The organism is Flavobacterium sp. ACN6, assembly GCF_002304005.1.
Classification (GTDB): domain Bacteria; phylum Bacteroidota; class Bacteroidia; order Flavobacteriales; family Flavobacteriaceae; genus Flavobacterium.
The window spans coordinates 230,686-288,356 of sequence record NZ_MRCQ01000007.1 but is presented as its reverse complement, the minus strand read 5'-3'; the positions used below and the strand labels follow the sequence as shown (position 1 = coordinate 288,356).

Sequence of the window (57,671 nt, the reverse complement as noted above, 5' to 3'; positions counted from 1 at the left end):
AGGTGATCAAAGAACTTACGGAGTTACATTAAAGTACTCATTGTAAGGTTAGAGTTAATTAGTTTAGTATTAAAACCGAGATATATTTAAAATGTATCTCGGTTTTTTGTTTTTATTCAAATCACAAAAAAGATAAAGTATCAATTTTGCCTGAATGTTCGCAAGGAATATTTCATCGGTAAAAAATGGTTTTGTTTTACGTCCCATAGGGACACCTCTGCTAATGAAAATTAAAATCGACCTCATTTATCAGACGTTCCTACGGAACGTAATAACCTGAACCAAAATGAAGTTCTACCAATGAGACATTCCTACGGAATGAATTTGCATAACCAAAAAAGACATTTATAAAAAAACACCTGATCAAATTTTAATGACTAGGCATTTTTAATCTTTGTACCTTTGCAACTTGCCCCTTTGCAACTCTAAACCTTAGAACCTAAGCCTCTCAGCACCTTAGCGCCTTAAAATTATCAAACGTTCCTACGGAACGTAATAATCGCAACCCAAATTAAGTTCTACCAACGAAACATTCCTACGGAATGAATTGGATTACGAAAAAAGACAACATTTATAAAAAAAACGCCTGATCAAATTAAAATTTGATCAGGCGTTTTAACCTTTGCACCTCTGAACCTTTGCAACTCTAAACCTAAGAACCTAAACCACTAAGCACCTTATAACCTTAAAAAAAATCATGACCCTCTCTGTCTCTTTCCTCCTTTTTTGCTTTCAGCGAAGTTTCCGATTTTATAAGCTAGAGAAAACATGACATAACGCTTTAAAACTGTATTTTCCTCATCGCGAATCGACGTTGCCGAGATTGTTCTTGTGGCGCTTTGGTTTTGATTTAAAACATCATAAACCTTTACTTTAGCATACAATTTTTTATCTAAGAAACCATACGACAAACTCGTATTCCAAAGAAAGAAATCCTTTTTGAAATCGTCTGAGATGTTTGAATTATAAGTATACCCAAAATCATTTCCGAAAATTAAATTTGCCGGCCAGTACGAGGTTGTCTGCATATTAATTCTGTGAATTACATTTGAAGTAGCATCTCTTGAATAATTCTCGTATCTAGTTTCGTTATACGACAAACTATAAGATGGCGCAATCGAAAGTACCTCACCATAATCGTAAGACGCATAAACACTTGGCGTTAAAACAATAGATTTTGCATTATACAAAACATCATTTGTAAATCCTTTATCAAAATTATAATTACCGCTTAAGCGCAATCCGTACCTTACTGTATGTGCATCTTTTTTAATCTGCTGATTCCAGTTTCCTCCAACCGAAGCCGAATACGTTCCCGAAATATTCACATAAGTAGTGTTTCTTTTTCCACTTTCATCATAAATTGAAGTCGAAACAATATCATTATTGTAATAATCTCCTTTTATAAAAACACTATAACCAGAACGTGTTCTAAAATCAAAATTCTTAAAATCAATACCAGCGCTGTTTTTTTCAATAGGATTTAAATCTGGATTTCCGATTACACTGTTTAATGGATTATTTAAATTCGCTACCGGCATTAACTGCGTTGCAGACGGAAGCGCATTCGAATAATCATATTTGAAAGTCAAGTTCTTTGAACGATTGAATTTGTATCGAAATTGAGCATTTGCATAAGGAAGTGCGTATCTCTTATTTAAATCGGTTGCCTGATTAAGATAAAAAGAATGATTATCAAATTCAACTATTGAAGTTCTCGAGTTTATATTTAATGAATATTTACTTTTCTGCCAGCTGATTCCGACTTTTGGCGTAATTGAGTTTTGCTTTGATGATGTAAAATTTGTAAGAGATAAATTTAAATCTGAATATTGCTGTGAAGCGTCATCAAAATCAAATGTTTTTTGATCATTTGTTGAATTCTGCCAGTTAAAATCAGATCCAAAACGTACTCTAAGAGAATCTGTAATTGGCTCCGTATATTCTACATCTAAAACATATGAATCGCTTTTTGAAGTGTTTTTTGCATTCTGATTTCTTTCATCATTTGGCTTTGCATCCTGATAAAAAATAGTTTCAGAAATATTGATTCCGTTAGAATCATTTTTACTGTTATTGTTATTAAAAACCACACTAAGATTTCGTGATTTCTTTTCAAAAACTTTATTAAAATTAATACTGTTTGCAAAGTTAGTATTCGATCCTTCCGTATGCGATGATGCAGTACTTTCGTTAAGCGGATCACCAATTTCATTTTCAGAAAAAGTTGATGAAAAAGAATTGCTGTTAGATTGCGACTGATTTAATTTTGGAGCAACAACAAGACGCATTGTTGGGTCAATTTTATATTCTAATTCAAAATTGACATTATTTCCTGTATTTTCATTTCTAGTTTTAGAATCTGATTCGGTCACAATATTTCCAGTTGGAAGAAAACTTACCTGATTGGATTTACTATCATTTTTAGTAACCGCGTTTGTAAAGTTATAACTGCTCATAAACTCCAAATCCTTTGTCCAATCATCAGAATAATTTATTCCCGCCAAAGTTGACTGCGTAATTCCCTTTCCGCCTCCGCCGGCACCCTGATTTCCTCCTCTTGCATTACGTCCGCCTCCCATATTATCAAAAACCTCATCCATAGAAAATCCTGTTGAGTTGATATTGTTCGAAGACGCAAGTACACTAATTTTTTGTTTATTCTTAAAAAAGTTCATCATCAAACTGCTTTCATAGCGTTCGTCAGAACCGTATCCGCCAAGAACTTTACCAAAATATCCTTTGTTTTTCTTTTCGTCAATTGTAATATTAACGGTCGAATAATCCGAAGTCGATTCTTGTTTCGCCAGTTCTTCCTTCTTGGTTTTAAAGTCAGAAACCTGAATTTTTTTAATAATATCTGCCGGAAGATTTTTAATCGCAATAGCACCATCTTTATCAAAAAACGTTTTTCCGTTAACTAAAAACTGATTCACTTCCCGCCCATTCACCGTAATTTTTCCAGTGTTATCAACGTCAAATCCGGGTAACTGCTTCAGTAGAGTCTCAACATTTGCATCGGGACGAACTTTATACGAAGGAGCATTAAATTCTAAAGTGTCTTTTTTGATGGTAATTGGCGGTGCTTCAGATTTTACGATCACCTCATTTAGAACATTTGCATTTTCAATCATATACAATTTGCCAAAGTCTTTACTTTCCGTAAGTCCTTTTTGCTCTTCAAAGTAAGCCTGATATCCTGTATAATTTACTTTTAAAAATACAGGTCTTTCATACTTTTTTGTATTGATAATAAAATTTCCGTTTTTATCAGTCGTAGCATATTCTATAATAGTAGAATCTTTTACGGTAGTAAAATAAACGGTAGCAAGCTCAAGTGGAAGCTGCGTGTTGATATCAACTACAGTTCCTTTAACAACGATATTATTTTGGGCATTTGCCGAGTAAACAAAAGCTAAAAACAATAGAAACGAATAAATTTTGGTCATAAAATTAGGTTAGTTAGATCAGTAAGACTTCAAAAAACGCAAAAGGTTTAATTGTGTTTTTTACATTTATTCAAATATAATGCCAATAAAAAAATGGATCTCATAATTCTATAGACACAAAACATAAAAAAGTCCCCTATTACGGGGACTCATTTTTTTATTTTTCTCTGATGTAAATATCGATTGGAACTCCAGCAAAATCCCATTTCTCTCTAATTTTATTCTCCAGATAACGTTTATAAGGTTCTTTAACATATTGCGGCATATTGGCAAAAAATACAAACTGAGGTGTTTGTGTTGGTAACTGCATACAATATTTAATCTTTACATATTTTCCTTTTGTCGCTGGCGGCGGATATGCTTCGATAACTTTCAACATAAATTCGTTGAATTTTGAAGTAGGAATTCTTTGTTTTCTGTTTTCAAAAACCTGAACTGTAGCTTCCAATGCTTTCAATAAACGTTGTTTCGTTAAAGCCGAAACGAACAAAATTGGCACATCTGTAAAAGGCATTAATTCTTTTTTAATTTTCTCTTCGTAATCGCGTGTAGACATAGTATCTTTTTCAACCAAATCCCATTTGTTTACTAATATTACAACACCTTTACGGTTTTTCTCTGCCAGCCAGAAAATACTCTGATCCTGACCTTCAAATCCGCGGGTTGCATCGATAACCAATATACAAATATCTGCATGCTCAATCGCACGAACCGAACGCATTACAGAATAAAACTCTAAATCTTCTTTAACCTTTGCTTTACGACGAATACCCGCAGTATCTACCAAGTTAAATTCGAAACCAAAACGGTCAAATTTAGTATCAATTGCATCACGCGTAGTTCCAGCAATATCCGTTACCATGAAACGATCTTTACCAATTAAGGCATTGATAAAACTAGATTTTCCAGCGTTTGGACGTCCTACAACAGCAAAACGAGGCAGTACCACTTCTTCCTGAACTGGTTCTGGTTTCTCTGGGAAAGAGTCAATCAAAGCATCTAATAAATCTCCTGTTCCACTTCCTGAGATACTTGCAAATGTGAAATATTCACCTAATCCAAGGTTATAAAACTCAACAGCATCTTTCTCACGCATGGCGTTATCAACCTTATTTACAGCCAATAAAACTGGTTTTGTTACTTTACGAAGTAACTTAGCAACCGTTTCGTCCATTGGTGTAATACCTTCCTCAACATCAACCACAAAAATAATAACATCGGCTTCATCGATAGCAAGTTCGACTTGTTTACGGATTTCACCTTCAAATACGTCATCAGATCCGCGAACGTACCCACCCGTATCAATAACAGAAAACTCTTTTCCGTTCCACTCGCTTTTACCATAGTTTCTATCACGGGTAACCCCAGATACTGAATCTACAATAGCTTCTCTTCTTTGTATCAGCCTATTAAAAAGGGTCGATTTCCCTACGTTAGGTCTTCCTACTATCGCAACAATGTTATTCATTTTTTTTTTGAATTTTAGTCCCGAAGTCTCGGGATTAGATTTAAATTTTAGCCTTCTAGTTTCCTAAAAACCTAACATCTTGGAATCCAAAATGCTTTATTTTAATTTTTTGCAAAGGTAGTCTTTTTTAGTTTGCAGTTATCAGTTTTAAGTATTCAGTAAAAAAACTTATAAAACTGTGACTATAAACTGAAAACTGACCACTTTTTTCAGGAGCTAATCCAGCTGTCCACTCTATCTTTTGTGGTCTCGTTAGAAAAAAACGAGACCACAAAAGGATGCCGTTTCCATCTGGGCTAGGGCTTCAAGGTATCAAGACATTTTTCGTTTTTTCCGATTAAACAAATCAACGATTAACCGATTCAACAAAAATTACTGATTATACCCAAATCGTTTCAACATATTAGCATTGCTTCTCCAGTTTTTATTCACTTTTACATATAGTTCGATGTGAATTTGTTTTCCGAAGAATTTCTCTAAATCGGCACGCGCATCGGTTCCTACTTTTTTAAGAGCGGCACCTTTATGTCCTATGATAATTCCTTTTTGTGTTTCGCGTTCGACCATAATTACAGAACGGATTCTAATAATTTTTTCATCTTCAAAAAATTCTTCTGTAACGATTTCAACCGCATACGGAATTTCTTTGCTGTAATTCAACAAGATTTTTTCACGAATGGTTTCGTTTACAAAGAAACGTTCTGGTTTATCTGTTAATTGGTCTTTTGGATAATAAGCCGGAGATTCTGGCAGTAATTCGATTATTCTTCCAAAAACTTCTGGAACATTAAAATTCTGCAAAGCTGAGATTGGAAAAATTTCTGCATTTGGCACTTTTTCTTTCCAAAAAGAAACCTGCTCTTCCAATTGTTCCTGATTCGAATTATCGATTTTATTTAAAAGAAGTAAAACTGGAATTTTAGCATGAATGATTTTATTAAAGAAAGCTTCGTCTTTTAAGTCCTGCTCTCCTATTTCGACCATGTAAATTAGAATATCAGCATCTTCAAAAGCCGATTTTACGAAGTTCATCATCGACTCCTGCATTTCGTAAGCCGGTTTTATAATTCCGGGAGTATCAGAAAGTACCAATTGAAAATCTTCACCATTTACGATTCCAAGAATACGGTGGCGTGTTGTTTGTGCTTTTGATGTAATGATGGATAATCTTTCTCCAACAAAGGCGTTCATCAATGTTGATTTTCCAACATTTGGATTTCCGATAATGTTTACGAAACCTGCTTTATGTGACATTTGCATATTATTTATTTTGCAAAGGTAGTCATATCAACTCAATACAGAAAATAAAACATTTTTTAAAGTTTTCGTTGGATTTCTCAAAAATCGACGTATCTTTGCACCCGAAACATCGCGGGATAGAGCAGTAGGCAGCTCGTCGGGCTCATAACCCGAAGGTCACAGGTTCGAGTCCTGTTCCCGCTACAAGGTAAAAGACCTATCTTCTAAAAAGATAGGTCTTTTTTTATGCCTTTTCTCAATAGTAACCAAGTTTTACCTTACAAAAAATACATGATTCATAGATCCCGTAAAGTTGACCTAATGGGATTCGAACCATTTTACTCAAGTATTACGTATAAAAATTAGATAAATCAATTTCTTATTCCTTATACCTCTCTTTGGAGAAATGAATTATATTCGCACTAAAAATTCGTCTTGATATAAAACATATATTTCAATCAAAGTAGATTAATAATTTCCGCACAAAAAGCCAGAAAGAAATGAATATTTATTCCACAATAAGAATCGGAGATTACCACCAAAATAATTGTGAAGATCATTTATACATAAATGAATATGGAAAAAATATGATTTTATGTGCTGTTATGGATGGCTGTACAACAGCATTGGAAAGTCATTTTGCATCTACCCTAGTTGGGAAGATATTGAAAAAAATATGCATAGAAAAAGGCTATAAAGACTTTATTGATCCTGATAATTTAGAAGATATTGACGAAAGTTTAAAGTCTATTTTAAAAAATTTATTAATCGAACTAAAAAGTATAAAAAATGCATTAATGTTGGATACTAAAGAATTATTAACAACAATGCTAATAATGCTGATTAATAAAAAAAGTGAGGAAGGACTTATTCTTGCTATCGGGGATGGATTTGCAATTGTTAATGGGAATAAACATGAGTTTGACCAAGACAATAAACCAGACTATTTGGGCTTTCATCTATCAGAAGATTTTGAAAAATTATATGACTCTCTTGAACAAAAAATAAAATTTAATAAAATAATCGACATATCAATTGCAACAGACGGCATATTTACCTTTGAGAAAGTAAAACCTGCCAAATCAAATGAAGATATTGATACTATAGATTTTTTAACAATTGAAAATACCAATCAAGATCAAGATGAAATGCTTACTTTAAAACTAAAAAAATTAGAACATAAATATGGCTTAGTTCCTACTGATGATTTCTCTATTATTCGTATAATAAAAAAGTAATTGACATCTTATCCTAGCATCTGGATCGCCGAGGAAATTTAAAAAAAGTATAAATCAAATTGGACTTAAATTTTTCAAATCATCTTGAAAATGGTTCGAGAATTGTCCCGTTAGGGCTACTAAGACAAAAGCTTCAGAGAAATCTGGAGCTTTTTATTTTATTTATTGTCGGGCTCATATCCGCTGCGTTGGACACAGGTTAGAGTCCTGCTAACCTTATAACTAAAAAAGTTTCAGATTTCTCTAAAGCTTTTTTTCTATGACTTAGCTTTTATATTTTCCACATTAAGCAATTCCTTTAATACTTTTTTACCATTTTCATTATTTGGATTTAATTCAATGGATTTTTGATACATTTTAATCGCATCATCTTTTTTGCCGCTTTGAAGCAATGCCTCACCATAGCTATCGTATATATTGGCGCTATTTGGAAAAATTAATGCTGCAGAAGCGAATGTTTGCAAAGAATTTTCTGTTTGTTGAAGTCTGAGAAATTGATAGCCCAATCTATTAAAATCTCTTTCTGCCGCTTCATAAGTGCTTGGATTTTTTAAATATTCTTCAATTAACTGATTCGCTTTTTCCTTCCTCCCACTTTCAAGCAGACTGCCATATACTCTCGAAAGATTTTGTAATGGCATTTTATAAGGTTTGTTATCTATTAATTTCAAAACTTCATTGGCTGTCCCAAAAACTGGACTTGCTGTATTAGACAGCAAAATGACAGTGTTGTCTTTAGTAATATTATGGATCAAAATTGAGGCCAGCCCAGTAATAAATCCATCGTGGAAAACTATTTTCTCATTATTTTCATTCGTGTATGTTTGCCAGCCCAAACCATAGGCAATCTCTATTTCGTCCGAGCGATAAGAAGCAATTTTTCCATTATTAAGCTTTGCCGGTGTCAGCACTTCCTCTAGTTCTTTTTTGCCTAAAAGCTGATAACTAAATAATGCTTTTTGGTAATTCTGTAAATCTAGAGCCGTACTTACAATACCTCCGTTTCCATAAAAATTGCTTTTCTCCACTATTAAAAAAGTTTCTTTTAAGGTTTGAACATTCACTACGTTTAACGAATAAAAGTTTGGATAAGTGTATAGTTCTACTTGCCTCGATACTTTAAGTTTTCTATTCTTAGGCAGAAATGAATCTTTCATTTTAGCAGGACTGAAAATGTTTTTTTCTAAATAATCTCCAAAACTAATTCCAGCCAATTTTTCTACTACCAATGCCGCAAGACAGAAATTAACATTATTATATTCCCATCTGTCTCCTGGAGCAAACGAAAGCGGCACTTTATTATCAATTAATGCTGGTATAATATCTTCATTAGATATAATTTTTTCTGGCTTTTCTTTTATTACATTATCAAATAGATGATATTCTTGCGCCAATCCAGAAGTATTGCTTAGCAAATGTCTAATGCTGATATTTGGATAAGGAAAATCCAAAAGATATTTTTTGACTGGATCATCAATGTTCAATTTTCCTTTTTGTTTAAGCTGCATTATTGCTACCGCAGTAAACGTTTTTGATACCGATGCAATTGGAAATTGAGATTTTTCATTGATTTTTTCTTTCTTATCTACATTAGAATATCCATAATAATTTGAAAAAATATTTTCTCCTGATTTGGAAACTATAACACTGCCGTAAAAAAGTTCATTTTTATCAAGCGTTGAAAAGAAATTTTTTATCTCTTGTCCTGAGATAATACTTGTAAAAAGTAAAGCCGTTAAATAAAGAAATAACTGTTTGTTCATTTTGATTGATTGATTGATTGATTGATTGATTGATTGATTCTTACACGAAAATAATGAAATATTATTACTACAAATGATTTTAATATTTTTATTTGGACTGCAGAACGCTAACGCAAGCATGAAATTAACTCTCATATTTCTTTTACAGTTTTATTCCTTATTTTCATAAATGGTTTTTCTACTGTCAAGTGAAGAATGTATGCTCCTAAAACACAAGTTATCACACAAATTAAAAGCATTACATTATTCTCTATTTCAAAATCTTCTAATAATTTATGGGTTGTTGTAATGATTCCTTTATGTGTCAAATAAATTGAAAAAGAAAGATTCGCAATAAAGGTTGTAATTTTTGAATTCACTTTATATAAAAAACTTGTAGGACTAATGGAGCCAATAACCATAAAACCAAAACCAAGCGCAATTAATGGAAATCCAAAAACAGATACGTTAAAAGTTAGTAAGTCTTCACATAAAAAATAAGCACCAGCCAAAACACATAAACTTAACAAAAGAAATTGATTACCATATTTTGAAAGCGTGGTCCATAAATTTGGTAAAAATTGATAAATTCCTGCAATTGAAACACCAACTAAAAGTCCGTCTAATCGATTGTAAGTTGGATAGTAAATAAATTTATACCAGTACATCCAGCTATTTTCTTCGCCAATTTTCGGCATGTACAAGTAATTAAAACTATAAAATCTAATTGCAAAACCGAATAAAAACAAGCCTATTAACAGCCAATATGATTTAGAAAATAGTTTTGAAGCCTGCAGCACTATTAAAATAATTGGTAAAAAAAGATAAAAATGTTCTTCTACACACAGCGACCAGCAATGCGAAAATGTTCCGTAGTCTTTTAAATTAAGATTGAAATTTTGGGTAAAAGTTAGAAATCTCCAAATTGAAGGTAACGATTCTTTTTCCCTGAAATACGGGATGCAAAAATAAATCGCAACTGTCGCTAAATATGCAGGAACAATTCTAAAAAATCGTTTAATAAAAAAAACTTTAAACGAAATTAACTGCCCGTTTTTAATTTGCACAAAGAGCTGCGAGGAAATTAAAAATCCACTTAACACAAAAAACAAATCAACGCCGGTCCAGCCAAATGATGCTGCATCAGGAAGCCATTCGGGTTCTCCGCCACTCACAATAAAATAATGAAAAAAGAAAACTAAAACAATAGCAAAAGCTCGTAAATGATCAAGCCCGTATAGTTTTTCATGAGCTTTAATCTCCAATTTATCTATCACTTTATATTGCTAATTTTAAGTTTGTTTTTCTCTGTAAACTGTAAACAAACATAACACTTAACTTTTCAATTTTGACGAAAAAGGAAAGTAAATTCAAAGTATTTTTTCACATTTAGCATCTTATAAATAAATCGATTTTTTTTCAATTATTTAAAGATGTGCGATATCTTGAACCGCTTTTGTTGAAAGCTTTTTTATTTTGGTTTCTCACAGCTTTCGGTAAGTCTCTTCCCGAGCGGTGAGAATTTGCTTTTTTTATGTAAATTAGCCACGTCTCACGGCTAACAGTACTCCCAAAAAACCGAAGACAATACAAAAGAATAAATTGATCCTATATTTAACTGACCAATGACAAATAACTGTTTAAACTGTAACAACGTAATAGTAGACAAATTTTGCAGCAATTGCAGCCAATCAACATCTACACATAGATTTTCATTACCTCACGTTTTACAACACGATTTTATTCACGGAATATTTCATTTTGATACAGGATTTTTCTACACAATAAAAGAATTATTTACCAGACCTGGACATAGCATTAGAGAATATGTACAAGGAAAAAGAGTAAAGCACTTTAATTATTTTTCAACCATAATTCTTTTACTAGCAATTGGTTACTTTCTAAAAAAATGGACAAATTTAGATGCGTCCGTTTTATATGAAGATAAAAAACAAGTAGAAGGCGTTTTAAAAGTACTAAAGGAGTATTCAAAAATTGCAATTTTCCTTCATATACCAATTATTTCTTTTCTGAGCTATTTGTTCTTTAAAAAAAGCAACCAAAATTACACTGAAAATCTCGTTCTCAATTTGTATTTGTTATGCGGAACATTAGTAATTAGTTTTATACTAATAATCTGTATGATCTTTAGTGACAACAAAGACTTTCTTCTTTTTGTAAACTATTTGCTGACTGCATTAACCTTTTTGTATGTCATAATTTTCTATTATCAATTCTTTTCTGCTTTCGATTATAAAAAAAATGAATTAATTATTCGAGTTATTTGTCTTGCAATTTTGTACTTATTGACCAAACAAATAATGAACAATATGTTGAACATAATTGGACTTAAGTATTTTCATTAATTCAAATCAAAGAGATTATCCCAAACAAAAGTTATAAAAACAAAGCTTCAGAGAAATCTGGGGCTTTTTTTGTATTGAACTGAGTATATATTTTTCAAAATAAAACAAAAATCAAAAGAATATTCTTTCAAAAATGAATAATTCTAGTTTTTTTTTGATTTTTTTTATACCGAAAAAAATCTTCTTTTTTCCTTTTTACTAAACAAAACAACCAATTATTAATCAAATAAATACAGCTGAATTTAACCCCATTTATTTAAGACTGAATTCTTTTAAATAAGGCAAATTCAGAATAATTTAAATAATTTTTTTTCAAAAAAATTTTGAGTATTTTAAAAATAGTTGCACTTTTGCACCCGCAATAAAGAAGCAGGCCCGTTCGTCTATCGGTTAGGACGCATGGTTTTCATCCATGTAAGAGCGGTTCGATTCCGCTACGGGCTACTAAGAAAAAGCTCCAGAGAAATCTGGAGCTTTTTTGTTATATTAGTTTTTCCTCACTGTCTGATTGGTAGCAGGTTCTCCTATTTTGCAAACCGTCCAATGTTAAGTTATTATTTAAATTCCACATTTTCCAATAACTGCGTTTATCTTAATAAATGTTTTTATAAATTTGCGATCCTATATTGAAATCGATCATTTTTAATTCAGAATTATGACTTTCACATAATTACCTTAAATTCTTTTTCAGAAACAAATCATATTATAATTATAAATAACTACAATGCTTAAAAAAAACAAACCCCAAGTTCTATTTTTTATTCTTTTAAATTTATTTTTTACCCTTAACTCATTTTCTCAAAAAAGTATTTATGCTGGGATTGAAATTGGCCGTAGAGCAATAAAAGTTTCTGTTCTTGATGTAAATAATATCAAGAAAGCCGATTATAAAATCCTTTCTTTCTGGACAGAAAGAATTCCTTTTGCAGATCATATCGCTGCTTCTGGCGAGCTTACTACAGAAGATATCACGAAAACAAGTAATACCGTTTTTGATCAATTGAAAAAAATCAGAGCTGAGCACAAAATTCTAGAAGAAAATATCTTTATTGTTGCTGCTCCCGTTTTCGAATCTGCGCGTAATATTGACGTTTTAAAAAATAAAATTTCTTCTCTTACCAGTAAAGAATTGGAAATACTGGATGTTAACGAAGAAGCAAAAACATTAGTTAAAGGCGCTATTCCTCCAGTTGATTTTGCTAACGCTTTCCTTTTGGATATTGGTGCTCAAACCACTAAGGGCGGTTATATTGATGAATTAAAAGACAACAAATTAGAGTTTATTCCTTTAGCATTAGATTTTGGAACAATGACATTAACGGATGCTGTAGAAAAAACAGTTGTTAATAAGAGCCAGATTAATGACATGTCTACTTATCAGGAAAAATCTTTTGACTTTAACCCTGTTTTACGCAAGAAAACAAAAGAAATGTTTGACGCAAATCCGCCTTTGGAAAAAAAGGATAAATTATACTTATCTGGCGGGGCTGTTTGGGCATTTTCAACGTTATATTATAATGAAAACGTGAAAGAGCATTATATTGCTTTAACTCTGCAAGATGTTATTGATTACGATGCTGTTTTGAAAAACAATTTTACCAAATTTACTACTCTTGCTAAAACCAATAAAGAAGCAGCTAGAGTTTTAAGCACGTATGACCAAAAATACCTGATTTCAGCAAATAATATTTTAGTGACTTGTCTGGAAAGTATTCCAAATTTAGCAGCAAAGAAAATATACTTTGTAAAAGAGGGACAAGTAACCTGGCTTATCTCTTATATCGCAGATCGATCTAAAAAAATAAATACTAATTTCTAAAAAAGTATTTTCTATAATTACAAAGCTTCAGAGAAATCTGGAGCTTTTTTAATTAGATCCAATATTAGTTTTTTTAACTAACAAATCATTAATTCTATCCAACAGCTCCATTTCATCCGAAGGAAATAAATGAAGCGCCTGTTCTAAAACCAATCCTACATCTATAGCCGATTTTTTGCCATTATCCTGCTCCAGCGCCAGAATGCATAATTTCAGCATATTTGTAATAATACAACCGAGCTCTGAATAATTTAAAACTCTAATTTCTGCATTACAAAATTGACCATCAGCTGGCTTTAAAATATTTAAATATTTCGTTGATAGTCTTTTAATGTATTCTAATTTTTTTAATTGTTCCAATTCCATTTTACAATCTATTTTTTATTCTTTTAATTCAACAAATATAATAAAAAAACAGACGTATTTGACTGGATATATAAATTCCTGTTTTTTCGGCTACTTACTTATAATTTTCAACTTATAATAAAAGGAAATGAGAAAAACTGAAGTGCCTGAATCTGTAAAGATTGTGGGAAAAAACATAAAAGATATTATTAAAGAAAAAGGTCTTAAAGTAAGACATGTTGCTCATGACTCTGATTTAGATATCGAAGCATTAAGAAGATATATGCTTGGCAAACAAATTATGGGTATTGACAAGCTTATTCGTATTGGTAAAGCTTTGAATATTGAAATGTCTGAGCTCTTTCGAGAAATATAATAATTTAATTTGAAAGAAACGATACAACAAAAAGTCGGAAAACGAATTCAGGAAATTAGAATTCAGAAAAACATTTCGCAGCAGGATTTAGCTTCAAAATGTAATTTCGAAAAAAGCAATATGTCCCGTTTGGAAAAAGGAAATGCCAACGCAACACTTTCAACTTTAGAGAAAGTATGTGATGCATTACAAATAGATTTTACTGAATTATTTTAATTTTAAAATAAATAATTCAATAAAATGATATGAAAAAGTAATTCAAAAACGAAACAGCATTGTAATAATCGTATCACGCCGCTTTTTTTACCGTTTGTTTCTTTTCTAATAACTGAAGATGATTTTCAGCACAAAGAATTTTTTCTGTTGTACCATTTTTTTGAATTTCAATCAGATAATGAAAATCTCTCTCTTTTGAGGTAGATTTTATTATAAGCCCCTTTTTAAAGTCCATTTTTCTTTCGATCACTGTCGCCTTATAAGACCTCCCACTCAATGCAGTGTAGGATACATCTTGTCCTTGTGTAAATTTCATCGTTTTAGCAATTCGATTATTAATATTCGCTAATACTAGTACGCTCATTTAGAGATAAATCAATCAATAAGGGGGTTTGATTAATTTTTCATACAGTTGCGCAATTTAGATAAATCGAAAAAACTTCAACCACGTATTTATACCTGTTTTTGAGCTGCGTAAAAATTAATTCGTCAATATATAGTTATTTTCTTGTTATAAAAAATTGATACAATTTAGAACAGTGATTTCCAGTTCCTTTTTGAGCCAAATGAGTAGTTTTGAATAGATTAATTTTCTTTTCAAAAACAATTAAATAAGATCAAAATGGTACATGAAAGAGTGATGGAGAAATTGGCGATCTTAGCTGATGCAGCCAAATATGATGTTTCTTGTTCTTCAAGTCAAAGCAATCGAAAGAACAAAAATAAGGGTTTGGGAGATGCATCCGCAAATGGCATTTGTCATTCATATACAGAAGACGGACGCTGTGTGTCTCTGCTGAAAATTTTATTAACCAATCATTGTATTTTTGACTGCGCCTATTGTGTAAGCCGAAAAAGTAACGACATAAAACGCGCTGCTTTTACGGTTCAGGAAGTGGTAGATCTTACAATTGGTTTTTACAGAAGAAATTATATCGAAGGATTGTTTTTGAGTTCGGGCATATTTGATAACCCCGATTTTACAATGGAACGCCTTGTTAGAATTGCAAAGAAATTACGGTTAGAGGAAAACTTTAATGGCTACATTCATCTCAAAGCAATTCCAGGCGCCAGCGACGAACTTTTAAAAGAGGCAGGATTATATGCAGACCGTTTAAGCGTAAATGTCGAAATGCCGACAGAAAAAAGTCTAAAACTTCTTGCACCCGATAAAAATCATGTCGATGTGATTAAGCCTATGGAATATCTTAAAAATGAAATTGCCGGTCACAAAGAGGAAAAAAAATTAAACTATAAAGCGCCGCTTTTTGCACCAGCCGGCCAAAGTACACAAATGGTTATTGGCGCTACACAAGAAAATGATCTTGAAATTTTAGGAATGGCCAATTATTTCTACGAAAAAATGAGCATGAAACGTGTTTATTATTCTGGATATGTACCAATAAGTTACGACCACAGACTTCCTGCAATTGGAACTCCAGTTCCGATGATTCGAGAAAATCGCTTGTATCAAGCCGATTGGCTGATTCGCTTTTACGGATTTAATGTAAACGAAATTGTTGGTTTTGACCAGCCCAATCTTGATCTCGATATTGACCCAAAATTAGGATGGGCTTTGCGAAATATGGATCAATTTCCTGTTGATATCAATACCGCAGATCTTGAATTAATTAAGCGTATTCCTGGAATAGGATTTTTGAGTGCCAAAAAAATTGTTGCAGCCCGAAAGTTCAAAAAATTGCAACCTCAGGATTTGCAAAAATTAGGAATTGCTTACAATCGTTCGAAATATTTTCTGGCTTTTGCTTCGCCTTTTCACCTGCAGAAAGATCTGACTTCAATTCAAATAAAAAGTCAGATTCTGAATTTACAGAACAGTAAATACAAAAATAATTTTTCGAACCAGCTTGCTTTATTTTAATCCAAATGACACAAGTAATTTATGATGGAAGTTACGAAGGCTGGCTTACAGCAGTTTTTGAGATTTACGAATACAAACTCAAAGATGTAGTTTTTGCAAAAAATGAAGCTTCTGGTGCTTTACTTTTTTCAAATATTCATACTGTAATAACAGATAATGCTAAAGCAGACCGCGTATTGGAAGGCCTGATAAAAAAGCTTTCTTCTGCTGGTTTTTATAATGTTTATAGTGCTTTTTTATCAGAATTAAATCAAATTGAAGAAACGTTATTTCGATTTGTAGCATACGCCTTTTCAAGCTCAATTAATATCGAACAAGATTTAAGTAATAATGATGTTTTAAATGTTAGAAAAGCAGCACATTTAACGGGAAAAGAAAGTCATAGAATGAAAGCGTTTGTGCGTTTCAAACTCACAAAAGACGAATTGTATTATGCGATCGTCGAACCCGATTGTAATGTTTTGCCGATTATAGAAAAACATTTTAAAAACCGTTATGCCGATCAACGCTGGCTGATTTATGATTCCAAACGCAAATACGGAATTTACTACGACCTTGAAAATGTTTCAACGGTCGAAATAAAGTTTGATTCAGAAACTTCCTCATCAAAATTTTTAGCTGAAATATTTGATGAAGATGAAGAATTTTTCCAGAATTTATGGCGCAACTATTTTAGCAGCGTCAACATTGAATCGCGAAAAAACACGAAACTTCATCTCCAGCATATACCCAAAAGATATTGGAAAAATTTGACTGAGAAAATTCCTGATCTCAAAAACAGAAAGTAATTGTTATTTACTATTTTTTAGCGCATCCAGCAATTCCGCCAGATTTACAACTCCATAAGTAGAACAATAATCTGATACTGCATAAGGCAATATCAAACTGTCGTTATGAATAATCGCCCCGCAGGAATACACTACATTTGGCACATAACCTTCGCGTTCATCTTCAAGAGGAGAAAGCAATGGCTCTGTAAGTCTTCCAATTTCTTTCGACGGATCATCTAAATCAAATAAGGAAGCCCCTATGCAATAACGTCTCATTGTACCCACACCGTGCGTAATAACCAGCCAGCCTTCTTCTGTCCAAAGCGGCGAACCACAATTTCCAATTTGCGTCAACTCCCACGTATAACGAGGTTCTTGCAGTAAAATTGGCGTATTCCATTGTGTAGCCCGCTCAGAATACATGATATAATTATTCACTCCGTCAATTCGGGCAAGCATGGCATATTTCCCTTTTATTTTTCTTGGAAACAAGGCTAAATTTTTATTTTGCGCACCAGCTCCATGAAGCGGCATTACTCTAAAACTATAAAAATCTTCAGTAGAAATAAGTTTCGGTAATATTGTATGACCATTATAAGCTGTATAAGTCGCCATTACACGAACTGAATTATCATCATCGACAAAACGAACAAAACGAGCATCTTCTATTCCGCGGCTTTCAGAATCTGAAATTGGAAAAATGACACGTTCTGTAATATCAGAATCGTGTTTGAATTGTATGTCGTAAAACGAATTGGCCAGCCAAAGTATTTCCTGCAATGCGGTTTTTCTTTCTTCACGAATAATAGGATCACTTAAAGCAGTATTTAGTATGTTTTTAAGAATCGCAAATTCAAACTCATCTGGAAGATCCTGCATAATCTGGGTAATATATTTATCCGTAGTATGCATTTCCATCAATTTAGTCAGAAATCGTTCTTTATTAAATAAAGTCTTGTGTTCAATTTCGGCTTTATCAATATGACTTCCAATTTTCATTATATGCAGATTATTGTCTCTGTCTAAGATTCCTCTTCTAAAAACAATAGACGAAATATGACCTTCTCCCGTAGCACGAAACGAAATAACGACACGTTTTTCTCCCGCTTCTAATCCGGTTTGGTCAAAATCTTCTACAATTGAAGGATTAAAAATCGCAGCAGATTCAATGGCATATTCCATGGTGCAATAAGAACCAATAAGCATTTTTCGATCCAAAGACATTGCTTCATAATCAATCTTCATTGCTTCTATTATAGGTCTTATTCTTTCGCAATGTCTAAAAAACACTGCTGAAATATTTCGATGACGTCTCGCAAATTCACGAAGCGTCTGCTCTAAAGTCTGTAATACTTGTTTTTCATCCAGCATCATGATCCGAAGTACCATTTGCTGAGTTCGTTCGTTCCCATTCATAAAATATCGGGCAACAACTCTTCTAGAATCTGGTGTAAATTTTATATTTTTTCGGACAACTGATACTCTCATAAATATGTTTTTGGTTAAAATAAAACGGGCAAAATCTTTTATTCTATAACAAGTTAATAATTTTGTTAAAGAAAAGGCTTAAATTTTTATTAAACTTTCGAGGTTATCCGGTATTCCGCCCTAAAATATTAAATTACAAAAGCTATTAATTGAAACGGGACAAATAATTAAATTGTTGTGATCAAGACTTTTTTTGCTATTTTCGTTTCCATACTTAAAAAAAGCAATCTAAAGAAATGAACAATAAAGTTAAAGTTTTGAGAGAGGAAAAAAATATGACTCAAAATGAATTGGCTGAAAAATCTGGGCTTTCCCTGCGAACAATTCAGAGAATTGAAGCTGGTAATATTCTTAAAGGATTTACATTAAAAACAATTGCGCAATCTTTAGAAACAATTCCAGAGAATCTAATTAGTAAAACAGAAAACAGCGGAATTGAAAGAGCCAAAATCATTAATCTTTCTGCCTTATCTGGACTTGTAATTCCCTTTGGAAGTATTATTTTTCCTTTGATCTTAACGTATAAAACAGAAGATCTTACAAACAGAGAACTCGGAAAACAGATTATAACGATTCACCTCTTTTTGAGTCTTATGCTTTCCTTTCTATTAATTGTAAGTCCGTTTATTCAAAAGGCTTTTTCTATCGATTTTCCCCTTTTTCTTATTCCATTAATTACAATTCTCTTCTTAAAATTAGTTGTTGTTGTGCTAAACGGAATCAGTTTGAACAAGAACCAAAGTCTTGCTATTAAACTAAAAAACAACTTCTTATAATTCAAGTCATAAAAATGACGTAAAAATGTCATCTTGTTTTTGCATGAAAATTGGAACCTAAATCCGAATCTTGCAGAAAAAATCAGCTATGAAATTATTTAAGAAAATTGCGTCGATTACTTTAGTCGTTATTGTTTTGTTTTTGTTGGGAGGATATTTTTATTTCCAAAAGAAATTTACACCACCAGAGAACTATCTGACAGTATCTGGAACAGCAGAAAATATTCCTATAAAATGGATTTCTGATAAAGAAAACCCAAATACTGCATTGCTCTTGCCTGTAAAACTCAACGGAATCGAAAAGACATTTTATATGCAGTTTGATTCAGGTTCGCCAATTACCGTATTTTACAAAAATGCCTTAGAATCTATTTCTGAAAAATTCCAAAATCAAATTAAAATTAAAGAGGAAAATGAGATTTCTTCAGGTTTTACAATCGGAAATATGAATGTTGCTTCTGCTCATTTTGAAGTTTTAAATTATGGGCATAAAATTAATTTTGATGATCCGAATGCCAAAAATATAATTGGCACAATTGGAACCGATTTATTAGAAAAACGAATTACCATTTTTGATTTTAAAAACAATAAATGCTCGTTTGTACACCAAATACAAGAAACCAGTTTTATAGATTTTGAATTTAAAAAACGTAAAATATTAATTCCTGCCTCAGTCGAAAACGAAAACCTAAAACTATTATACGATTCTGGAACGAGCGGTTACGAATTTATTACCACAAAAGAAGTATGGAAAAAATATAAAATCAAAAACAGCAAGATAAAAACGGAAAAAGGAAATTCGTGGGGAAATATTTTAACTGTTTTCTCAGCTGTGGCAAATCAGAAAATACAATTTGGAAATCTATCCTTAAAACTTTCTGAGGTTACCTACATCGAAGGCACATCGAAACTGCAAAACTTTCTAATGAAACGCTCTGGAATGCAGGGAATGATTGGAAACAAACTTTTCCTTAATCATACACTAATTCTCGATTGCAAAAACGAAAAATTCAAACTGAAATAAAAGTAATTTTCTTTTCGATAAATATAAATTAAGAGTTTTGCTGTATGATGGTTTTAACGTTCTCTATAAAAGCGTCTGTATCTTTGACATCTTGTTTTATTGATAAATGGTGATCTGACAAATTGTATTGTTCGATCATATCTTTTTTCAAATATTTCAACATTGACTCAAGGCTTCGCGTATCATTTTGTCCTTGTCTTTTTATTTCATTGTGTTTGCTCTCAATATACTTTAAAGTCTCTTTTAACTTTTGAACGTTTAATTTTCCTGTCATTTATGCTGCTTAAAATTATAAAAAAATAACAGCTAGAAATGTGGTCAGACTCAATATGCTCCAAAAACCAATATCATTTGAATTTGCCTCATTCCTAGCCATTATCTTTTGACACTTACGTTCAAATTGACCATTTGGTTTGAAATGAATTCATTTTTTTATTGATTTTTAAATTGATGGAAAATAATTTATTGGCTTACAATAAATTACATTCAAAAAATAATTTGATTTTATGAAAATTTTAAAAGGATGAATGCGATTACAAAGTATTTTCGATACAGAAACTCACAACTTTCAGAACATCAAAACATTACCAAAAAATATTCAAAATTGTGAATATCTATTTTGAGATTTAACTATTTATTTTCCTGTAAAATTTATCTTTGGCATCCTTAAAATTTAAAAGAGATGAGCGTAGTTTGGTACGAATGCAAAGTAAAATATAGAAAAACAGATGAAACTGGCGGACAAAAAGTTTTAACCGAACCATATTTGGTTGACGCATTGTCTTATACAGAAGCTGAAAAAAGAATTAATGAAGAAATGGCTGCTTATATTAGTGAAGAATTTAAAATCACCAATATTAAAGTTGCTAATTATGCTGAAATTCATCCGTTTGAAAATACCGACAGATGGTTTAAATCTAAGGTTTCTTTGATCGCTTATGATGAAGAAAGCGGTAAAGAGAGAAAAACGAGTATGTATATGCTTATTCAGGCAAATGACGTTCGTGAAGCTTATGACAATACGATTCATGTAATGAAAAACTCAATGGGAGAATATTCGATTCCCGCAATTTCAGAATCGCCTATTATGGATGTTTTTCCTTATTTCAGCGGTGAAGAAGGAGAATCTGAAATGTTGGAAAGATTCAATGCGCTAAAAGCTTCAAAACCTGAAAAAGCAGAAGCTGAAATCGTAGATCACATGGAATTTGAAACAGCAGAAGAGGAATAGTTTCTTTTTAATTTTCAAAAAGGAAATTCCAAATTCCAATAAAAGAAATTCAATATTTATAAAATGGCTTCAGAGAAATCTGAGGCTTTTTTTATTCAAAATAAATCTTATATTCGTTTAACATATACGCTGACATAAAACCATTTACAACCAAAAACCAAAACCTTCATGACTAAAAAAACGCTGCTTTTAATTGGGTTTATTATTCTAAAATTTGTTTTACAATATGTTTTAATTAGTCCCGAATATGATTTGCAGCGCGACGAATATCTGCATCTCGATCAGGCGCACCATTTGGCTTGGGGGTATTTATCGGTTCCGCCTGTTACGTCTTGGTTTTCATATCTTATTTTCCTTCTTGGAAATTCGGTTTTCTCGGTCAAGTTCTTCCCTGCCCTATTTGGCGCTTTGACGCTTTTAACGGTCTGGAAAACTATCGAACTTTTAAAAGGAAATCTCTACGCTTTGATTCTTGGTGCACTGGGTATTTTGTTTTCTTGTTTATTGCGTCTTAATATGCTTTATCAACCAAACTCGCTGGATGTATTGTGCTGGACTTTATTTTATTATGTTTTAATTCAATACATAACTTCTGAAAACACCAAATGGCTTTACATTGGCGCGGTTGTATTTGCATTCGGATTTCTGAATAAATACAATATTTTGTTTTTGTTACTCGGATTAATTCCTGCGATTTTACTTTCTAAACAAAGAAAAATACTTGCTCAAAAACAGCTTTATTTTGCTTTAATTTTAGGATTACTTTTGATTCTCCCGAATCTTGTCTGGCAGTACCGTAATCAATTTCCAATTGTACATCACATGAAAGAACTGGCAGAAACGCAATTGGTAAATGTTGATCTTGCAGGATTTTTAAAAGAACAAATTCTCTTTTTTATTGGTTCTCTTTTTGTAATATTGGCAGCACTTTATGCTTTCGTGCGTTACAAACCTTTTCAAAAATATCAGTTGTTCTTGAGCGCATTTATATTTACACTTTTAATCTTTATCTACTTCAAAGCCAAATCGTATTATGTTATAGGTTTGTATCCAATTTACATTGGATTTGGAGCTGTTTATCTTTCAGAAATTTTAAAAGATGGATGGAAACGTTTTCTAAAACCTGTTTTTATACTGATTCCTTTACTTCTTTTTATTCCGATGTACAACGTTGCTTTTCCTAATAAAAGTCCTGAATATATGGTCGCAAATTCAGCGCAATACAGAGCATTGGGAATGCTTCGGTGGGAAGACGGAAAAGAACATCAATTACCTCAGGATTTTGCAGATATGCTGGGTTGGAAGGAATTGGCCGGCAAAGTTGATTCTATTTATGCCAAACTCCCAAACCAAAAAGAAACCATTGTAATCTGTGACAATTACGGACAAGCCGGTGCCATTAATTATTATACCAAAAAAGGTATTAGAGCGGTTTCTTTTAACGCCGATTACGTAAACTGGTTCAATCTCGATATTCGATATAAAAATTTAATCCGCGTAAAAAATTTTGAAGAAAACAGCGACGAATTTAAAACAACAAGTCCGTTTTTTGAAAAGGCATTCATTGGAGGCCAGATTACAAATAAATATGCCAGAGAATATCAGGCGGCTATTTTTGTTTTTTTGAATGCTAAAATCAATATCAACCCAAGGTTAGAACAAGAAATCGAGGAAGAAAAAAATTATAAGGATTAATAAACATGACTGATTTTACTAACATCTCTTATTTGAAAACAGGAAATCAAAAACAGCAATCCGTTTTTCAACTTCTCACGAAATACAAAGTTTTAGAAAATCTGTCTGCATTTAATCCTATACTGGTCGGCACGATTCCGATAAATATAGACATTGAAAATAGTGATCTTGATATTATTTGTTATTGGAAAAACAAAGCCGATTTTATCGAGAAGATTGAACAAGTTTTCGGGAAAGAAAAGAACTTTGTTATTCGAGAAACCGTCATCAATAATCAAGAATCGGTCGTTGCGAACTTCAATATTGACTTTTTTGAAATCGAAATTTTCGGGCAGATATTCCAACCCAAGATCAAAATGGCTATAAACATATGGTAATTGAAGCCAAAATTCTGCATTTAAAAGGCGAAAACTTCCGATTAGAGGTTGTTAAATTAAAAGAAAAAGGAATAAAAACCGAACCTGCATTCTGCATGCTACTAGGCTTAACAGGAAATGTTTACGAAGAATTATTAGATTTTAAAGTCTAGAAAAAGCCACTGTTTTCAGAAATCAAAAAAAATAAAGTGCCAAAATTATTTGCATAACCGTATTTAGTGTGTATCTTTGCACCCGAAACATCGCGGGATAGAGCAGTAGGCAGCTCGTCGGGCTCATAACCCGAAGGTCACAGGTTCGAGTCCTGTTCCCGCTACTAAGACAAAAGCTTCAGAGAAATCTGGAGCTTTTTTCGTTACAGGACAATCAATTCGAAAACATACATAAATAGTAACTATTTTAATCTGTCTCTGATGCTATTATTCCTACATACCATTTTTTTGTCGGATTATATATTGTCCAAAAGTAACTTCCCCACCATTCTTTTCCCGAATCAAAGACAACTGAACAATTTGTATCCCATGCATATACTGTCAATTCATTAATTTCGCAGAAAAAATATTCCAAAAACTCCAATAAATATTTTCCACGCAAATAAATTTCTTTTTCAAGACTTAAATTATAAGGTGGTTCCATTAGTGCATGAACAAAATAACCTTTATTGTCCATATACAATTGTTTGTACGTTGCATCTAATGCATTAATATCTACCTTGTTTTCTGGTATTTCATCTTGGTCATAATAAAAATAAGAATTCAGAGTATTATTCCCCAATTGTCCACGAATGAGAGGTTTATTATTATTTAAGTCAAAGTGTGAACCTAAAAAATGGAATAAATCTATCTTTTGTCCACTAGGGTCTAATTTGTCAAAGTCAGTCATTGCATAAGCTATATCCTTTCTTTGATTTTTAGATGCGACTTTGTTAAAATGAAAATTCCATTCAAAGTTTTGCTTTTCTAATGTTTGTCGAGCCGTTGTCAGATGTGCATTATACTCGTCAGGCAATTGACCCAAGTAGTTTTCCTTAATTTCAAAAACAGAAATCCTTAAAGCTCCCCCAATCTTTTGGTGAGTTTCTATTTTTTCAGTCAGGTTACTGTCTTTTATTTCTTGAATGTTTACCATTAATTTTGTGAAATTGTTACTAAAGTTCTGGCGCTTGGTGAGGTTGAGGAATAAAGATGTGAGGTTTTTCAGTTAAACACAAATTTTTAAATACAAAATCATCTTTAAAATCAGCCTAAACCTCAATCTCCTCAAATGGCTGTTAGCACCAGTGATTTATCCATCAACTATAATTCCTTCTTGCGGTTCTAGGTCTATAAACTCAATTGTCACATAATGATTTATTTTAGTAGAATATAGTGTTAGTGACCAATTAACAGAATTGTCTGTTATTCTTGATAATGAAATTCCATCAATAGTAAATTCTTGATCAAAGTCAATAATTTGATTTTCTTCTTCCCAATCTTCCAATTCTTTTTTTAAGTATGGAATAATTACCTCAACTTTTATTGAAGTATACTTGGCCCGCAATTTAGTGTAGAATTCTTTTTGGCTTTCTGTTGGTCCATTTTGATCTGCGTCAATAATTATTCCAACTTTTTGTGAGTCAAATTCCACATCGCCGTCATAAAAATTTTTCGTCGTGTCACTAAATTTTGTATAATTTAATTCGCCAAATAAGTCGTCTACAAATTTCGGTTTCTTTTTAAAAATGTCAAATATTCCCATTTTGTGTATTATTGGTGCTAACGTTCTGATACTACAGCGGGTTCCGGACTAAATTAAAATTTATTCTTCGGTAATCACTATATTTCGAAATACAAACCATCTTTCCATTAAGCCCAATGCCCAAATTCGTTGTAGTGGCTGTTGCCGAGAGGTTTTATTTCTTTTTATTCCTTTTTCTATTGTAAATCAATTTGTATTCTTCAGTTCTATTTTTGTATTTTTTTGTATTTATTATTCTAAAATAAAATAAGTATGTTAAAGGAATTACAACAACTAATATTAACATTAAAAAGTCAAATATTCCATAATAAGTATTAATTTTTTCACCATTAATAGTTAATATTTTTGAGTTCGTATTTCCAATGTATAAATTTTTAGAGACTATTTTGTCTCCAACATTAATTGTATAGTTTAATGTTTCATATTGTGTCAAATATAAAACATCCTTATTATTGTTGATTTCATATTCAAATCCATATAATCTTCCACCCTTACCATAATTGGAAACTAAATTTACTTTAGTAACTTTTCCACTTACAATATCACTTTTATCAAAATGTTTTAAATTATAATATGTAGTTGAAATAGAAGCAATGAAAAGAATCAAAGCAATCAGATTTATAATAAAAATTGCAACATACTTCATCCTTTTTCTTTAAATTATAAATATTTTCAAAGTCCGTCTTTAGTAAACTTCTCGCCAACGTTCTGGTACTACAGCGGGTTAGGTACTAAATTAAGCCCATTCTTCGGATTTGCTAAATCATCCCCAAATATTAATTTCACGAGCGTGACACACACAAGAGCTGATGATTTATTTGAAAAATATAGTTAATGGAACTTTACTAGAAACAACTATTCCTGCACTTTTTGCTGGAATCCATTTTGTTTTAAGTATAAATTCTTTTGTTTTAGTTATAAAATAAGATCTGTATTTATAGTTTTTTTTATTTTGAAAAGTTATCTCAATATCAATATTTGAAACTTCTCCATTTTTTGATAAAGTAAATTCGGCAGAAATAGAAGAATATGAATCCTTATTTTTTCTGTATTCAAAATCAGTAGGATATTCTGTAAACTTCCAAAAATCTTTTTCGTAGCTTTTAAAAAAATCTCTGTATGATTTATCATTTGGATATCTGGATATTGTATCACATTCCTCAAACGAATAGACTTTATTCAGATTATTTATAACATATTGTTTTTCAGCAATTGTTCTTAAAGAATCTATAAAATTTTTTCCATATCTTTTATCAATTTCTTGTCGCATTTTAATTGCGTAACAATTTTGTAATTCGCCTGGAACTGTACAATAATAGGAAGCAGAGTCGATTCCAATATTGTATTTTGAAAGTAACCTATTCATTTCCTCATTACTTCGATATTGTACTACCATTCCAAAATAATGAAAATAAGTTAACTTATTTTTCTCAATATCTTTTTTGGCATTTTTAGTTTCTTCTTTACAAATTGAGTCCCAATATTTATTTTCTACGTCAAGTTCAACTTCCTTTGGTGTTTGATTTTTTTCAGCTTGAATTTGAGGATTTAATTTTCCACAACTAATTAAAATCAGAAATATTATAGAATAGATTATTTTCATTTGTCTCATTTTTTTCGGTAAAATATCTTCCAGCTTATTTATATGTCTGAAAAAATCACGCAAAGGAACCCAAATTAGAGTGGCTATAGGCGATAAGTATTACACCTTATTATTTTCAAATATATAATTTTTACACTGTAAATTATCATTACGGCTTTTATTTTACTGGATGTTTTTGACCATAAAAATGAATGTCGATATGTAAACTAAAAAATAGAAAGTATAGAAATAACTAATAAAGGCCATTTCAATCAAAATCTCTTCTATTTTTGCCAAATGTTAGAAATTCTTTACCAAGACGAATATATTATAGCCATTAATAAACCCAGCGGATTGTTGGTTCACAAATCATTTTATGCGCGCGATGCAAAAGTGTATGCTATTCAGGAACTGAGAAATCAAATAGGGCAGCACGTTTATCCTATTCATCGGTTAGATCGCAAAACATCTGGTGTCTTGTTATTTGCGTTGAATGCAGCCGTTTTGAAAATTATGAATGATCGTTTTGCGACACGCGAAGTCGAAAAAAAATATTTGGCAATTTTACGGGGCTGGTCACCCGACGAACTAACGATTGATTATGATTTAACCAACGATGATGATATTACACAAAATGCCATAACCTATTTTCATCGTTTGCAAAATGCCGAAGTTGAGTTAGAATTTAACAATCGACCAACTTCACGATATTGTTTGGTAGAAGCGATTCCTGAAACAGGACGTATGCATCAATTACGAAAACATTTCAAGCATATTTTTCATCCCATTTTAGGAAGTCGTCCGCATGGTTGCAACAAACAAAATAAATTGTGGCTGGAGAATTATGACTTAAAAGGAATGATGCTTCATGCGCATCAGTTAATTTTTAATCATCCAATAACGAATGAACAACTAATCGTGAATGCAAAGATTAACGAAGAGTTTAGCAGAGTAGGCACTATTCTTAATCTGGATCTGAGTAAGTATAAATAGGAGATTTTATAGAATTTACTATTATTAAGAAACAAAAAAAATGCGCAAATTTCAAAGCGAAATTTGCGCATTTTTTCATGATACTATTTTGGAAACAAAGTACATTACCAAATGGTTATTCTGTCTTTCGCAGGCAGAAACATTTTATCTCCTGGCTGTACATTAAAGGCTTCGTAAAATGGTGTAGTATTCATTAGAGGTCCATTTACACGCCAATTTGGTGGAGAATGCGGATTATTGTTAATCCACAAACGCAGGAACTCGTCTTTCATTTTTACTCTCCATATTTTGGCTATAGAAATAAAGAAGCGCTGGTCTGGAGTAAAACCATCAATTTTTGTATTTCCTTTTCCTTGTTCCGTCATTTTAAAAGCATCATAAGCAACTGCTATTCCGGCAATATCTGCTGTATTTTCGCCAACTGTCATTGCTCCATTAATATGTAAATCGCCTAAAACGGTATAAGTACTATACAAATCAATAACCTGTTGTATTCTTGACTTAAACTGTGCATAATCCTCTTTTGTCCACCAGTTTTTTAAGTTACCATCTTTATCATATTGAGCACCTTGATCATCAAAAGTATGGGTTATTTCGTGACCAATTACCATTCCTATACCTCCATAATTAAGTGCATCATCTGCATTATTATCAAAATATGGCGCTTGTAAAATACCCGCAGGAAAAACAATTTCATTTGCAGTGGGGTTATTGTAGGCCGTCACCGTTGGAGGTGTAGTATACCATTCTGATTTATCGACTGGTTTGTCCAATTTTGCCAAATGAAATTGAAATGCAGCTGTAGCGGCTGCTACCATATTCTCAAAATAAGTATTTCTGGCTATATTTACGCTGCTATAGTCTTTCCATTTATCTGGATATCCTATTTTCTTAGTCATGGCTGCCAATTTTTCTTTAGCTTTTTGCTTCGTACCTTGACTCATCCATTCCAATTTATCAATTCTTACGGCATACGCTTTTTGCAGATTATTCACGAGAACTAACATGCGTTTTTTGGCATCTTCTGAAAAATATTTTTTTACATACAATTCAGCCAAAGCTTCGCCTAAGTTATTATCGAGGACATTAGCCATTTTTTCTCCACGTGTTTTTTGAACCGCTTGACCAGAAAGCACTTTGGTATACTCAAATGAGGCATCAACAAAAGACTTACTTAAATCATCTGCATATCTTTCTAAAGAATTTGCTTTCAGGTAAATTTTCCAATCATTAATGGGAATGGTTTTTAAGAGCTTATTAAGAGCGTCATAATACGCGGGCTGACCTACATTAATGGAATTGGTTTGAGCACCTAAATTATTTAAAAAAGTAGGCCAGTCTATGTTCGGATGTCTTTTTGAAAGATCTGTCACAGCCATTTTATTATAATTTGCCTGTACATCCCGAAGCTCAACTTTTGTTTTATGCGAAACGGCGAGTTGTTTGTCAATATCGTAAACTAAATTAGCATTCTTTTTAGCTTCTATTGCATTACTGCCTGTTTGCTGAAATAATGTAGTAAGATATTTTTTGTACGCCTGCTGTATGGCAACAGTTGATGAATCTGATTTGAAATAATAGTCCCTATCTGGCAAACCAATACCCGTTTGGTAGATTTGGGCAATATTCATACTGCTGTTTTTTTCATCTGGTGAAACTCCAAATCCTATAATAGAAGGATTGTTAACCTTTACCTGATTAACAACAAAGTTCATTAAGGACGGTAAATCGTTAATTGCTTCAATTTTATCAAGCAGCGGTTTGATAGGTGTGTAACCGCGTTTGTCAATAGTTACTGTATCCATACCCGATGCATAAAAGTCTCCTACCTTTTGCGCTATACTTCCTTCTGGATTTTTACTTTGCGAAATACTGTCTAATATCCCCTGCAGGCGCATTCGCTGCGGATAATTCATAAACATATAAGCGCCAACTCCTGCTTGAGATGCTGGTATTGATATAGAATCATACCATTTGCCATTTACATATCTAAAAAAATCATTGCCAGGACGTAATGTAGAATCTATTCCACTGATGGCAATATTTTTTTTTCCTTCATGTTTTGAGCACGCTGTAAAAGCTAAGAATGCAATGAAGAGCATAAATGAATTTTTCATAATCTGGTCTATTTGTATTTAAATGAACTGAAAAACGTTTGAAGGCAGCTATTTTTAAATGTATATAACTGGTATAGTTAATTTTAGGAAAACAATATACGAATTCCGTTTTTAATTCTAAAGTTTATCTCTTCTATTTGTTATAGTTACGAACGCGTTCTACTACTACAGCGTGTTTTGGAGTAAATGAAGTTTTGTTTTCAGATTTGGATTTTCCACATCATCCCACATACAAAACCAACTTTTTATTAAGCTATTGCCCAAATCTGTTGTAGCAGCTATTTTTGGTATTGATAAAACTACTTTTCTATAACGTTCCAGTTTAATAACTTTACATTTCTGCTATATTTTAAATCTTTCATAAGAATACTATCTTTATAAACTTTTAAAATTAGATATTTGTTATCGCTTATATTTAAAATGCTATCATTCGTTGTAAATTTCCAATTCATCGCAGCGCCATATTGTCCTTCGTTTTTATCAAAGAAAAAATTTGTACACTTTCCATTATCCTCAAACTTTAAATATGTAATGAATGAACCATTATTCTTTTCATATTTTTTTTCGTAATTATAATATACCCACTTTTTTGTTGGGTTTGTTAATCCAAGCTCATCTTTGTTTTTACACGAATTGAGAAGCAGAAAAAGCATCCCTAATAATAAAATTTTATTTCTCATAAATTTAGTTTAATGTGGTCTCCCAGCTCCGCGAAATTTTCTGAAATTACACCAATGCAATGCGCAAATGTTTCCAATTGTGCAGTTTTTTGTAATAACCTTTCATCAAACGGTTCATTTCTAAAAAGTTCTGATTTCATAATAAATTATTTTAGAAAGATATTTCGAAAAACTGGCTTTAAATTCAAAACATCAACAATTGGATGATCTGCTTTTAATGCTTACAGAATTTAAATGTATTAGAAAAAAAAAGCACCTCCTGAAGTCTCTGACTTTCAAAGTAATGCCCTTAGAATATTATTCATTGTACATTAAAAAATAATTCAAAACACTACTTGTCATCAAATTTAATTATAAATTCGTCTAAACTTTTAGGTGTAGTTAAAGTGAAATTTGTGCAACTTTATATAAAAAAACTTTACAGAGAGGGATGAGTTATGATTCTTCTTTTTTATCTTACTTAATATCTCCAAGATCAACATAATTTTCAATTTATTTTCCGTGATAAATTTCTAATACTTTAGCATCTTTTGAAGATATTTCGATATAAAATGTCCCTCCATAACCAAGTTTATTGAAAGTGCCTTCTAATTTCCAAATACTATCTTGTTTTACATTTACTACATAAGGTTTTTGATTTTCTATTTTATCTTTTCCAAATCGTTCAAATAAAATAGCTTCAGCTATAGCAACAGCCGTTTCTTCTTTTCCGACTAAACAATCTTCGCATTTTTTAATTTTATTATTGCTATAATTTTTATTTGCATCATTACAACTCATTGAAAAAAATACGAGAATCATTATCGGTATTATTTTTGACATTTTTGTTTTCATTCTTTTTAAAATTTAAGTGAAGCAACATTTGTAGGTACAATCTTAAACTCATGAAAAAACCTCGTTGTAAGCGAGGTTTAATGCTTTTATTGTTTGTCGATTTGCTTTGTGCGCACGGAAAGGATTTCTGCGCTATAGTTACGTACAAAATCTGTAAGATTATACATTTAATTTCCCCAAAATTTATTGGTATACCTTATAATGTCTGAATTTTTATTCTCTTCTAAAATTTTGTTATTTCTCAAATACCTCTCTAATCCCTCCTTATATTTATATCGATCAAAATTATTAACATTATCAATAAAATTAAAAAATTGTTTTCTGTTTTTTGAAGTATTAGACGCAATAGATTCACATAGAATAAATTTATTTGAAACACCAGAAAATTTTTCATCTCTTGATCCGAATTCTCTTTTTTCAATTCTAATCTCATCACCTAGTACTTCATTAATATTATTTTTAAGCTTTTCTCTATCTACTGTAACGTACAAAGGATAAGTAAGATATCCCATCCATATTAAAGTTTCTTCAGAAATAGATTTTTTCTTATCAACCTTATCATAACATAAACATTTTTTAGTAAACAAAAAATGTTGGTAAGCTATAGTATCATTCTTTATTTTGGTTTGAACGGTATCAATAAGTTTCAAATCTTCTTCTTTTATATATTTATACTGAGAAAATACCCCAATGCTAAAAAACAGACACAATATCAATAACTTTACTTTCATCTTTTAAAATTTTATTAATTTTCATCTGCCTTAAACAAATACACCTCTTTTGCTTGCTCTACATAATAATGGTTTTCTCCCCCTAAAACAGTATCTCCATCATATAGCCCCACATGTCCTGTAAACCCACTACCATCTTTCGCAATCATAATATACATTCCTTTTTTTCCATTAAACGCTTGATCGATAGCCTCGCGTGATTTTGGATTACTAATTTTTGTTATTTTTTCAGGATTACTTTTATACAATTCCTTCATAACTTTTAACATTTTAGTTGCTGTACTTGTTATAGGCTTATCTTTCATCCCTCCAATAAAACCATAAAAATCAGTATATTTTTCTGGTATTTTAATCTTGGAAAGCCCCAATGCAATAGATCCTCTTGTTGCACAAGCATTTTCGATATATATATTACCTTCTAACTTTAGGGTTGTCTCATTGTATTTGTCTCCCCAAATAGATTTAAAAACTTGAATATTATTTTTATCATCAGTTTCATCTTCATTTTTTGGCCAGTTATCATACAATAAATTAAACTCGACTTGTTTTCCATTAGGATCAATATACTTTATTGGATTCTGATAACAATAAATATATGGATTTAAATTCCCACTATAATAAATACCTCCATTATGCTGTCCATCAAAATAAAACTCATCCTCAAATACAGGATTATAAAGTGCTAATGGATCAACATTCAACCACAAACTAGTTTTTGCATCATAATATCGAGCTCCAAAATAAGACAAATTCGTCTCCCTATCCAATTCCTTCCCATTAAACAAATAAGAGCTAGAAAAAGACGATGAATGCTCCTCAAACAAAACCTCCCCAAAAGCGATATACTCCACATGCTGTGAAATAGATCCGTTTCGAGCTGTAATATACGAAGTACTTCCCAAATGATCAGGATGGAAATAAAAAATATCATTTTCTGGCATTCCAGTTCCAGTAAAACCTTCTCCGCCTTTTACGGTTGTGGGTTCAACAGGAGGACCAAATTGTACCGGCGGACCAGGAACATCGCCTGGCGCATTGAAAATTGGGTTTCTAGGCCAGCCTTCCGGCGGTTCTTGATTTTCTTCAACTGGTTTAATAACTTCACTAGGATATGGATCTCCTGTAAATTCTGGAGTTGCATAAATTCCCTGCTGCGTTGGAGGTCCTGGAGGCAAGCCTAAGCTTTTTACATACGTATCTAATGCTTTTTGCTGTTCTGCTGTCAGCTTACCATAATTAACACCTCCAGCTGTTATTTTTAAAGGCTGTGCAAAAGATCCATTTCCTAATTTACTCACAATACGCCCTGCGCCTTCAAAATAATGCTTGGTAAATTTACCTTTGCTAATCACAAAATACGGAGAGACATAACCTGTGTAATCATCCGTGTGTACAATGGTTGCTGCAGTTTCACCATTTATTGCAACGTTTTGTGAGTCGCCTGAACTTTTTAGTACTCTCTCTCCTGCTGCATCATACGTAAATTGGTGAATTCGTCCGTTATCATTTATTCCCATTAAACGGTTTTCTTCATCCCATGTCATTTTTCTGAAGTTTTGATCTTCCGTGTAACTCGTTGGGTTTCCGTTGCCGTCATAAACATATTCTCTTGGTATAGTTTTTCCTGCCTCAGCAATTTTATTTGGCGCATTAGGATGAAGTTCGTTATCGTAATTGTAATCTAATACATAACCTTTCTGTTCATTGTTTACCGTATGTACTAAATCCTTTTTTATGATGTTATGCATTTTGTTATAGCTCATATTCAGCTCATAACTTGCTTTGGTGAACTCACCTTGATAATTTGCCTTTGCCGATTTTAATCTGTAAAAATCATCATATTGATATTCGTGAGATGATGTCCCTCCTAAAGTATTGTTTACAACTGGTGCTGTATTTTTTATATTCAAAACATTTCCAACTAAATCATATCCATACGAATTATTCATTACTTGTCTAGAACCGCTTTTTACCTGCAGCTGCTGTAATCTTCGCATTACTGGATCGTAGGTATAATTGGTTTCGGTATCATTACCGTATTTTAAATATTTACGCTGTTCAAATTCATCATAACTTAATTGTTTGATGTAATCGTAAGTGTGGCTTTCTTTCTTGCCCTGCATGCTTTGCAGGTTTCCAGCACGGTTATACGTATATTCTACCACTTCACCATCAGGATACGTCATTTTCTGGATTCTGTTCCAAGTATCGTATTCGTATTGCGAAATATAGGTTTGTATATCTGTAGGTGTAATACGAAGTGTGCGAATTTCTTTTTCTACCTCGCCCGATTTTCCGTAGAAAAATTCCTGTCCGCCGCTGGCGTCCTGCACAAACCATAATCGACCTCTGCGTGCTGCTGTACCATCTGCTTTACCATAATTGTACTGTACATTATTCTGTGGGTTTTTAGGGTATTTTATACTCTCTAAACGGTTATAATTATATACATATTCAATTGCACCGCCATTTGGTGTGGTATTTTTAATATCCTGCGTAATACGGGTTGTTAAGTTTCCTGCCAAATCATACTGCATTGTCGTTGTGCCTGCATCTGGATGCGTAAACTCTACACGTCTGCCCAGCCAATCGTAGCTGCTTTTGGTAATGTGATCCATAGCATCTGTAACTTTGATCATTTCTCCTAAGGCATTGGTTTCAAACTTTGTCGTCAAATCGTTTTGCATACTGGCTAAATTCTGCCCTGTAGCATCTGTATAGGTCTGACTTGTATTATTTAGTGCATCTGTCTGTGTTGTACGAAGAACTGGAAGTCCATCGTAGGCTTCTATTGCAAAAGTGGTTGTATTAGTGCTTCCGTCAGGCAATGTTACTTTTATTGGTCGGTTTACCTCATCGTATTCCGTTTTTGTCGGAGTTACATTTGATATTGCTGTACTAAAATTATTATCAATCGTTGTTGTAGTTGTTGGATAATAACTTGTTATGGGTCTTGCCAAACCATCATAAATTACTTTTCCAGAAACAATTTGTGCTTCTTGGTCAGCACTTCCCGCCTGCGTAAACAAACTGGCTGTTTTTTTAATCTGCAAAGCTCTCCCTAATCCATCTGTGTAGGTATAAGTTTCAATATCCTTATCTAATTCTGGATCGTAATTTTTTGTTTTAGCATAAGGTACTTTTGCTTCCGGGAAATATTCATACGCAATTGTATACGGTTTACCTGATGCAATTTCGTATGGTGCTTTAATTGTTGCTGTACGACCTTTTGCGTCTAATGTATAATTTGTGATTTGATCATTACGATCAGTTGTTTTTATTGGAATTCCAAAACGATAATCATATTCCATTTTATTCTGATAACCAAAAGCATCTTTGATCTCTGTCATGTATTGATTGTTTTCGGGATCAAATACATATTCTAATGTCATACGCTGTGCTTTGTGATTTGTCGGACCTGTAATTTTCTGCAGGTTTCCGTAAGTATCATAGGCAATATCTGTAACGGCAATCTTGTCGGCGGCGCTGTAGTTTTTGATCTGAGTAACTTCGGCTGTTGTTGTATTAATTGTCGTTGCTCTTTTTCGGCGTAAACCGTCGGTTGTAAATACTTCTAACTGCCTTGGGATTCCACCATAATAAGGCGTAGTACTTTCATAGTAACTAATTTTGGCCGTTACTTTATCAGCAGCAGAACCATTTCCTAAATCTTCGTATTGAATAATATTTCCGTTGGCATCATACGTATTAAAAGTATTGGTTTCTAGATAATCGCTTCCGCCTTCATATACTTTTTGATTGGCATGAATCAATCCTACAAAAACTCTTTTAGCATCACAAGATGGTAAATTCAACTCTGATACAGGAACACTCGCCTGTGTTGCAACATCAACAAAACTATATTCGTTTTCAGACTCCTGACGCATTTTTCCGTTTTTGTCTAAAGCGTAACTGTGCATCAATAGATTTTTTCTGAAATAATCCTGATTGTAAAATTCCTGAATGCTGGTTGTAAAAACTGAATTATCTGCCGCATCAATTTGTTCCTGAATTACTTTCGCAAACCCGTAAAATTCTCTTTCTCGACGATCGTAATAACCATTCTCGTATTTAAATTTTGCAATGGAATGATCAATTCCATCACCTACATGGCCGTCAAAAACATCAACAGACTGTAAAACCCATTTTGAGTATGGATTTTCGTAGCTTGGTTTCAATAATTCGTAATCTACAACGTAACTATTTCCTGCTCCGTTTGTAACGCTTTTTAATTTATTAGTTCTTTTGATATTGGAAAGACGTACTATTAGTTTGTTTTCATCTTCAGAAAGTATATAATCTAAGTTTCCATCACCATCAATATCATTAAAAGTTGCTTCAGTTCGATTGGTACTAAAACCACCCGATCCACCTATACTTGGTGTAATTTTTATTCCGATAATAGGAATAGGAATGTCGTAACTAAAACCTGTACTTATTCCATAACTGGTACTGTTATTTTCGTTCATTCTGGAGAATCTAGGATAGGTAATAGCTTCCATAAAACTATCTCCCATATTCAAAGATACCATCATCTTTCCTCCAGTATAAACAACTTTATCTGCAAGACCGTCTGAGTTGACATCCATCATTAAAGTATTGGAAGTATCCGTTCCTTTTCCGTAATTAAATCCTCCTGTAAACGAACTTGACTTGTACGACATACCACTCGATGGACTTATAGCCCAATTTTCTGAAGATCCAGTGGCAATTCCTTCAAAATTCCACTTTTCTTCTGGTAAAAATCCGTAACCAAAATTAAGTGCTACTTCACCCGTTTTCTTGATTCTGTCCACCAATCCATCTCCATTAATATCAGCATGCAGATACTGTGATTCATCTTCATTATTATTCAAACTTCCAGACAATGAAATGGTTGCCGAAATACCCAAAGATTGCTGTTCAGATACGTTCATGTTTACAATGTTACAATTACTATCAGAAGCGGGTACTACTTTTTCAACGGTTTTGGTAAAACCATGAGAATAACTTCCATCTGCAGTTATCCCGTCCGATTTACTTTCGCCATGACTGTAATTGTAAATATCTGTTTTCTGACTGCTTATACCTCCTGTTGGAGAAGTAAACTGAACTTGTTTTCCTCTAATATAATCAGGATAACGGTCTCCGTTTAAATCTGCCATCGTTTGTGTAACATAGCTGGTTCCCGTTCCTTTACTGCCCCCCGGTCCAAGGGGCCCGACTTTTAGTCCTGCAGAATAACTTGTACTTTCATTTTCACTTAATAATGTAAGCGCCATTGTACCGCCTCCATCTAAACCAGGTAAACTTGCATCATAATAAGATGTAATATCATCTTCTCCCAGACGCGATGCACCCATAAATTTTCCATCAATATAAGAAGTCGTTTCCAGACCAATCATATTGTTTTGATTATAGATACTCTGCATCGAAACAAAATAAACCTTAGACATGCTATAACCTTCCTGCTCTGTTTCTGATTGGTTATCAGGATCTAAATTGGGCTGCGCATTATAAGTATCAGATGTTTTTAATTCAGATACAGCAATTAAATCAGAAGCAAAAGTGCCGCTGTTGTTAATCACAAAACCGCCCCATTCTCTATGTCCTAATCCCAGTTGTAATTCCTCTGCATAAAATGGAGAATAAACCGCATATTTGTTTGTATCTGCTGTCCAAACAGCTCCTAAATCTCCAAGTACATTTAAATAAACCGGCATTTGAAAAAGCGACACGCAGAATTGAGTCAACGCAGTACTTTCTAATTCTGGAACACTAATTTCCAAATCAATAGGCAAACCGCTTATAACTTTTGCAAAATCTGTTACAGGTTCTAAATTAGTTAAATCATCCTGCAAAACTCCATTAACCATTTTGTAGCGCTTTCTTGCTGCCAATTGGTTATTTTGTTTTGCTGTGATGATAACTGTTCCGTTTAATTTTGTCTTAAGCGGACTAAATCCTGAAATTAAATCAAAATCGGTTCCAGCTAAATTAATTGATAAGATCCCATCAATAGCAGAAGCCTTTTTCTCAATAATATAATTTCCTTGTCGCTTTTTATAACGCTGCAAAAACACGTCAATTTTTTTATTCTCTGGCGCAGCAACTCCTACAGGAGGCATATTGATTGAAGGGTTAAATGTTATTGTACTCCAGTTAACATTGGTTTGACTTTCTAAAACAAAACGAATTTGAGATGTCACATTATTATTTATTGTTCCAATACTGCTTAGATCAAAAGAAACCGCTTCATTTGCTTTAAATAGTCTTTCATAGAGTATTGTTTCGACTGCTCCAGCATCAAGATTTTTTCTAAAAATTCGAAGTCTCACATGATCTGATGTAATCGGTTTTATAAAATTTCCTGCAAAAGAAATCATGCCAGCCGGCACTAAAAGTCCAGAATTTGTACTGCTTAAAAAATCTTTCTCAGCATCATAATTTTTTAATGAATACGAGTTGGCATCTACCGCATCATCATCGATTGGAACTAAACTGCCCGTATTGTCATTTATTGTTGTATAAGAAATTTTTGGGCTCCACAAAACCTGATCAAAATTTCCATCTAATAAAGAACTTACCCTAAAAAACAGCTTCTCGCCTTTTGTTACAGTAAGTAGATCTTCTTTTGTTTTTTCGTTGTAATCATTTGATGCAATCGCCTGCTTCCAGACTAAACCATTCTGTTTCTGGAAAAACAATACCACTCCATCTGCCTTATCTTTTCCATCATTGGTTAAATATTCGATTCTTTCCTGCGAAAAGTCCTGCTGCAATTGGTATCTGTGTGAAACTTTAATCTGTCCTGTAACTGGTGCTTCCCACATACGAACAGCATCATGCAAAGGATTGTTTATCTGCATCTGCTCTTTTGTAATTCCGGGGTCAGGAAATTCTAAAGATAGTTCTCCATTTCCTGAAACTGGTGCGGGAGTACCCCCGCTGCTCGTCTTAAAAGTTGGAACTCCATCTACAAGTCTATTATAATACACTTGTCCGTTATCGGCAAAATCCACTAGTCCATCACCATTAAAGTCCATAAAATAACTTTTGGTTTTGCTCTTTGTGTATTGTTTGTCAAAACCAACACTTGCACTTACTTGCGAATATCCTAAAATCAAACCAACTCCCCAGTTAAAGGTTTTACTAGACGAGTTTCCGATATTATTTAGTGTGATTTCCTGAATTTCCCCAAAACCGTTAGTCCCTTGATTGGAAAGATTTTTTCTATAATATACATTATTGCCTTTTCTAAAAACTTTATCTGGTAATTGATCTCCATCTAAATCTTCCAGAATTACGATAGTTTCAGAGGAACCCCAGCTATTCCCTCCATGGGCACCAATGGTATTTTGTTTAAAATTTCCAGTATCAGTTGCTAATCCAACTCCAATACGATAATTAATACCTGCTGATTTACCGTTTGAACTATTACCCAGCGTATGTTTTCCAGAAACATCTACATTTGGGAGAATGTTATTTTTTAATTGATCGTCCTGTACATTCCAATTTTGCTCCGGCCCAAACGGATTGTACTTGCCAGATGCATCACGAACATCATCAAAATAATCAAGCGTATTGGTATAAAACAAATTAGACTCTGAATCGTATTCTGAAACAGACTTAAGTAAGGTTTTCTTATATGCACCTTCCGTATAATTCAATTCGTAACTGCGAACCATGTCGTTTTTATAGCGGACTTCAATTTTACGTAATAATTGATTATTTAGTTGTCTAAAACCTAATCGTGCCGAAACTTGAACATCAGGGCGGTTTGCTTCGCCTAAATCTGAGTTTTTCACAAAAGTTACGCTGTAGTTTCCTTTTTGAGAATTAAAACCAGTGTAATACACTTTTTTAAGATACAATTCGCCATCGCTTTTGTCATATTCATATTCGACCGTATTTCCTTTTAAATCGACCTGAAGGCAAAGTGCCCAATGCCCAACATTTCCGTTTCCATCCTGTAAAACACCATTTGCTGAAAGTCCGGATAAATTTCCTCCGTAATAACTGGCCACACCGCTTTTATCTTTTACAACCCAATAATAATTTTTAGGAGATGATCCTTTACGAATAATCTGCTGAAAAGCACCTTCTCGTCTTGGATAAAATTGTTTATCTGTGGTTCTGCCAATCCATTCTGCTCTGTGCGAATTAGGAATCAATGCTTCACCGCTGATAGAATAACTTTCAGTTTCACTTACCGCGTCATATCTTGGCGCTCCCCATCTTGTTTCAATACTTACAGCCGGTGCCGAAATATCCCAGCCCATTCCTGCCCAGCTGTGTCCGCCGTCACTGTCATATTGCAAATTCAAAGACGGCTGCATGCCTCCTCTTCCATTCGGAATTACGATAGAAAATCCTGTACTCATTGTTCCTCTTCCGTTTGCAGATGGCGGTGCAATAGACTGAATTCCAACAAGCGGACTTGCCGCTTTTAAATCTTTTATACTTGTTGGCGTGTAACCAGATGTTTCTGGAGATTCAGGCATTTTGATAATTCCAGCAATAAAATCGGTAAAATGGGTTGTTTTAGCCTTAATTATTCCCTGTTTGATGTCTAAGGAATCTTTGGTTACTTCCTGCCAAAGACGTTTATTTTCATCAAAATAAAATACATTAATGTCTTTTTCTGTATAACCTTCTGGGATTGTTTTTTTATCGTAAGGAAGTGAAAGTGTAACGGCTTTTTCAAAAATAGTTCCGTGTGGCAGTAATCTATATCCTGCATTAGTTCCTGTTACATTGACCATTGCCGAGTTTAACGGCGCAATATCTATTTTTCTTAAACCGCTTACGGATACTTTTACATTGTTTTTTAAAGCTCCGACAGGAAAAACAGCCGAAAAATCTTTGTAATCTAAAGTATTTACGGTTTCAAAATTTATCGTTTTAGCAATACGTTCTTTAGCATTTTCTAACGGCCTGAAACTTGGAACTTTTAGAAATTGATTTAGTTCTAATTTTTCGTTTACAATTACCCGTGTTGCAGTTTCTTTTTGTACTAAAATTGATCTACCGATACTTTTTCCATCCAAAACCAATTCAAATTCTGGCTGGTTAACATCAACAGCAATTCCAGCGATGGTCATTTTTTTGATCTGCGAAGGAAAATTAGTTCCCTTGATATATAATTTATCTTCTGATTTTAACAGCGTGAAATTCTTAGAAGCAGTTTCTGATTTGTAAACGATTCGTACGTTTTTGATTTTATATCCGTTTAAAATACCGTCTGGAGCTGTAAATAAAAGCACGTTATCTCCTTGTCTCAATGATTTTTCAGATAACAATTCTGATTGTTTTGTCCACGCTTTATTTTCAGATAAAAACTGCCCTCCAATACTTGGCTGATTGTTTAAACTTCTAGAAATTGAAGCAGATTGATCGTAACCATATAATTCATATTCCAAATAAGCATTTTCATTATTTTCTGGCAGCTCGTCTACTTTCAAATGAAAAACGTTATCATACGCGTCATCAACCTCTTCAGTAGTATTCACTCCAATATTTCCCTCTTTAATATCGGCCGTAAACAGTTTAGTACTTTTGTTGTCATTTTTAATTATTACTGTTGAATCTGACTTGGAAGTCAAAACTTCTTCTGTTGAGGTATTTTCAGAGAATAATGAACTCATTTTATATTCACCAAAATTCGCGGCAAATAAAAATGTACCAATTAAAAATACAAGTAATATAATTTTATTTTTCATAAATCAGAATAATCGATTAGGGGCAATCGGTTAATATTATATAGCAATACAGCTTGAAGTTTTTTTAAACTTCAAATTATTTCACAATTACTTTAAAGGTTTTTGTACCAAAATCTGACGTCACATTGACCAAATACATACCTGTTGCGGCTTTTATGCTGTCTTCGTACAGGTAAGTTTCTATTTGTGTAAATTGTTTCTCCTTTACAAGTGATCCTGTTGGAGAATAGATCCTGATTGCAGCATTTGTTTTTTTAGGAAACTGCATCGCAATAGAAAATTTTCCGTCAGGCGTTGGATTCGGATATAAGATCAATATGCTTGAATCTGTAATTTCTTTTCCATCTGTTGCAACAGCAATCTTTTTAGAAGTTTTACATTCCTGAGAATTTAATAACCTAAGTTCATAATTACCTGGCTGATCAATTAAAATTCTTGGATTATCATCGATAAAATTACCTTCATAAAACCATTGATATTCGTAATTTCCTGCTGGCAAATCTTTACTTGCATCCAGAGTTAAAGCATTTCCATCTGTTAATAAATAATCTGATTTTAAGTTCGGAAACGTGCCTTCTTTATCGGCAACAAAAACGGTTTCATTGTATAAATTTCCCTTTGCATCTTTAACGATATAATCATAAGTTCCAGACGAAAGCTGTACTCCCGTTTTACTTTTTGCTGCTTGGTTCCATTGTTTTACAACCGCTTCGCTTCCTTCTTTTTTAACGGTTACAGTAAAGGGTGCTTCTCCGCCTTCAATCGAATAATTTAACTCTCCAGATCCTGATACACCGCAAGTTGCTTCTGTAATCCAGACTCTGCTAAACATTACGGGCGCCACTTTTAAGGTAAATTTTGTGCTTCCAGTTTTTTGTTTATTCCAGTCAAAATCGTTTAAAACTAATTTTTCGCTGCTTGATGTACTTGCCAGACGAATATATTCTGAGTCACTTTCATTGTATGTCCCTTTCCCTGAATAATCTACCCACAACCAATAATAAGTATCTTTTGGTAAAGTCCCTTTTATAAATGCGGGGTTCAAAGTCCAATTCAAACTCAAATCACTCGGATTTGCAAAATCTAGCTGCCATTCTCGTGAAATGCCAATTGGTTCACCCTGTTCTTGTTTTTTTACTAAAAGATTTTTTCCGTTATCACTCCAAAAAGCAAAATAATTATCTGGAATTTTGCCTGACTTACTTTTAAGTTCAACCGTCAAAAGTCCTTCTTCAATCATATTACTGCTTTTAGGCTGCAACAAACCGCTGGCATCGTCACGGCCAACAGCGGTAATTGAAGATGTAAATCCTTTATGTTTGTCTGCGTCCCAAATAGTTGTTCCCTGACTGTTGAGGTAGTTTTTATTGTCAAACTGAGAAAGTGAAATTCCGTATTTGATGGCCAAATAACTGGCCGCTTTCTGCGTTTCTAAACCAGATAAAACTCGGTTGTAAACCAGAATTTCGCTGATGTTTCCCGCAAATTCTTCTGGCGGCAGTTTTTCAAATTTTGGCTTTTGCCCAATCGTTATGGACGATAACTTTGCAACACTATCAGTTATGTTCTGCTGAAAAAAATGAATGTTTGCTTTATGCGGTTTTATCTTTTCCTGATACGATTGATAGGAATATTTCTTAAGATCTACCAAACGTTTATTGGTTCCAACCGAAAGTACTTTTTTAGGATCTGTGATTGTCCACAAAAATTGTTCTTTAATACTGTCTTTCACTTTGTAAACCATAAACAAAGTCTGGCGTCTTTTAGTATTAATTCCTAAAGGCAGAATCAAAGAGTCTTGCGCGGTATCAAAAACAATACTCGGATTAAAATTAAAAACTGCACCAGCATGTCTTTTTCCAGAAATCTTTGCTTCCTTATCTGTCAGGCTTTCCCAATAATAATTTTCGCCGCTATTTTTTGATTTAATCCAAAAATAGGGATCTGATACTGCTCCAGGCAAAACTTTTTGCTGTGAAAAAATCAAATTACCAGTCAATAACGATATAAAAATTGATACTAAAAAAACCTTTTTATACATAATACAATGTTTTTAATTGATAATCGTATGCCTAAAAATTGGCCAAATCGTCGAAGTCAAAAGAATAGCCGATAATCAAAGAAATACTGTTGATTTTGTTTTTATTCTCAATGTAACGATGCCCGTTTTCCTCGGTTGCCATTGCATCTGTCAATCCTAAAGTATATCTTGCTCCAACAGATAAATTGGAGTTGAATTCATATCCTAAAGAAAATATTCCAGAGAAATAATTTTTCCCTGTAAATGATTCCTTTAATACTTTCTGCACATTAGCATCGGGTTCAAAATAAACACCAGAATCTGCAAAAATCTCCTGCGCATTTGAGGTATATTTTATATTATCGCTGGCAATATTAAAACTGATATATGGTCCAAAACCAACGTAAAATCCGTCAACTGGATAATATTTAAACTGCGCACCAACATTTATATAGCTGTATCCAAAAGTCATTTTGTATTTCAATCCTTTTATATCTTCATAATTCAAATCGGTACTTTGACCAGAATATGAAATTTCGGTTTGAATGCTGACTTTCGCATACGGGTATTTCCAATTGATAAAAACACCGCCTGTTCCGCCAAACTTACCTTCTTCCTTTAAGGTATAACCTTCGTATATAGGACTGGATATTACTGCTCCCGAAATATTAGACATTTTAGAATAAATACCGCCTCCAAAAATACCATACGTTATCTCTCTGTCGCCTTGTGCCAAAACAGATTTTGTGCTTACTAATAAAAGAAGCAAAATAATTTTTTTCATTTTTTATAAATTACCATTGATGAAAACTGTAGCCCAGCGAAAAACAAAACACACTGCTCTTATTTTGATTTTCGATAAACTGAAAAGAAGATGCATTACTTTTGATCATGTCTTTTACGCCAAGATAATAGCGAAGATCAAAGTGAATGCTTTTATGAAGTTCATACCCAAGATTGAAACATAGCGAAAAATCGTCTGCACCGTCAAGACCGTCTTTATAAAACTGTCGTGTCGCCACATCATACATTCCGTCTGCTTCATTAGAAGTATAGGTGATATCGTTAGGTGATAAATTGATTCCGTAAAACGCGCCAAATCCCAAGTTTAATCCTTCATACGGATAAACTTTATACAAAGCTCCAATTTGCAGAAAAGCATAATTAATTCCGAGTTCAAATTCTTTTCCAACTGCATCGCGATAGGTAACGGTTTCTCCAGACTGCCTAAACAAAATTTCAGGCTGAATGGCAACACGAGTGTCATAAAGTTTGCAATTCAGAAAAAAACCGCCTTCCAAACCGTATTTACCTTTGCTTTCCAAAACACTGTTATCAAAAGTATTATCCCTTCCTTTGATGCTTTCTGGTAAGTTACTAAAAGTAGAATGTATCGCCCCAAGTTTTATTCCGTACGTAATATTCGTTTCGTTTTGACTGTAAACGGAGGCATTAAAAAAAGTGCTTAAAATTATTAAGGGTAATATTACTTTCATTCACAAAATTTTTTGCGAATATATGTATTAATTTTAGTTTAAAAACGCAAATAGTCGACAAAAGGATTAAAATAACCGACAAACAACAAGAAATTCTTTTTAAATAGTGAATTCACACAAACTACAATTAAGTTTTATTAATTTAATAATTATTTAAAGGATTAGCTAAATTATATTAATCCAAATTATGGCAAAAATCTTGGGTAATTTGATTAAATACTTCTTTTGAAAGTTTCAAAACATACTATAGAAAACAAAAAAGGACCATTTTTAAAATGGTCCTTTTTCATATTGTTTTTTGAGAAAAATTATGCTCTGAATAAAGCATATTTATTGTGGTTATACAAAACCTTATCGTAAGGAACATAAAGCGAAACGATTTTCTCCGTTGACTCGTCAAATTTGATTCCGTTATATTTTCTGAATAAGTAAATTTCTTTTAAACAATTAGAAAGACTTTGGTGAATTTCAGTTGTAAAAGCTGGCAGTTGTTTGTCTCCTACCAAAAGGTCAATTTGGTAATTTGAACTGCTTTTTGATAAATTGTTACCAATAATTCTAATGGTAAATGTGGCTGACTTTCCGTATTGTTCACCTTGATATTGTAGTGTCATAATTTTATAGTAAAAAGGTTAATATTTCTTATCTCGACTTACTTTGATATTGAATTTTAATTTAAAGTTATAAAAAAAAATGACTCCTTTAAAAACTTAAATTCAATTTCTGAATGCAAAGTTACTATAAATTATATTCTCAATATTTTTTTATTTATGAGTTAATACTATAAACTAACTTATTCTAGCATAGTGACATTCCGTTAAAAAATTGGTTATCAGTAAAATATCAAAAAATGGGCATCGAGACTTTATAAAAACAAAAAAACCGCAACGAATTACGGTTTTCAGCAATTAACTAAATATATTTAATCAACTTTTTTAACGAGTGTAAAATTCATTCATAAGCACGATTAATTTTTGGGAAGTATTGTAATTTATTTTCAAGATTTATTTCGCACAAAAACAGATTTCCATTCTGATTAAATTTTATCCTGTTTTATCATTCAAGAGTGTCTTTTAATTCGGAGACTAAATTATAAATTTCGTAGATATAATGCACGGAATATCGACAAAGTGTTAATAAATATTTGATTAACAAGATATATTTTGCTTTTTTAAAAAAGAGATTTGCTCATTGTTTTTTTGATTACATTTGATTAACTAATTCTAAAAACCTCATATCATGGAAATTAACTTCGTTGCATTACTTTTAGCCGCAATTGTTACGCTTGTTGTCGGCTTTATTTGGTATAGCCCCAAAGTATTTGGAACTATCTGGATGAAAGAAAGCAATCTTACCCAGGAAGAACTGAAAAAAGGAAGTATGATTAAAATCTTTGTATTAACGTACATTTTTTCTTTAATGATTACAATGACTTTAATGTCGTTGACAATTCATCAATCTGGAGCGGTTGGAATGGTTGGCGGACCTCCTTTAATTAATAGTGCGAAACCATCATTTGCAGCATTTATGGCCGATTACGGAATGGCTTACAGAACTTTTAAACACGGCGCCCTTCACGGTTTTATATCTGGTTTATTTTTTGCATTTCCTTTAATCGGAATTAATGGTTTATTTGAAAGAAAATCTTGGAAATACATATTTATCAATACCGGTTACTGGGTAATTACGCTTACACTAATGGGCGGTATTATTTGCGGTTTTGCATAAACAATAAAATACTAACCCGTTTGAAGTAAATTCGAACGGGTTTTTCTTAATAATAACTTAAAGAAAAGAAGTTATTGCAAATATTATCTAATTTTGAAGAAATTAGTTCACTCCTTTGAATACAACATATTCTTTCCAGATTTACAAAAGCGCTTCAGTACTGCCTTCAGAATGGAATTCGCTTGCTGCTGACAATATTTTTTTAACACGGGAATATCTCGAAGTACTGGAAAATTCTTCTCCGGTAAATATGACTTGTCATTTTATTGGAATTTTTGAAGAAAAAAAAATCATCGGAATTGTTTTAACTCAGTTTCTATTTGCAGAAAAACTAGAGTCTTTTGGCGAACGCGATAAATGCTTAAAAACTTCTGTTCGCAATTTTGCCCTTAAAAACTTTGCTTCACATGTTTTATTCATTGGCAATAATATGCTGACTGGACAAAATGCTTTTGCTTTTGATAAAAGTATCAAGCAGTCAAAAGCAATCAAAACGCTGCATAAAGCTATAATTCAACTCAAGAAAGATTTAAAAGAAAGCGGTAAAAAAGTTCATATAACCAGCATTAAAGATTTTACTTCAAAGGAAATTGAACCGTTGCAAGCTGAATTCAAAAACAATTATACGTTTTCGACACAGCCCAATATGATTTTTGAAATCAAAAATAACTGGAAAACAGAACAAGATTATATTGATGCTTTATCCAAAAAATACCGCGACCAATACAAACGCGCCCGAAAAAAAGCTGATGGAATCGTAAAACAAAAAATGTCTTTGTCCGATATTCAGAAATATGAAGATGTAATTTATGATTTGTATTTTCATGTTGCCAAAAATGCGCCTTTTAATACCTTTTTTCTAGCTCGAAATCATTTTAGCTTTTTCAAAGAAATTATGGGAGATAACTTTTTATTGTACGGTTATTTTATTGACGAAAAATTAATTGGTTTCAACACTTTAATCAAGAACGGGACTGTAATGGATACTTACTTTTTAGGTTATGATGAAAGTGTACAACGCGAAAAAATGCTGTATTTAAATATGCTATACGACATGATCGCCTATTCTATTAAAAAGGGATTTAAAGAAATTGTTTTTGCCAGAACCGCTCTTGAAATTAAAAGTTCAGTAGGTGCAAAACCTGTAAAAATGTATGGTTTAATTACGCACAGTAATGCATTAATAAACCATAACATTTCAAGATTTTTTAATTATCTGGAGCCAAAAACAGAATGGCAGGAACGAAATCCTTTTAAATAAGACAAGGATAATTATACCGCTCCGATGGAGCTTTTTATCTCCTCATTAAATATTTTGCTATAAATATTTCGCTCTTCCAGAGCTTTACTTATCATGCTTGAATATTGCTTTCACCTTCCTTTTAATTTTCGCTATGAATATTTCGCTCTTCCAGAGCTTTACTTATCATGCTTGAATATTGCTTTCACCTTCCTTTTAATTTTCGCTATGAATATTTCGTTCTTCAAGAGCTTTACTTATCATGCTTGAATATTGCTTACACCTTCCTTTTAATTTTTGCTATAAATATTTCGCTCTTCCAGAGCTTTACTTATCGTGCTTGAATATTGCTTTCACCTTCCTTTTAATTTTTGCTATAAATATTTCGCTCTTCAAGAGCTTTACTTATCGTGCTTGAATATTGCTTTCACCTTCCTTTTAATTTTTGCTATAAATATTTCGCTCTTCAAGAGCTTTACTTATCATGCTTGAATATTGCTTTCATCTTCCTTTTAATTTTCGCTATAAATATTTCGTTCTTCTAGAGCTTTACCTATCATGCTTGAATATTGCTTTCACCTTCCTTTTAATTTTTGCTATAAATATTTCGCTCTTCCAGAGCTTTACCTATCATGCTTGAATATTGCTTTAACCTTCCTTTTAATTTTTGCTATAAATATTTCGCTCTTCCAGAGCTTTACTTATCATGCTTGAATATTACTTTCACCTTCCTTTTAATTTTCGCTATGAATATTTCGTTCTTCCAGAGCTTTACTTATCATGCTTGAATATTGCTTTCACCTTCCTTTTAATTTTTGCTATAAATATTTCGCTCTTCCAGAGCTATATTTATATCTTTCCAAAGCAACGCAATTCCAAAGCTATAGAAATGCAATCAAACTCCTTTAGGAGTTTAATATTTATAGAACCTGAATTTCACACAAGCAATAAAGCCCCATCGGGGCGATATAAAACTACAATGTATTTTACTGCCAAACTTTATCTGGATCTTTAAGGAACAGCCAATTTCATTTGTTTGTGCAGAATATGAATTTCTAAAGATTTCTGCGCACCGCAATATTCACCATCAATTTGAAAATTAACTGGATAATCGGTTTCGATAGTTGCTTTATCGGTTGAAATAATTACAATATCATCTGAATCGATTGGCATGTTTCCTGTAATAATTTTTCCAATTAAAAGTATATCCAAGCTTTTCAAAATCACCAATTCAAACTTTCCATCATTCATGGAACCGTTTGGATTAATAATTACACCTGTTCCATATTTTTGAGAATTGGCAATTACAATCATTCTTGCAACATGCTCCACCTTTTTATTATTCGCAGAAATAGTCGCCACAAATGGATCATCTGATTCTTTCAAAGTAGTAAAAGCCTGTAATGCATATCCCCAAAAACCTCTCACATCGCTTTCTTCGTAGTTCTTGACTAAGTTTGCATTTAAACCAATATCACTTAAATGGATACTTTTTTTTCCATTGATGCAAATCATATCCATTTCGATGTAATGATGCAAAAATGCTATTTTAAGATTCTCTTCGATTCCTTCTGGAAGATTTAGGTCTACAGAAAGTCCGTTTGCAGATCCAGCTGGTAAAATGCCGATTATCACATCGTGATCTTCCATGGCTTCGGCAACCATCTTAATTGTTCCGTCTCCTCCTGCCACAACAATTCGTTCAGGATTATGCTGTTCGTAGATTGTTTGTATTGCTTTTAAATCGCTTTTACCTGTAGTTTCATAAACCTCCAGATTAAAATGATTTGTTGCTGCGAATTCTTCAACAGCCTCTATTAAATCTGATTTATCAAGGTCTCCCGATATCGGATTTACAACAAATAGTATATTCTTTTTCAAAATTTTATTTTTAAAACCAATTAATTTAAGTAATTTACAGTTACCTAAATATACGTAATTAATGAAACCAATTCTACAATTATATCGAGGTTATGCAAATGAGCAAGAATTGATTGTGATGGGACATGTTTTAAGGAGAGAACACAATTATGACTTTGAAAAAAGGAAATTAAAAAATGCCACCTCGATCCTCAAATTATTCCGAATAAAGACGATTAAAAATTTTGATGTTTACCTTCATTATAATGATGAAATTATTCATACCAAAACTTTAGATGACGGCTATTTTAAATTCTGCATTCCGCTCGAAAAAGAAACACACTTTGGATGGATGCCATATGAAGTGAGTCTGAAATACGGAAATGAATCTAAAAGCTGCAAAGGCAGTTTTATAAGACCGCATAAAGGGAAACTCGGAATTATATCGGATATTGATGATACTTTTTTGATTTCGCACACCAATAATTTCTTTAGAAAAATTTACATTTTACTTTTTAGAAACGTAAATGACCGAAAGGTTTTTAAAAATGTTGTGGCACACTATCAGGCATTGAGCCAGTCGGGAAGAAATAACCCAGAAGAAGCAAATGCATTTTTTTATATTTCGAGCAGCGAATGGAATTTATACCGCTTTATTGCGAAGTTCACCCGTATACACAAGTTGCCAAAAGCCGTATTTCTGCTGAAAGATATTAAAAGAGGAATTACCGATTTTTTTATGAGCGGCAGAGGCAGCCACGATCATAAGTTTGAAAAAATAAAACATGTTGTAGAATTTTATCCTACTCTTAAATATATTTTAATGGGTGATGATTCGCAGCATGATCCTATTTTATACGAAAGAATCTGCAAAATATTTCCTGTTACCGTAATCGCTGTTTACATTAGACAAACTGGAAAATACCCAAAAAGAGAGGTTGAAAAGATCCTAAAAAACCTGGAAAGTCTAGATGTCAAGGTTTGCTACTTTAGAGACAGTAATGAAGCTATCGAACATTCTAAGTCTATTGGGATTATTAAGTAGTTGGTTTCAGGTTTCAGGTTATAGCAACTTGAAACCTGAAACTTGAAACAAAATAAAACTAAAATCTAAGCATTAAAATTATCTATTTCTTCTTGAACAATTTCCCAATCTAGAAGTAATTGATCTAAATCTTTTTTCTTTTTGTTATATGCAGTAAAAAACGACGCGTCTTCAATATGTTTGTCGTAATTTGAAGCTAATAATTTATCGTCGTGCTGAATGTCTTTTTCTAATTGTTTGATCTGACTTTCAACTTTACTTAAACGATTTTGAAGCGCTTTTCCTTTTTTCTGGTCTTCGTATGATGTTTTGTTTGTTTCTTTTGGAGCTGCGGCTTTTACAACATCTTTTTTCTCGACTTCGCGCATGTTTTCCAGATTACGCTGCTCTAAGAAAAAGTTGATATCTCCTAAATATTCTCTAATTTTTTGATCTTTGAATTCGTAAACAATATTCGACATTCCTTGAAGAAAGTCCCTGTCGTGCGAAACCAATAGTAAAGTACCGCCAAATTTTTGAAGTGCAGCCTTTAAAACGTTCTTAGATTTAATATCTAAGTGGTTGGTAGGCTCATCCATCAGTAAAACGTTGATTGGCTGTAATAACAGCTTACAAAGCGCGAGACGGTTACGTTCTCCTCCTGAAAGTACTTTTACTTTTTTCTCTACATCATCTCCGCGGAACAAAAATGAGCCTAACATGTCGCGAACTTTAGAGCGGTTTGTATCTGTTGCAGCATCTTCCATAGTTTGCAGCAAGGTGATTTCACCATCTAAATATTCGGCTTGATTTTGGGCGAAGTAACCCAATTGCACATTGTGCCCTAATTTGATATTTCCTTGGTACTCAAATTCGTTGACCAATGCTTTAATAAAAGTAGATTTTCCTTGACCGTTTTGTCCAACAAATGCAATTTTACTTCCTCTTTCTACCAAAAGACTGATATCTTTAAGGATGGTTTTATCGCCGTAGCTTTTCGTTACATCTTCTGCTTCGATTACAACTTTTCCAGGCTCTTTTGAAACTGGAAAAGAGATATTCATAACTGAATTATCATCTTCATCAACCTCAATTCTTTCGACTTTATCTAATTTTTTAATCAACGATTGCGCCATCGAAGCTTTGGAAGCTTTCGCACGGAATTTCTCAATTAATTTTTCTGTTTCTTCAATTTTCTTTGCCTGATTTTTTTGAGTCGCTAATTGCTTTTCGCGAATTTCATGACGTAATTCTAAATATTGAGAATACGGTTTATTGAAATCGTATGCTTTTCCTAAAGAAATTTCGATTGTTCTGTTGGTAACATTATCTAAGAACATTTTATCGTGCGATACAATTACCACAACGCCTGGATAGTTGCGAAGGAAACTCTCTAACCAAATGATACTTTCGATATCCAAGTGGTTGGTTGGCTCATCCAGAAGCAATACATCGTTGGATTGTAAAAGTAGTTTGGCCAACTCGATACGCATTCTCCAACCTCCAGAAAATGTTTCTGTTTGGTTATTAAAAACTTCTCTTTTAAAACCTAAACCTAAAAGGATTTTTTCTGTATCTCCCACATAATTATAACCTCCTAAAAGTTCAAAACGATGTGTATAATCAGATAGGTCTTCAATGATCTGGCTGTATTCTTCACTTTCATAATCGGTTCTGGTAACCAATTGATGATTGATTTCTTCTAATTTCTTTTCTACAATTTTGATCTCAGTAAAAGCTTCGTATGCTTCCTCCAACACCGTTCTTCCTTGCTCAAAATCAATATCTTGACGCAAAAAGCCCATACGGATATCTTTTTCTTGAGAAATAACTCCTGAATCTGGGGCAAAGTCTCTAGCCAGCATTTTAAGCATTGTAGATTTACCTGCTCCGTTTTTACCGACAAGACCAACTCGGTCTCCAGCTCCTAACCGAAAAGTAACTTCTTCAAATAAATATGTTCCTCCAAAAGAAACCGAAAGATTGTGTATATTAAGCATAATTTGTGACTGTTGTTACAAGAAATAAAGGCGTAAAAATGTACCTTTGATCAAAATTTTTGCAAATGTTAAAAAAAGGATCGAAACTAAATAGTATTTTAACAGGAAGTTGTCCAAAATGCCAAAATGAGAGCATGTATGAAGACAAAAATCCGCTTCATTTGACTAAAGTTCTAAAAATGAACGAAAATTGCAGCCATTGCGGATTTAGATATCAAATTGAACCTTCGTTTTTTTATGGCGCAATGTACGTAAGTTACGGATTAAATGTTGCTGTCGGAATTGCCGCATTTATTGTTTCTTTTGTCTTTTTTGGAGCTACTATCGAACAATCATTTATCGCAATTATTTTGACTTTGGTAGTTTTGTTTCCTTTTGTATTACGCCTTGCTAGAAACCTATATATCAATATGTTTGTTTCTTATGATCCTAAGGCCGGTCGTAATTAAGACTTTTTAAATATCTTTTATGAAATCGTTTTATATCGGCTTCACGATTTAAAGGAATATTGTTTTCAATATGATCATATAGTGCTTTAGCCATTGAAGGACCCAGCATTACACCGCGTGTTCCTAATCCGTTAAGAATATGAAGCGATTTGTACACTTCGTGTGTTCCTAAAAGAGGTCTTCTGTCAGCTACGGTTGGGCGAACACCACCAAAATGTTTGATAATTTCAAAATCACAGGTGATAATTTCTTTTATACGATCTAAAAGCTCCTGTTTACCTTCTTCTGTAGGCGCATCTGTTTTATCGTGCCAGTTATAGGTAGCTCCAACTTTAAACAAATTTCCTCCAAGCGGCAAAATAAATACACTTGTGTTTACAATTACATCTAAGTTTAATTTTGGCGCTTTTATAATAAACAGTTCTCCTTTTGTTCCATCCAATGGCAGGTAATTGAAATACGGATTTTTTTGCATTCCGAAACCTTCTGCAAAAATAATATGACGCGCTTGAATATTTTTGTATTGAATTCCCTTATCCAAAACCTCAAGAAAACTGCTGTGAAAAGAATCCTCCAACAATAAATTATTCTTAAGTAAATATTCTCTATAAGTATCCAACAACAATGAAGTCTTAACATAACCCGTGTGCAAAACTTCTCCATAATCGTAAGGAGAATCAATACTATTATATTTTTTTGTAATTAATTTGGTAGACAAGAATGGAGCTAAATTTATTTTATCTGAAGCCGAAAACCAGTTATTCTGCTCTTCGATTGAAAAGAACTTTCTTAAAACAGGCATCTTAAAGTTAAATTTTTCTTGCAGTTTTTCTTCAATTTGATCGTAGAACTCATTCATTTGAACCAATTGCTCTTGTGCTTTCCAAACCTCACTGAAACGCTTAAGAATAACTGGATTATATAAACCACCAGCAACTCGAGATGAATTCTGCGATTTGTTATCTACTATCAATATAGTTTTATTGTTCTTAAGTGCAATTTCAGCGAAAGAAATTCCAGCCAATCCAGATCCGACGATTAAATAATCAAGCATTGTAAAGTGTATAAATAAAGAAACTCTTACTACAAAGGTAGCAAGAGTTTTTCTTATAATTTGATTTCGGAACTTAGTAATTCCACATATCTTCTTCAAAATTACGGATCTTCTCTTTCACTCTTTCCGATTCTAATAACTGACTTTGCGCATCATCTCTAATGTAATCTTTAATCTCGCGATCTCCGTACATATTTTCTTCTTTATAAATGACCGCATTAAATCTTCTTGAATTCAATATTTGGTCAAAAGAAATTGGCAGCGCGGAATTTTTATCATTAAAAGCTTTGGCTTCATGCAACACATCCCTCGCATTTGGAAAGAATACCCAAAATAATTCGATATAGTCTTTTTCGTCACTATTCATTGTATAAACATCAGGAGTCACTGGGCATATTCCGAGCAGTCGATATTTTAATTCACTTTCACGTTTATCGAAATACCAGAAACCTTTTATTTTGTATTGACTCACATCTGCGGACGTAAGATCCTGCCTCAAAATATATTCCGCAGGAACAGTTCTGGTTGGCCCAACAATTTGATCCTCATAGGTAACTTTTTTATTTTTACCTGTTCCTGTAACTATTTTTTTCTTCACCGTACGTATTCTATAGTCATCTGGGTATTGATTGATTAGTTCTCTCCCTCCATCTGTAGTATCCACTCGCGAAAGTGCTCCTTCAATATCTTTCAAAGATTTTTTAGTATTGAAGTAACTATCAGCGTAAACTTCTGTTATTCTGCCATTTTTAATTGCCTTAGTTAAAACATCATATAGCGAACGCCTGTCTGGACCAATGTTAGCCGTATCTACAGGAAAATACAATGGAAAGTTTATTTTTTCATTTAAATCAATAATTTCCCAAGTTGTTTTTCCCATCAAAATATCTCTGTCATTAACATAACCGTAAGCCAATGGCTTATCATTATCAGATATCATCTGTGCAGCTGTCTTAATTCCAATTTCATCAGCAGTTTTGGCATTGAGCAGATTGGACTGTGCAGTAGAAGCTAAGCTTCCAGTAATGGAAACAATAGCTATTAAAAAATTTCTTATTTTCATCATCATAAATATTACAACACATTAAACGAAATTTTATCATAAATATTGTTATTTTTCCTACATAAAAAATATATTAGAATTTTGATTCTAACACACTGCTAAAATCACTTTAAATTACCCACATAAAAAAAACTCCTACTACAAATGTAGTAAGAGTTTTTTAATTATTATGTTATGTATCAACTTAGTAGTTCCACATATCTTGTTCGAAGTTGCGAATTTTCTCTTTCACTCTTTCAGATTCTAACAACTGATTTTGAGCGTTGTCTTTCATATAATCGCTGATCGCTCTGTCTCCATAAAGATTTTCTTCTTTGTAAACAACTGCGTTAAAACGTCTTGAATTCAAAATCTGATCAAATGAAATTGGAAGAGCTGAATTGTTGTCATTGAAAGCTTTTGCTTCATGCAGGGCTTCTCTGGCATTTGGGAAGAATACCCAAAACAATTCAATATAATCCTTTTCATCACTATTCATAGTATAAACGTCCGGAGTTACTGGGCAAATTCCAAGTAGACGATATTTCAATTCACTTTGACGTTTATCAAAATACCAATATCCTTTAATTTTATACTGAGTAACATCTGCAGCAGTAAGATCTTGTTTCAAAATGTACTCAGCAGGAACCGATCTTGTTGGCCCAACTGTTTCTTCAACATAAGAAACACTTTTGTTTTTACCTTTACCAGTAACCACTTTTTTCTTCACTACACGTGATTTGTAGTCATCTGGGTATTGGTTAATTAACTCTCTACCAGCATCAGTTGTATCAATACGAGACAATGATCCTTCGATGTCTTTCATAGATTTTTTAGTATTGAAATAACTATCAGTATACACTTCAGTGATTTTTCCACCTTTAATAGCTTTAGTCAAAACGTCATAAAGAGAACGTCTATTAGCTCCAATATTAGCTGTATCTACAGGAAAGTACAATGGAAAATTGATTTTTTCATTTAAATCAATAATTTCCCAAGTTGTTTTACCCATCAAAATATCTCTATCATCTACATAACCATAAGCTAAAGGCTTATCATTATCAGATATAAGTTGAGCAGGAGTTTTAAGTCCTATCTGAGCAGGCGTTTTTGCGTTAAGCAAATTAGATTGCGCATTAGAAGCAAAACCTCCAGCGATAGAAACAACGGCTATTAAAAAATTTCTTACTTTCATCGTGGTATCATTATAAGATATTGAACGTAGTTCACACTACTTAATTATTGTATTTCGTAAATTACTGGAGCAGTTCTTGGCAATAAGTAACTACCTGCACCTACCAGTTTAGTTTTAATTTCAGAAATAGTAACTTGGTCTCCTTTACCTGCTCTTGAAAGTACTTGTTTACATTGTGCATTCATTTTGTTTCCTGAAACAACAACTGTAGGCTGTCCAGCAATTTTCATGTTAAATCCAACAACGTCTAAACCAACTTCAAAATCAAAATCAAGAAGTTTCGCTCCAATAGTAGCAATTTCAAGGTTAGATTTAGGTCCTTTTACAACACCCATTTCACCTCTAATTGTTCCTGTTGGACCAGGAATACCTTTAATTCTGAATGTTTTCTTGTCTGTTACTTTATCACCGTTTGGCAATGTACCTGTTACAGAAATTGTAGCTTCAGTACCTTGACCTGGGCTCATGTTATATTTTCCTGGTTTTCCAGCAGAAGCTAATCCTGGAGCACTAGCAACAATTTTGTTAGCATCAACACCAGCAAAAGATACAGAGATTGGGTTAACAACTCCTCTATATACTACATTCATTTTATCTGCAGAAATTGTAGCAGAGTTTGGTCTTGGAACTACAACATAAGTTCCAGCAAATTTAAGTGGAATGTTTTTACCATCTTCTAAGAAAGTA

General features: G+C 32.8%; 46 protein-coding genes, 3 tRNA genes and 1 pseudogene (2 of these 50 only partly in view). 21 read left to right on the top strand and 29 right to left on the bottom strand.

From position 1 onward, the window contains the following. Positions 1–46, top strand: the 3' end of a protein-coding gene (locus tag BSF42_RS13305) for a TonB-dependent receptor (protein ID WP_095953566.1). The gene continues 2,501 nt to the left of window position 1, outside the view; only the last 46 of its 2,547 coding nucleotides appear in the window; the start codon falls outside the window, past its left edge; it ends in the stop codon at positions 44–46. Between the two features lie 649 nt (positions 47–695). Here the strand turns inward: BSF42_RS13305 and BSF42_RS13300 are convergent. The 3 genes from BSF42_RS13300 to era all read right to left on the bottom strand — a co-directional run bounded on the left by BSF42_RS13300 (position 696) and on the right by era (position 6,171). Then, positions 696–3,449, bottom strand: a complete 2,754-nt coding sequence (locus tag BSF42_RS13300; protein WP_095953565.1) for an outer membrane beta-barrel protein — start codon at positions 3,447–3,449, stop codon at positions 696–698. Positions 3,450–3,606: 157 nt separating this feature from the next. Further along, complete coding sequence (der, locus tag BSF42_RS13295; RefSeq protein ID WP_095953564.1) at positions 3,607–4,917, bottom strand: ribosome biogenesis GTPase Der; 1,311 nt, start codon at positions 4,915–4,917, stop codon at positions 3,607–3,609. Between the two features lie 372 nt (positions 4,918–5,289). Continuing rightward, a complete protein-coding gene (era, locus tag BSF42_RS13290; protein ID WP_095953592.1) occupies positions 5,290–6,171 on the bottom strand; it encodes a GTPase Era in 882 nt (293 codons plus the stop codon). A gap of 116 nt (positions 6,172–6,287) precedes the next feature. Between era and BSF42_RS13285 the strand changes: the two genes are divergently transcribed. Both BSF42_RS13285 and BSF42_RS13280 read left to right on the top strand, forming a co-directional pair. Beyond that, positions 6,288–6,360: transfer RNA gene (locus BSF42_RS13285), tRNA-Met, on the top strand. Between the two features lie 296 nt (positions 6,361–6,656). Beyond that, positions 6,657–7,394 (top strand): protein phosphatase 2C domain-containing protein, encoded by a 738-nt coding sequence (locus tag BSF42_RS13280; RefSeq protein ID WP_095953563.1) that lies wholly within the window; start codon positions 6,657–6,659, stop codon positions 7,392–7,394. A gap of 257 nt (positions 7,395–7,651) precedes the next feature. On the opposite strand, the gene BSF42_RS13275 is transcribed toward BSF42_RS13280, so the two are convergent. Further along, positions 7,652–9,292, bottom strand: coding sequence for a serine hydrolase domain-containing protein (locus BSF42_RS13275; protein WP_172426686.1), 1,641 nt, complete (start codon positions 9,290–9,292; stop codon positions 7,652–7,654). Beyond that, a complete protein-coding gene (locus tag BSF42_RS13270; RefSeq protein WP_253251054.1) occupies positions 9,289–10,413 on the bottom strand; it encodes an acyltransferase in 1,125 nt (374 codons plus the stop codon). The genes BSF42_RS13275 and BSF42_RS13270 overlap by 4 nt, the downstream gene beginning before the upstream one ends. Before the next feature lie 348 nt (positions 10,414–10,761). On the opposite strand from BSF42_RS13270, the gene BSF42_RS13265 reads away from it, so the two are divergent. The 3 genes from BSF42_RS13265 to BSF42_RS13255 all read left to right on the top strand — a co-directional run bounded on the left by BSF42_RS13265 (position 10,762) and on the right by BSF42_RS13255 (position 13,321). After that, positions 10,762–11,502 (top strand): DUF3667 domain-containing protein, encoded by a 741-nt coding sequence (locus BSF42_RS13265; RefSeq protein ID WP_095953562.1) that lies wholly within the window; start codon positions 10,762–10,764, stop codon positions 11,500–11,502. Between the two features lie 372 nt (positions 11,503–11,874). Further along, positions 11,875–11,946, top strand: a tRNA-Glu gene (locus tag BSF42_RS13260). 280 nt (positions 11,947–12,226) lie between these two features. Continuing rightward, positions 12,227–13,321 carry an exopolyphosphatase gene (locus BSF42_RS13255; RefSeq protein ID WP_095953561.1) on the top strand — a complete coding sequence of 365 codons (1,095 nt, stop codon included), beginning with the start codon at positions 12,227–12,229 and terminating at the stop codon, positions 13,319–13,321. 48 nt (positions 13,322–13,369) lie between these two features. On the opposite strand, the gene BSF42_RS13250 is transcribed toward BSF42_RS13255, so the two are convergent. After that, entirely contained in the window at positions 13,370–13,687 is a 318-nt protein-coding gene (locus BSF42_RS13250; RefSeq protein WP_095953560.1) for a hypothetical protein, read from the bottom strand. A 127-nt stretch (positions 13,688–13,814) separates the two neighbouring features. Between BSF42_RS13250 and BSF42_RS13245 the strand changes: the two genes are divergently transcribed. Together BSF42_RS13245 and BSF42_RS13240 are read left to right on the top strand one after the other, a co-directional pair. Next, complete coding sequence (locus BSF42_RS13245; protein ID WP_095953559.1) at positions 13,815–14,042, top strand: helix-turn-helix domain-containing protein; 228 nt, start codon at positions 13,815–13,817, stop codon at positions 14,040–14,042. 9 nt (positions 14,043–14,051) lie between these two features. Continuing rightward, positions 14,052–14,258 carry a helix-turn-helix domain-containing protein gene (locus BSF42_RS13240; RefSeq protein ID WP_095953558.1) on the top strand — a complete coding sequence of 69 codons (207 nt, stop codon included), beginning with the start codon at positions 14,052–14,054 and terminating at the stop codon, positions 14,256–14,258. Positions 14,259–14,331: 73 nt separating this feature from the next. Here BSF42_RS13240 and BSF42_RS13235 read toward each other — a convergent pair whose 3' ends face one another. Further along, entirely contained in the window at positions 14,332–14,574 is a 243-nt protein-coding gene (locus BSF42_RS13235) for a hypothetical protein (RefSeq protein WP_095953589.1), read from the bottom strand. 306 nt (positions 14,575–14,880) lie between these two features. Here BSF42_RS13235 and BSF42_RS13230 point away from each other — a divergent pair, with 306 nt between their 5' ends. Continuing rightward, positions 14,881–16,140, top strand: coding sequence for a putative DNA modification/repair radical SAM protein (locus BSF42_RS13230; protein ID WP_095953557.1), 1,260 nt, complete (start codon positions 14,881–14,883; stop codon positions 16,138–16,140). A gap of 5 nt (positions 16,141–16,145) precedes the next feature. Next, a complete protein-coding gene (locus BSF42_RS13225) occupies positions 16,146–16,928 on the top strand; it encodes a TIGR03915 family putative DNA repair protein (RefSeq protein ID WP_095953556.1) in 783 nt (260 codons plus the stop codon). A 3-nt stretch (positions 16,929–16,931) separates the two neighbouring features. Here the strand turns inward: BSF42_RS13225 and BSF42_RS13220 are convergent, their stop codons facing one another. Continuing rightward, positions 16,932–18,398: a glycoside hydrolase family 130 protein gene (locus BSF42_RS13220; protein WP_095953555.1), complete on the bottom strand. Its 1,467-nt coding sequence runs from the start codon at positions 18,396–18,398 to the stop codon at positions 16,932–16,934. Positions 18,399–18,634: 236 nt separating this feature from the next. Here BSF42_RS13220 and BSF42_RS13215 point away from each other — a divergent pair, with 236 nt between their 5' ends. Together BSF42_RS13215 and BSF42_RS13210 are read left to right on the top strand one after the other, a co-directional pair. Further along, positions 18,635–19,174 carry a helix-turn-helix domain-containing protein gene (locus tag BSF42_RS13215; RefSeq protein ID WP_095953554.1) on the top strand — a complete coding sequence of 180 codons (540 nt, stop codon included), beginning with the start codon at positions 18,635–18,637 and terminating at the stop codon, positions 19,172–19,174. A gap of 88 nt (positions 19,175–19,262) precedes the next feature. After that, the gene (locus BSF42_RS13210; protein ID WP_095953588.1) at positions 19,263–20,198 is read left to right on the top strand and encodes a hypothetical protein; all 936 of its coding nucleotides are present in this window, start codon (positions 19,263–19,265) and stop codon (positions 20,196–20,198) included. Positions 20,199–20,226: 28 nt separating this feature from the next. Here the strand turns inward: BSF42_RS13210 and BSF42_RS13205 are convergent, their stop codons facing one another. After that, on the bottom strand, positions 20,227–20,472 hold the full coding sequence (locus BSF42_RS13205) for a hypothetical protein (protein ID WP_095953553.1): 246 nt from the start codon (positions 20,470–20,472) through the stop codon (positions 20,227–20,229). A gap of 408 nt (positions 20,473–20,880) precedes the next feature. On the opposite strand from BSF42_RS13205, the gene BSF42_RS13200 reads away from it, so the two are divergent. From BSF42_RS13200 to BSF42_RS13185, 4 genes and pseudogenes are all read left to right on the top strand, one after another. Beyond that, positions 20,881–21,429 carry a DUF4494 domain-containing protein gene (locus tag BSF42_RS13200; protein WP_095953552.1) on the top strand — a complete coding sequence of 183 codons (549 nt, stop codon included), beginning with the start codon at positions 20,881–20,883 and terminating at the stop codon, positions 21,427–21,429. Positions 21,430–21,597: 168 nt separating this feature from the next. Next, on the top strand, positions 21,598–23,124 hold the full coding sequence (locus BSF42_RS13195) for a glycosyltransferase family 39 protein (RefSeq protein ID WP_095953551.1): 1,527 nt from the start codon (positions 21,598–21,600) through the stop codon (positions 23,122–23,124). Between the two features lie 5 nt (positions 23,125–23,129). Next, a pseudogene (locus BSF42_RS13190) lies at positions 23,130–23,653 on the top strand (DUF4269 domain-containing protein). 91 nt (positions 23,654–23,744) lie between these two features. Further along, a tRNA-Met gene (locus tag BSF42_RS13185) sits at positions 23,745–23,817 on the top strand. Positions 23,818–23,900: 83 nt separating this feature from the next. Here the strand turns inward: BSF42_RS13185 and BSF42_RS13180 are convergent. From BSF42_RS13180 to BSF42_RS13165, 4 genes are all read right to left on the bottom strand, one after another. Then, entirely contained in the window at positions 23,901–24,629 is a 729-nt protein-coding gene (locus BSF42_RS13180) for a hypothetical protein (RefSeq protein WP_095953550.1), read from the bottom strand. Positions 24,630–24,785: 156 nt separating this feature from the next. Further along, a complete protein-coding gene (locus BSF42_RS13175) occupies positions 24,786–25,238 on the bottom strand; it encodes a hypothetical protein (protein ID WP_095953549.1) in 453 nt (150 codons plus the stop codon). 154 nt (positions 25,239–25,392) lie between these two features. Next, the gene (locus tag BSF42_RS13170) at positions 25,393–25,884 is read right to left on the bottom strand and encodes a hypothetical protein (RefSeq protein ID WP_095953548.1); all 492 of its coding nucleotides are present in this window, start codon (positions 25,882–25,884) and stop codon (positions 25,393–25,395) included. Positions 25,885–26,052: 168 nt separating this feature from the next. After that, complete coding sequence (locus BSF42_RS13165; RefSeq protein ID WP_253251048.1) at positions 26,053–26,841, bottom strand: hypothetical protein; 789 nt, start codon at positions 26,839–26,841, stop codon at positions 26,053–26,055. Positions 26,842–27,117: 276 nt separating this feature from the next. On the opposite strand from BSF42_RS13165, the gene BSF42_RS13160 reads away from it, so the two are divergent. Then, a complete protein-coding gene (locus BSF42_RS13160; protein WP_095953546.1) occupies positions 27,118–27,813 on the top strand; it encodes a pseudouridine synthase in 696 nt (231 codons plus the stop codon). A 104-nt stretch (positions 27,814–27,917) separates the two neighbouring features. Here the strand turns inward: BSF42_RS13160 and BSF42_RS13155 are convergent, their stop codons facing one another. From BSF42_RS13155 to BSF42_RS13115, 10 genes are all read right to left on the bottom strand, one after another. Further along, the gene (locus tag BSF42_RS13155; RefSeq protein ID WP_095953545.1) at positions 27,918–29,930 is read right to left on the bottom strand and encodes a M13 family metallopeptidase; all 2,013 of its coding nucleotides are present in this window, start codon (positions 29,928–29,930) and stop codon (positions 27,918–27,920) included. Between the two features lie 299 nt (positions 29,931–30,229). Further along, a complete protein-coding gene (locus tag BSF42_RS13150; RefSeq protein ID WP_095953544.1) occupies positions 30,230–30,610 on the bottom strand; it encodes a hypothetical protein in 381 nt (126 codons plus the stop codon). After that, positions 30,607–30,750, bottom strand: a complete 144-nt coding sequence (locus BSF42_RS22435) for a hypothetical protein (RefSeq protein WP_172426685.1) — start codon at positions 30,748–30,750, stop codon at positions 30,607–30,609. The genes BSF42_RS13150 and BSF42_RS22435 overlap by 4 nt, the downstream gene beginning before the upstream one ends. Positions 30,751–31,102: 352 nt before the next feature. Next, on the bottom strand, positions 31,103–31,444 hold the full coding sequence (locus BSF42_RS13145; RefSeq protein ID WP_095953543.1) for an NTF2 fold immunity protein: 342 nt from the start codon (positions 31,442–31,444) through the stop codon (positions 31,103–31,105). A gap of 167 nt (positions 31,445–31,611) precedes the next feature. After that, positions 31,612–32,175, bottom strand: a complete 564-nt coding sequence (locus tag BSF42_RS13140; protein WP_095953542.1) for a hypothetical protein — start codon at positions 32,173–32,175, stop codon at positions 31,612–31,614. Positions 32,176–32,189: 14 nt separating this feature from the next. Next, on the bottom strand, positions 32,190–41,876 hold the full coding sequence (locus BSF42_RS13135) for a T6SS effector amidase Tae4 family protein (protein WP_095953541.1): 9,687 nt from the start codon (positions 41,874–41,876) through the stop codon (positions 32,190–32,192). A gap of 76 nt (positions 41,877–41,952) precedes the next feature. After that, positions 41,953–43,917, bottom strand: a complete 1,965-nt coding sequence (locus BSF42_RS13130; protein ID WP_095953540.1) for a T9SS type A sorting domain-containing protein — start codon at positions 43,915–43,917, stop codon at positions 41,953–41,955. 31 nt (positions 43,918–43,948) lie between these two features. Beyond that, positions 43,949–44,680 (bottom strand): outer membrane beta-barrel protein, encoded by a 732-nt coding sequence (locus BSF42_RS13125; protein ID WP_095953539.1) that lies wholly within the window; start codon positions 44,678–44,680, stop codon positions 43,949–43,951. Between the two features lie 10 nt (positions 44,681–44,690). Beyond that, entirely contained in the window at positions 44,691–45,392 is a 702-nt protein-coding gene (locus BSF42_RS13120) for an outer membrane beta-barrel protein (protein WP_095953538.1), read from the bottom strand. Positions 45,393–45,700: 308 nt separating this feature from the next. After that, a complete protein-coding gene (locus BSF42_RS13115) occupies positions 45,701–46,006 on the bottom strand; it encodes a hypothetical protein (protein ID WP_095953537.1) in 306 nt (101 codons plus the stop codon). Between the two features lie 625 nt (positions 46,007–46,631). On the opposite strand from BSF42_RS13115, the gene BSF42_RS13110 reads away from it, so the two are divergent. Both BSF42_RS13110 and BSF42_RS13105 read left to right on the top strand, forming a co-directional pair. Continuing rightward, positions 46,632–47,120 carry a DUF1761 domain-containing protein gene (locus tag BSF42_RS13110; RefSeq protein WP_095953536.1) on the top strand — a complete coding sequence of 163 codons (489 nt, stop codon included), beginning with the start codon at positions 46,632–46,634 and terminating at the stop codon, positions 47,118–47,120. 115 nt (positions 47,121–47,235) lie between these two features. Then, entirely contained in the window at positions 47,236–48,381 is a 1,146-nt protein-coding gene (locus BSF42_RS13105; RefSeq protein WP_095953535.1) for a peptidogalycan biosysnthesis protein, read from the top strand. A 990-nt stretch (positions 48,382–49,371) separates the two neighbouring features. Here BSF42_RS13105 and BSF42_RS13095 read toward each other — a convergent pair. Further along, positions 49,372–50,241: a diacylglycerol kinase family protein gene (locus BSF42_RS13095; protein WP_095953533.1), complete on the bottom strand. Its 870-nt coding sequence runs from the start codon at positions 50,239–50,241 to the stop codon at positions 49,372–49,374. Between the two features lie 61 nt (positions 50,242–50,302). Here BSF42_RS13095 and BSF42_RS13090 point away from each other — a divergent pair, with 61 nt between their 5' ends. Next, positions 50,303–51,265 carry an App1 family protein gene (locus tag BSF42_RS13090; protein ID WP_095953532.1) on the top strand — a complete coding sequence of 321 codons (963 nt, stop codon included), beginning with the start codon at positions 50,303–50,305 and terminating at the stop codon, positions 51,263–51,265. Positions 51,266–51,330: 65 nt separating this feature from the next. On the opposite strand, the gene BSF42_RS13085 is transcribed toward BSF42_RS13090, so the two are convergent. Further along, positions 51,331–53,244: an ABC-F family ATP-binding cassette domain-containing protein gene (locus BSF42_RS13085; protein ID WP_095953531.1), complete on the bottom strand. Its 1,914-nt coding sequence runs from the start codon at positions 53,242–53,244 to the stop codon at positions 51,331–51,333. Between the two features lie 65 nt (positions 53,245–53,309). Between BSF42_RS13085 and BSF42_RS13080 the strand changes: the two genes are divergently transcribed. Then, a complete protein-coding gene (locus BSF42_RS13080; RefSeq protein WP_095953530.1) occupies positions 53,310–53,693 on the top strand; it encodes a DUF983 domain-containing protein in 384 nt (127 codons plus the stop codon). On the opposite strand, the gene BSF42_RS13075 is transcribed toward BSF42_RS13080, so the two are convergent. From BSF42_RS13075 to gldM, 4 genes are all read right to left on the bottom strand, one after another. Continuing rightward, positions 53,674–54,747, bottom strand: a complete 1,074-nt coding sequence (locus BSF42_RS13075) for an FAD-binding oxidoreductase (RefSeq protein WP_095953529.1) — start codon at positions 54,745–54,747, stop codon at positions 53,674–53,676. The genes BSF42_RS13080 and BSF42_RS13075 overlap by 20 nt on opposite strands. Before the next feature lie 73 nt (positions 54,748–54,820). After that, positions 54,821–55,810, bottom strand: coding sequence for a gliding motility protein GldN (gldN, locus tag BSF42_RS13070; RefSeq protein ID WP_095953587.1), 990 nt, complete (start codon positions 55,808–55,810; stop codon positions 54,821–54,823). Between the two features lie 184 nt (positions 55,811–55,994). Next, positions 55,995–56,984 (bottom strand): gliding motility protein GldN, encoded by a 990-nt coding sequence (gene gldN, locus BSF42_RS13065; RefSeq protein WP_095953528.1) that lies wholly within the window; start codon positions 56,982–56,984, stop codon positions 55,995–55,997. A 44-nt stretch (positions 56,985–57,028) separates the two neighbouring features. Then, positions 57,029–57,671, bottom strand: partial view of a gliding motility protein GldM gene (gene gldM / locus BSF42_RS13060; RefSeq protein WP_095953527.1) — the 3' end only. The gene runs 899 nt beyond the window's last position; the window shows 643 of its 1,542 coding nt (coding positions 900–1,542); its start codon lies beyond the right edge, outside the window; it ends in the stop codon at positions 57,029–57,031.

Bases quoted from the DNA above. Each gene is read 5' to 3' on its own strand.
- BSF42_RS13130 (WP_095953540.1), bottom strand. From the start codon at position 43,917: ATGTATAAAAAGGTTTTTTTAGTATCAATTTTTATATCGTTATTGACT.
- BSF42_RS13145 (WP_095953543.1), bottom strand. From the start codon at position 31,444: ATGAAAACAAAAATGTCAAAAATAATACCGATAATGATTCTCGTATTT.
- BSF42_RS13235 (WP_095953589.1), bottom strand. From the start codon at position 14,574: ATGAAATTTACACAAGGACAAGATGTATCCTACACTGCATTGAGTGGG.
- BSF42_RS13255 (WP_095953561.1), top strand. From the start codon at position 12,227: ATGCTTAAAAAAAACAAACCCCAAGTTCTATTTTTTATTCTTTTAAAT.
- BSF42_RS13170 (WP_095953548.1), bottom strand. From the start codon at position 25,884: ATGAAGTATGTTGCAATTTTTATTATAAATCTGATTGCTTTGATTCTT.
- BSF42_RS13160 (WP_095953546.1), top strand. From the start codon at position 27,118: ATGTTAGAAATTCTTTACCAAGACGAATATATTATAGCCATTAATAAA.
- BSF42_RS13265 (WP_095953562.1), top strand. From the start codon at position 10,762: ATGACAAATAACTGTTTAAACTGTAACAACGTAATAGTAGACAAATTT.
- BSF42_RS13175 (WP_095953549.1), bottom strand. From the start codon at position 25,238: ATGGGAATATTTGACATTTTTAAAAAGAAACCGAAATTTGTAGACGAC.
- BSF42_RS13280 (WP_095953563.1), top strand. From the start codon at position 6,657: ATGAATATTTATTCCACAATAAGAATCGGAGATTACCACCAAAATAAT.
- BSF42_RS13230 (WP_095953557.1), top strand. From the start codon at position 14,881: ATGGTACATGAAAGAGTGATGGAGAAATTGGCGATCTTAGCTGATGCA.
- BSF42_RS22435 (WP_172426685.1), bottom strand. From the start codon at position 30,750: ATGAAATCAGAACTTTTTAGAAATGAACCGTTTGATGAAAGGTTATTA.
- BSF42_RS13250 (WP_095953560.1), bottom strand. From the start codon at position 13,687: ATGGAATTGGAACAATTAAAAAAATTAGAATACATTAAAAGACTATCA.
- der (WP_095953564.1), bottom strand. From the start codon at position 4,917: ATGAATAACATTGTTGCGATAGTAGGAAGACCTAACGTAGGGAAATCG.
- BSF42_RS13085 (WP_095953531.1), bottom strand. From the start codon at position 53,244: ATGCTTAATATACACAATCTTTCGGTTTCTTTTGGAGGAACATATTTA.
- BSF42_RS13090 (WP_095953532.1), top strand. From the start codon at position 50,303: ATGAAACCAATTCTACAATTATATCGAGGTTATGCAAATGAGCAAGAA.
- BSF42_RS13135 (WP_095953541.1), bottom strand. From the start codon at position 41,876: ATGAAAAATAAAATTATATTACTTGTATTTTTAATTGGTACATTTTTA.
- gldN (WP_095953528.1), bottom strand. From the start codon at position 56,984: ATGAAAGTAAGAAATTTTTTAATAGCCGTTGTTTCTATCGCTGGAGGT.
- BSF42_RS13195 (WP_095953551.1), top strand. From the start codon at position 21,598: ATGACTAAAAAAACGCTGCTTTTAATTGGGTTTATTATTCTAAAATTT.
- BSF42_RS13180 (WP_095953550.1), bottom strand. From the start codon at position 24,629: ATGGTAAACATTCAAGAAATAAAAGACAGTAACCTGACTGAAAAAATA.
- BSF42_RS13155 (WP_095953545.1), bottom strand. From the start codon at position 29,930: ATGAAAAATTCATTTATGCTCTTCATTGCATTCTTAGCTTTTACAGCG.
- BSF42_RS13200 (WP_095953552.1), top strand. From the start codon at position 20,881: ATGAGCGTAGTTTGGTACGAATGCAAAGTAAAATATAGAAAAACAGAT.
- BSF42_RS13245 (WP_095953559.1), top strand. From the start codon at position 13,815: ATGAGAAAAACTGAAGTGCCTGAATCTGTAAAGATTGTGGGAAAAAAC.
- BSF42_RS13080 (WP_095953530.1), top strand. From the start codon at position 53,310: ATGTTAAAAAAAGGATCGAAACTAAATAGTATTTTAACAGGAAGTTGT.
- BSF42_RS13150 (WP_095953544.1), bottom strand. From the start codon at position 30,610: ATGAGAAATAAAATTTTATTATTAGGGATGCTTTTTCTGCTTCTCAAT.
- era (WP_095953592.1), bottom strand. From the start codon at position 6,171: ATGTCACATAAAGCAGGTTTCGTAAACATTATCGGAAATCCAAATGTT.
- gldN (WP_095953587.1), bottom strand. From the start codon at position 55,810: ATGAAAATAAGAAATTTTTTAATAGCTATTGTTTCCATTACTGGAAGC.
- BSF42_RS13210 (WP_095953588.1), top strand. From the start codon at position 19,263: ATGAAATTATTTAAGAAAATTGCGTCGATTACTTTAGTCGTTATTGTT.
- BSF42_RS13125 (WP_095953539.1), bottom strand. From the start codon at position 44,680: ATGAAAAAAATTATTTTGCTTCTTTTATTAGTAAGCACAAAATCTGTT.
- BSF42_RS13110 (WP_095953536.1), top strand. From the start codon at position 46,632: ATGGAAATTAACTTCGTTGCATTACTTTTAGCCGCAATTGTTACGCTT.
- BSF42_RS13220 (WP_095953555.1), bottom strand. From the start codon at position 18,398: ATGAGAGTATCAGTTGTCCGAAAAAATATAAAATTTACACCAGATTCT.
- BSF42_RS13215 (WP_095953554.1), top strand. From the start codon at position 18,635: ATGAACAATAAAGTTAAAGTTTTGAGAGAGGAAAAAAATATGACTCAA.
- BSF42_RS13205 (WP_095953553.1), bottom strand. From the start codon at position 20,472: ATGACAGGAAAATTAAACGTTCAAAAGTTAAAAGAGACTTTAAAGTAT.
- BSF42_RS13115 (WP_095953537.1), bottom strand. From the start codon at position 46,006: ATGACACTACAATATCAAGGTGAACAATACGGAAAGTCAGCCACATTT.
- BSF42_RS13075 (WP_095953529.1), bottom strand. From the start codon at position 54,747: ATGCTTGATTATTTAATCGTCGGATCTGGATTGGCTGGAATTTCTTTC.
- BSF42_RS13275 (WP_172426686.1), bottom strand. From the start codon at position 9,292: ATGAGAGTTAATTTCATGCTTGCGTTAGCGTTCTGCAGTCCAAATAAA.
- BSF42_RS13225 (WP_095953556.1), top strand. From the start codon at position 16,146: ATGACACAAGTAATTTATGATGGAAGTTACGAAGGCTGGCTTACAGCA.
- BSF42_RS13120 (WP_095953538.1), bottom strand. From the start codon at position 45,392: ATGAAAGTAATATTACCCTTAATAATTTTAAGCACTTTTTTTAATGCC.
- BSF42_RS13165 (WP_253251048.1), bottom strand. From the start codon at position 26,841: ATGAAAATAATCTATTCTATAATATTTCTGATTTTAATTAGTTGTGGA.
- BSF42_RS13300 (WP_095953565.1), bottom strand. From the start codon at position 3,449: ATGACCAAAATTTATTCGTTTCTATTGTTTTTAGCTTTTGTTTACTCG.
- BSF42_RS13140 (WP_095953542.1), bottom strand. From the start codon at position 32,175: ATGAAAGTAAAGTTATTGATATTGTGTCTGTTTTTTAGCATTGGGGTA.